The 57671-nt window shown below is 63.9% G+C and carries 49 protein-coding genes and 1 pseudogene (1 of these 50 only partly in view); 11 read left to right on the plus strand and 39 right to left on the minus strand.

Annotated elements, in window-relative coordinates:
* Together JQ46_RS01525 and JQ46_RS01530 are read right to left on the minus strand one after the other, a co-directional pair.
* Window positions 1-46: the start of an alpha-hydroxy acid oxidase gene (locus tag JQ46_RS01525; protein WP_011274073.1), read on the minus strand. 1232 nt of this gene lie to the left of the window's left edge; only the first 46 of its 1278 coding nucleotides appear in the window; its start codon is at window positions 44-46; its stop codon lies off the left edge, out of view.
* A 174-nt stretch (window positions 47-220) separates the two neighbouring features.
* The gene (locus JQ46_RS01530) at window positions 221-2014 is read right to left on the minus strand and encodes a S9 family peptidase (RefSeq protein WP_034984915.1); all 1794 of its coding nucleotides are present in this window, start codon (window positions 2012-2014) and stop codon (window positions 221-223) included.
* A 101-nt stretch (window positions 2015-2115) separates the two neighbouring features.
* Here JQ46_RS01530 and JQ46_RS01535 point away from each other — a divergent pair, with 101 nt between their 5' ends.
* Window positions 2116-3324, plus strand: coding sequence for a DUF4272 domain-containing protein (locus tag JQ46_RS01535; protein ID WP_034984919.1), 1209 nt, complete (start codon window positions 2116-2118; stop codon window positions 3322-3324).
* Window positions 3325-3375: 51 nt separating this feature from the next.
* On the opposite strand, the gene JQ46_RS01540 is transcribed toward JQ46_RS01535, so the two are convergent.
* A complete protein-coding gene (locus tag JQ46_RS01540) occupies window positions 3376-4800 on the minus strand; it encodes an alpha/beta hydrolase family esterase (RefSeq protein WP_237744666.1) in 1425 nt (474 codons plus the stop codon).
* 80 nt (window positions 4801-4880) lie between these two features.
* Complete coding sequence (locus tag JQ46_RS01545; RefSeq protein WP_080719474.1) at window positions 4881-8225, minus strand: error-prone DNA polymerase; 3345 nt, start codon at window positions 8223-8225, stop codon at window positions 4881-4883.
* A gap of 278 nt (window positions 8226-8503) precedes the next feature.
* On the opposite strand from JQ46_RS01545, the gene JQ46_RS01550 reads away from it, so the two are divergent.
* From JQ46_RS01550 to JQ46_RS01560, 3 genes are read left to right on the plus strand one after another with little or no spacing between them, the layout of a single operon-like run.
* Window positions 8504-9364, plus strand: coding sequence for a MetQ/NlpA family ABC transporter substrate-binding protein (locus tag JQ46_RS01550; protein WP_034985012.1), 861 nt, complete (start codon window positions 8504-8506; stop codon window positions 9362-9364).
* 44 nt (window positions 9365-9408) lie between these two features.
* Entirely contained in the window at window positions 9409-10512 is a 1104-nt protein-coding gene (locus tag JQ46_RS01555; protein ID WP_034984923.1) for a methionine ABC transporter ATP-binding protein, read from the plus strand.
* Window positions 10509-11189: a methionine ABC transporter permease gene (locus tag JQ46_RS01560; RefSeq protein WP_034984925.1), complete on the plus strand. Its 681-nt coding sequence runs from the start codon at window positions 10509-10511 to the stop codon at window positions 11187-11189. Before JQ46_RS01555 ends, JQ46_RS01560 begins: the two co-directional genes overlap by 4 nt.
* A gap of 77 nt (window positions 11190-11266) precedes the next feature.
* Here the strand turns inward: JQ46_RS01560 and JQ46_RS01565 are convergent, their stop codons facing one another.
* From JQ46_RS01565 to JQ46_RS01575, 3 genes are read right to left on the minus strand one after another with little or no spacing between them, the layout of a single operon-like run.
* A complete protein-coding gene (locus JQ46_RS01565) occupies window positions 11267-12307 on the minus strand; it encodes a sucrase ferredoxin (protein ID WP_005291777.1) in 1041 nt (346 codons plus the stop codon).
* Window positions 12308-12344: 37 nt separating this feature from the next.
* Window positions 12345-14168 (minus strand): Y-family DNA polymerase, encoded by a 1824-nt coding sequence (locus tag JQ46_RS01570; RefSeq protein ID WP_051876191.1) that lies wholly within the window; start codon window positions 14166-14168, stop codon window positions 12345-12347.
* On the minus strand, window positions 14152-14994 hold the full coding sequence (locus JQ46_RS01575; RefSeq protein WP_005291781.1) for a hypothetical protein: 843 nt from the start codon (window positions 14992-14994) through the stop codon (window positions 14152-14154). The genes JQ46_RS01570 and JQ46_RS01575 overlap by 17 nt, the downstream gene beginning before the upstream one ends.
* 206 nt (window positions 14995-15200) lie before the next feature.
* Here JQ46_RS01575 and JQ46_RS01580 point away from each other — a divergent pair, with 206 nt between their 5' ends.
* Window positions 15201-15623: a hypothetical protein gene (locus tag JQ46_RS01580; RefSeq protein ID WP_034984927.1), complete on the plus strand. Its 423-nt coding sequence runs from the start codon at window positions 15201-15203 to the stop codon at window positions 15621-15623.
* Between the two features lie 85 nt (window positions 15624-15708).
* On the opposite strand, the gene JQ46_RS01585 is transcribed toward JQ46_RS01580, so the two are convergent.
* The 6 genes from JQ46_RS01585 to JQ46_RS01610 form a co-directional block, all read right to left on the minus strand.
* Entirely contained in the window at window positions 15709-16407 is a 699-nt protein-coding gene (locus JQ46_RS01585) for a hypothetical protein (protein ID WP_034984928.1), read from the minus strand.
* Window positions 16408-16542: 135 nt separating this feature from the next.
* The gene (gene guaA, locus JQ46_RS01590) at window positions 16543-18132 is read right to left on the minus strand and encodes a glutamine-hydrolyzing GMP synthase (protein ID WP_080719471.1); all 1590 of its coding nucleotides are present in this window, start codon (window positions 18130-18132) and stop codon (window positions 16543-16545) included.
* 49 nt (window positions 18133-18181) lie between these two features.
* Window positions 18182-18613, minus strand: coding sequence for a membrane protein (locus tag JQ46_RS01595; protein ID WP_034984932.1), 432 nt, complete (start codon window positions 18611-18613; stop codon window positions 18182-18184).
* A gap of 35 nt (window positions 18614-18648) precedes the next feature.
* Window positions 18649-19812 carry a GuaB3 family IMP dehydrogenase-related protein gene (locus JQ46_RS01600; protein ID WP_034984934.1) on the minus strand — a complete coding sequence of 388 codons (1164 nt, stop codon included), beginning with the start codon at window positions 19810-19812 and terminating at the stop codon, window positions 18649-18651.
* 61 nt (window positions 19813-19873) lie between these two features.
* Window positions 19874-21409, minus strand: coding sequence for an IMP dehydrogenase (guaB, locus tag JQ46_RS01605; RefSeq protein WP_034985015.1), 1536 nt, complete (start codon window positions 21407-21409; stop codon window positions 19874-19876).
* Between the two features lie 171 nt (window positions 21410-21580).
* Entirely contained in the window at window positions 21581-22741 is a 1161-nt protein-coding gene (locus JQ46_RS01610; RefSeq protein ID WP_237744667.1) for an ATP-binding protein, read from the minus strand.
* A gap of 270 nt (window positions 22742-23011) precedes the next feature.
* Between JQ46_RS01610 and JQ46_RS01615 the strand changes: the two genes are divergently transcribed.
* Window positions 23012-23410, plus strand: a complete 399-nt coding sequence (locus tag JQ46_RS01615; protein ID WP_034985018.1) for a DUF5319 domain-containing protein — start codon at window positions 23012-23014, stop codon at window positions 23408-23410.
* Here JQ46_RS01615 and JQ46_RS01620 read toward each other — a convergent pair whose 3' ends face one another.
* Together JQ46_RS01620 and JQ46_RS01625 are read right to left on the minus strand one after the other, a co-directional pair.
* A complete protein-coding gene (locus tag JQ46_RS01620; protein WP_034984937.1) occupies window positions 23411-24340 on the minus strand; it encodes a hypothetical protein in 930 nt (309 codons plus the stop codon).
* A gap of 45 nt (window positions 24341-24385) precedes the next feature.
* The gene (locus JQ46_RS01625) at window positions 24386-24955 is read right to left on the minus strand and encodes a sigma-70 family RNA polymerase sigma factor (RefSeq protein WP_034984938.1); all 570 of its coding nucleotides are present in this window, start codon (window positions 24953-24955) and stop codon (window positions 24386-24388) included.
* A gap of 489 nt (window positions 24956-25444) precedes the next feature.
* Here JQ46_RS01625 and JQ46_RS10885 point away from each other — a divergent pair, with 489 nt between their 5' ends.
* Window positions 25445-25750 (plus strand): WhiB family transcriptional regulator, encoded by a 306-nt coding sequence (locus tag JQ46_RS10885; RefSeq protein WP_005291806.1) that lies wholly within the window; start codon window positions 25445-25447, stop codon window positions 25748-25750.
* A gap of 90 nt (window positions 25751-25840) precedes the next feature.
* Here the strand turns inward: JQ46_RS10885 and groL are convergent, their stop codons facing one another.
* From groL to glmS, 6 genes are all read right to left on the minus strand, one after another.
* The gene (gene groL, locus JQ46_RS01635) at window positions 25841-27460 is read right to left on the minus strand and encodes a chaperonin GroEL (protein WP_034984939.1); all 1620 of its coding nucleotides are present in this window, start codon (window positions 27458-27460) and stop codon (window positions 25841-25843) included.
* A 12-nt stretch (window positions 27461-27472) separates the two neighbouring features.
* The gene (gene groES, locus JQ46_RS01640; protein WP_005291810.1) at window positions 27473-27772 is read right to left on the minus strand and encodes a co-chaperone GroES; all 300 of its coding nucleotides are present in this window, start codon (window positions 27770-27772) and stop codon (window positions 27473-27475) included.
* A 177-nt stretch (window positions 27773-27949) separates the two neighbouring features.
* A complete protein-coding gene (locus JQ46_RS01645; RefSeq protein WP_034984940.1) occupies window positions 27950-28378 on the minus strand; it encodes a hypothetical protein in 429 nt (142 codons plus the stop codon).
* Between the two features lie 74 nt (window positions 28379-28452).
* The gene (tsaD, locus tag JQ46_RS01650) at window positions 28453-30954 is read right to left on the minus strand and encodes a tRNA (adenosine(37)-N6)-threonylcarbamoyltransferase complex transferase subunit TsaD (protein WP_034984941.1); all 2502 of its coding nucleotides are present in this window, start codon (window positions 30952-30954) and stop codon (window positions 28453-28455) included.
* Window positions 30955-31211: 257 nt separating this feature from the next.
* Window positions 31212-32909 (minus strand): alanine racemase, encoded by a 1698-nt coding sequence (alr, locus tag JQ46_RS01655; protein WP_237744668.1) that lies wholly within the window; start codon window positions 32907-32909, stop codon window positions 31212-31214.
* A 78-nt stretch (window positions 32910-32987) separates the two neighbouring features.
* Window positions 32988-34850, minus strand: a complete 1863-nt coding sequence (gene glmS, locus JQ46_RS01660) for a glutamine--fructose-6-phosphate transaminase (isomerizing) (RefSeq protein WP_034984943.1) — start codon at window positions 34848-34850, stop codon at window positions 32988-32990.
* Between the two features lie 61 nt (window positions 34851-34911).
* Here glmS and JQ46_RS01665 point away from each other — a divergent pair, with 61 nt between their 5' ends.
* Window positions 34912-35787 carry a dienelactone hydrolase family protein gene (locus JQ46_RS01665; RefSeq protein ID WP_034985020.1) on the plus strand — a complete coding sequence of 292 codons (876 nt, stop codon included), beginning with the start codon at window positions 34912-34914 and terminating at the stop codon, window positions 35785-35787.
* A gap of 32 nt (window positions 35788-35819) precedes the next feature.
* Here JQ46_RS01665 and JQ46_RS01670 read toward each other — a convergent pair whose 3' ends face one another.
* The 11 genes from JQ46_RS01670 to JQ46_RS01720 form a co-directional block, all read right to left on the minus strand.
* Window positions 35820-36053 carry a hypothetical protein gene (locus JQ46_RS01670; protein ID WP_237744669.1) on the minus strand — a complete coding sequence of 78 codons (234 nt, stop codon included), beginning with the start codon at window positions 36051-36053 and terminating at the stop codon, window positions 35820-35822.
* Complete coding sequence (locus JQ46_RS01675) at window positions 36050-37654, minus strand: hypothetical protein (protein WP_034984945.1); 1605 nt, start codon at window positions 37652-37654, stop codon at window positions 36050-36052. Before JQ46_RS01675 ends, JQ46_RS01670 begins: the two co-directional genes overlap by 4 nt.
* Complete coding sequence (locus JQ46_RS01680) at window positions 37651-37959, minus strand: hypothetical protein (RefSeq protein WP_034984946.1); 309 nt, start codon at window positions 37957-37959, stop codon at window positions 37651-37653. The genes JQ46_RS01675 and JQ46_RS01680 overlap by 4 nt, the downstream gene beginning before the upstream one ends.
* Before the next feature lie 176 nt (window positions 37960-38135).
* The gene (gene glmM / locus JQ46_RS01685) at window positions 38136-39479 is read right to left on the minus strand and encodes a phosphoglucosamine mutase (protein WP_034984947.1); all 1344 of its coding nucleotides are present in this window, start codon (window positions 39477-39479) and stop codon (window positions 38136-38138) included.
* 160 nt (window positions 39480-39639) lie between these two features.
* Window positions 39640-40200 (minus strand): 30S ribosomal protein S9, encoded by a 561-nt coding sequence (gene rpsI / locus JQ46_RS01690; RefSeq protein WP_005291842.1) that lies wholly within the window; start codon window positions 40198-40200, stop codon window positions 39640-39642.
* A complete protein-coding gene (gene rplM / locus JQ46_RS01695) occupies window positions 40200-40643 on the minus strand; it encodes a 50S ribosomal protein L13 (RefSeq protein WP_034984948.1) in 444 nt (147 codons plus the stop codon). Before rplM ends, rpsI begins: the two co-directional genes overlap by 1 nt.
* Window positions 40644-40917: 274 nt before the next feature.
* Window positions 40918-41823, minus strand: coding sequence for a PRC and DUF2382 domain-containing protein (locus JQ46_RS01700; protein ID WP_034984949.1), 906 nt, complete (start codon window positions 41821-41823; stop codon window positions 40918-40920).
* A gap of 383 nt (window positions 41824-42206) precedes the next feature.
* Complete coding sequence (locus JQ46_RS01705; RefSeq protein WP_034984950.1) at window positions 42207-42488, minus strand: WXG100 family type VII secretion target; 282 nt, start codon at window positions 42486-42488, stop codon at window positions 42207-42209.
* Window positions 42489-42550: 62 nt separating this feature from the next.
* Window positions 42551-42838: a WXG100 family type VII secretion target gene (locus JQ46_RS01710; RefSeq protein WP_034984951.1), complete on the minus strand. Its 288-nt coding sequence runs from the start codon at window positions 42836-42838 to the stop codon at window positions 42551-42553.
* 131 nt (window positions 42839-42969) lie between these two features.
* Window positions 42970-44316 (minus strand): type VII secretion-associated protein, encoded by a 1347-nt coding sequence (locus JQ46_RS01715; protein ID WP_034985022.1) that lies wholly within the window; start codon window positions 44314-44316, stop codon window positions 42970-42972.
* A gap of 24 nt (window positions 44317-44340) precedes the next feature.
* A complete protein-coding gene (locus tag JQ46_RS01720; RefSeq protein ID WP_034984953.1) occupies window positions 44341-47517 on the minus strand; it encodes an FtsK/SpoIIIE domain-containing protein in 3177 nt (1058 codons plus the stop codon).
* Between the two features lie 233 nt (window positions 47518-47750).
* On the opposite strand from JQ46_RS01720, the gene JQ46_RS01725 reads away from it, so the two are divergent.
* Both JQ46_RS01725 and JQ46_RS11420 read left to right on the plus strand, forming a co-directional pair.
* Entirely contained in the window at window positions 47751-48902 is a 1152-nt protein-coding gene (locus tag JQ46_RS01725) for an EsaB/YukD family protein (RefSeq protein ID WP_034984954.1), read from the plus strand.
* Window positions 48902-49786, plus strand: a pseudogene (locus JQ46_RS11420) (S8 family peptidase); the annotation flags it as partial. The gene JQ46_RS01725 and the pseudogene JQ46_RS11420, both read left to right, overlap by 1 nt.
* A gap of 179 nt (window positions 49787-49965) precedes the next feature.
* On the opposite strand, the gene eccB reads toward JQ46_RS11420, so the two are convergent.
* Window positions 49966-51264: a type VII secretion protein EccB gene (gene eccB, locus JQ46_RS01730; RefSeq protein ID WP_034984955.1), complete on the minus strand. Its 1299-nt coding sequence runs from the start codon at window positions 51262-51264 to the stop codon at window positions 49966-49968.
* 1249 nt (window positions 51265-52513) lie between these two features.
* Complete coding sequence (gene truA / locus JQ46_RS01735; protein WP_034984956.1) at window positions 52514-53512, minus strand: tRNA pseudouridine(38-40) synthase TruA; 999 nt, start codon at window positions 53510-53512, stop codon at window positions 52514-52516.
* Between the two features lie 361 nt (window positions 53513-53873).
* Between truA and JQ46_RS11425 the strand changes: the two genes are divergently transcribed.
* Window positions 53874-54077, plus strand: a complete 204-nt coding sequence (locus JQ46_RS11425) for a hypothetical protein (RefSeq protein ID WP_237744670.1) — start codon at window positions 53874-53876, stop codon at window positions 54075-54077.
* Between the two features lie 336 nt (window positions 54078-54413).
* On the opposite strand, the gene rplQ is transcribed toward JQ46_RS11425, so the two are convergent.
* The 5 genes from rplQ to rpsM all read right to left on the minus strand — a co-directional run bounded on the left by rplQ (window position 54414) and on the right by rpsM (window position 57599).
* Window positions 54414-54977, minus strand: coding sequence for a 50S ribosomal protein L17 (gene rplQ, locus JQ46_RS01745; protein ID WP_034984958.1), 564 nt, complete (start codon window positions 54975-54977; stop codon window positions 54414-54416).
* A gap of 55 nt (window positions 54978-55032) precedes the next feature.
* Window positions 55033-56046 carry a DNA-directed RNA polymerase subunit alpha gene (locus JQ46_RS01750; protein WP_034984960.1) on the minus strand — a complete coding sequence of 338 codons (1014 nt, stop codon included), beginning with the start codon at window positions 56044-56046 and terminating at the stop codon, window positions 55033-55035.
* Window positions 56047-56190: 144 nt separating this feature from the next.
* On the minus strand, window positions 56191-56796 hold the full coding sequence (gene rpsD, locus JQ46_RS01755) for a 30S ribosomal protein S4 (RefSeq protein ID WP_034984961.1): 606 nt from the start codon (window positions 56794-56796) through the stop codon (window positions 56191-56193).
* A gap of 26 nt (window positions 56797-56822) precedes the next feature.
* Complete coding sequence (rpsK, locus tag JQ46_RS01760) at window positions 56823-57227, minus strand: 30S ribosomal protein S11 (protein WP_005291870.1); 405 nt, start codon at window positions 57225-57227, stop codon at window positions 56823-56825.
* A gap of 3 nt (window positions 57228-57230) precedes the next feature.
* Window positions 57231-57599, minus strand: a complete 369-nt coding sequence (rpsM, locus tag JQ46_RS01765; protein ID WP_005291872.1) for a 30S ribosomal protein S13 — start codon at window positions 57597-57599, stop codon at window positions 57231-57233.
* Window positions 57600-57671: the final 72 nt, after the last annotated feature.

A 57671-nucleotide genomic window follows, 5' to 3' on the forward strand; every position in this document is an offset into this window, starting at 1 on the left:
CGAAAATCTCAACGGGGTTCGGGATCTGACGTTTCTGGTGTGCCATGGGAAAATCGCTCTCCTCACAGAGTTTCTTCGCGGCTTCCTTTTCCGCGAAATAGCGTGGTTTGTGTAGGTCGCCGTTTGGAGGCCAACAATTCCACGATAGGACGCTTCCCCGAGCTTCGCTGCCTGGGTGTGCTGCAGCACTTCCCAATAGTGCAGCGACTTCCGCTTCCAGCTAGCTCAGCGCCGCGAAGAACTCCAGGATCCGCTCCCCGATCAGCTGCCGGGACTTTGGCTTCACGAACTGGTGGCCCTCCCCCGGAACCTCCAGGAACTGCGGGGTGCGGCCCAGCTCCACTAGCGCGTCGTAGAGCTGTTGGGATTCCTGCAGCGGCACGTTCGAGTCGTTGGCCCCGTGGATAAACAGCACCGGGGTGGTGATCAGCTCCGCCTTGTGCAGCGGGGAAATCTCCCACAACAGCTCGGCATCGTGCATCGGGTACCCGTACTTCGGGGAGGCCGCGCTCGCCAGCCACGGCTCGGTCGACTCATAGTAGGTCTCGAAGCTCGTCATGCCACAGGCATCCACCACGCCTAGGAACATGTCCGGATAGCGGGCGGCCGCCAGCACGGCTAGGAACCCGCCGTAACTGCGGCCTCCCAGGAATACCCGCCCTGCGGTGCACAAGTCGGCGTCACAAAGAAAAGAAACAGTATCCGCAACGTCGTCGATGGCGGCGAAGCGACCGTAACGATCGTCGGCGTGGATGAACGCGCGGCCGTTGCCCTTACTACCGCGAACATTGGGGGTAAACACGGTGTAACCAGCGGCGACAATGTCCGCCAGCACATCGTGGTGGACAGGCCGGGACTGCCCCTCGGGGCCGCCGTGCAGGTGTACGTACACCGGATGCCCCGGCGCGGGGTTCTCCGGCAGATACAGCCAACCGGAAAGCTCCAGGCCGTCGCGGGCCGTGTAAAAAACGAGCTCCGGGACGTCACCCTGCCGGGCGCGCTCGTCCAGGCGGTCGGTGCGGTCCGGATCCAGCGGCTCCACACGCCCGGCTTCCAGCCGCAGCACCTCCACCGTCGGCGGCAGGTTCGGCCCTTCGACAGTCAGCGCCAGCAGCTGCCCATCGTCCGTGATGGACAGGCCCGCTGCGACCATGCCCGGCAGCTCGACGGTGCGGCGGACCTGCACACGCTGCTCATCGCCGAGGCTCAGCAGCTCCAGGTTGGAAATGCCCGCCTGGTTCCACAGCACCGCGGCGGTCGACAGGTCCTCGCTGATGGCGAACTCGTCGACGTCAGCTTCGGGGTTGCTGATCAGCTCCTCGCGCTCGATACACACCGGGCGCTCGCCTTCGATGTCCACCACCAGCCGCATGAGTCGGCGACGATCCGCACCGTGGTCGGTGACTACGAGGATCACTAGTCGGCTGTCCGTGATCGGCAGGATCCGCCCGTCCTCCGTGGTGGCTCCCGGCTCCGGCGGCAGCAGCGGCATCCAGCGGCCTTGAGGATTGACCAGCAACAGTTCGCGGTTGCCGCGCGGGCCAACGCGCATGAGGCTATACCCGGCCTCCGAGGCGACGAGCAGCGCGTCGAGGCGCCGGTCCATCACCTGGTAGCGCGACGTATTCGGGTCGACCAGGCGCGCTTCCGTCATGCCGTCGGCCGCCACGGCATCCATCGCCAGCTTGTCGCGGTCCCATTCGACCAGGTGCGTGCGAGCGTCGAAGGTGTTTCTTAGCGGTGACGCCCCTTCGACCTCAGGATCCGTAGATACCGTGAAGGTCTCTAGCTTTTCGGAGCCCTTAGGGGACACTTCGCAGGCGATCCACTGTGCGTCCGGGGAGTGCAGCACGCGCGTGACGGGACCTTCGATGGGCAGCTGCACGGGGCGTTCCTTACCCACGCCATCCTCGGTGAGTGCTGCCTGGACGGCGTAGGGATACCCGCCATCGCGGACGATGTAGGCGATGGCAGTGCCGTTGGGGGCTAGCGAGGGGGCGGTCGTATGGCGCATGAATCCAGTATTCTAGCGAAGCCCGAACGGCTGACCTAACAGTTTCTCCTTTAGGTACAGACTGGTGCGGGTGGCGCGGAGAAACTCTATGCTGTGAAGACATGAGCATTTACGTGAACGCCTACTCCACCGTCCGTGCGGACGTGCCCTTCCGCGGACCGGGCGAGCCCGCCATCGCTTCCCGCGAGTTGTGCTTCGACTCGCCGGACCGGCCGTTCCTCAAGACCACGGCCAATGGCGCTAGCGAGGATGAGGAGCAGCAGACCCGTGAACTGCTGGAGCACCTGGCAGGCTTCGAGGGTTACGTCGCCACGCAGGGTGAGGAGCGCTTCGGCAGCTTTAATTCCTACATCCACTCGGTGATGCAGCACATCCACAGCGTGCGGCGCCACTATGTGTTCGAGCGCGACGACGACTTTGACTTCTCCCACCTGGGCGAATTCGCCGACTGGGCGCGTGAGGCCAACGCGGTTTTCTTCCTGACCGACGGCACTGTGCGCAATGCAGGCGGCGCGGATCTACTGGACCCCGCACAGATCGGCAGTTCCCAGTCCAGTGGAGCACAGGCAAACTCGGTGCCTCAGCACCCTGGTGCCGTGGAGCGGATGCGCCGCGTGCGCGGGGACCTGTGGCGGAAGGGTTTCCAGGTGGCGACGACACTGCCGCCAGTGCGCAGCGAAGCTGAGGTGCTGCTGCGCCCCGCCGAGGAGGTTTTCAACCGGGCCGTGACCTTGTCCGTGGTGGCGACCGTTGCCGTGGCAGTGCTAAACGGCGAACCCGTGGACTTCAACGCACTGCGCGCGGGCTCGCGGCGGGCCTTCGACCACCTCACCCCGATTGAGCGGTCCTTCCTCGACGCGGCGGAGGCTGCGCAGGGGGCACAGCAGGCACAGGATGCGCAGGAGGCACCGTCCTATAGCCAGGAGCTGCAGGACGATGCGTATCAGCTGGCCTGGGCCTACACCGCCGCCGAATTCCTCGCCTGGGCTGTCGGCCTGATCGACATTGACGTCTTCGGGTTCGCCCCCGTAGATCTTCCCGCCCTGCGGACTGCACTGCGTGGCGTGGATCGCGAAGGGCGCGATGCCTCCGCACTGCCGCTGCGCAGCCTTCCGGAAATCTGCGATGCTTCGGAGCACATCTACTCTTTGCGCTGGGTTTCCGTGGAGCTGCAGTCCGATAGTCCCTCCCAGACCGGCCCTGGCACCCTCCAGCCCCAGGATCACTCCACCCTTGTCGAACGCCACCGCGCTGTCGCCTGGCTGACCGATCCGGTTATCGCGTACGACGACGTAGATCTCTCCACTTAAAGGTCGCACTAAGCTGCCCCCATTGCGTGTACGCGACCGCAGCGGTTGGCGTCACCGGTGATGTGCTTCAAAGAACGCGGCGACTTCGCCCGACGCGGTCACCGCATTGGAGCGGCGCTCGCGCGAACGATCCACCGCTCCCGCACCGGCCTCGCCCGTGTGCTCGCCCATCCACGTGTGGCCGGCGTCGCCGATGGCCAAATGCATGACCTCCATGTGTTGGCCGCAGTTAGGCCACTGGACGCGCTGCACGGCATCCGTCACGCGGGTGGCAATCGGCGCGCCCACGCAATGTGCGCGGCTCGCATATAGCTGCGAGAACTCGAAGGCCCCCAGGTACTCGTCCTCGTATCGTCCGCCGCCTCCGTAGTGGATCGTCTGATCCTTTCGGCCGTGAATGTCCAGGTACGGGGTGGTTTCACCGCGCTTGAAGCGGACGTTCTCTGGCTTCTTCGGGTCCGCGCCCTTCTCCGCACAGGCGCGCCATGTGCCCGAGTAGTAGGCCGCGGATACGGCCGCGAAGGCCGCGAATTCGTCCGGCATCTCGCAGGCCAGCTTGCCTACGAAGCCCCCGCCGTTGGACATGCCCGTCGCGTAGATCCGGTTCGCATCCACCTGGTAGGTGGAGGACACTGCGTCCAGCATGTCGCGGACGAAGCGCACGTCCTCGCCAGCCTTCACCTGCGCATACGGGGCGCCCTCCCATGCGTTGCCGATGCCCTGTGGGTACACCACGATCGCATTTTTGCCCGCCAGGCCGGTGTAGTGCGCCATCTGGGTGGCCTGCTCGCGGTAGCCGTGGAACGCGAAGATCAACGGGAGGGGTTTCTGGTCCTTCGCGCCCTCCTGTTGCTTCTTGTCGTAGCGCTGCGCGCCACGCGGGACGTTAATGATGTACCGGCGGTCGCGCTTGCCGGATTTGAGCTCGAGCGTTTTGTCCTGTCCCGCCTTCGGCACTTCGCGGATCGGGTGGAAGTGCTGCGGGATGCGCGCCACCGCGGGGGAAACCTGCACGTTGGGGCCTGCAGGCGGAATGGCCACCGCTTCCGTCGGGGCGAAATCCGCCGGTTCCTTCACTGTGTTGTGCGCCTGCGGATCGTCGTGGGGGGCGTGGGCGATTTTCTGAATGGCCACGCCCATTCCGGCTGCGCAGAGCAGCAGAAACACCGCGAGTACGGTTGCTGCGATGCGCCTGCGGCGGAATTGCTGTTCCGTGGGGCGGCTGCCAGTGGGGCGCTCCGGGGCACGGCGGTTGTTGCGGCGATCCGCGCGGTGCCGGCCACCCTTCGCGCGGTTTTCGGGATTTTGTTGATGACGCCGCCGGCTCCCCCGCCAGGATTCCTCCCCGAAGCGCGCAGCTTCCTGATCGCTGACCTGTGGAGGCGCCGCTAGGTGGAGGCGCTCCTTCCGAGCCAGGTTTCCCCGCGCGCGACGTTGCGCGCGGGGGTCATCCGGGTCGAAAGGCTCACGAGTCACGGGGACGATTGTTCTTGGCTGCTACGCCTGTGTCAATTACCGGCCCAGTGTTCAGCATCATCCCAGCGAGAAGCGCCGACTTAGCGGAAATCTCGCGAGCCCGCGTGTGCTCCCGCGATCTCGCCGGCCGGCCGCAGCTGAGTCTCCACCTGTTCCAGCAGATCCGCCGTCACGGTGGCCGCCCCCTCCGCGTTGTGGACAATCCCTCGCACGACCAGGATCTTTGCATTTAGCGCAACCGCTCGTTGCCGCGCCCACAGCCCCTGCGAGACCACAATATTCGCCAGCCCGGTCTCGTCCTCTAAGCCGAAAAACACCACCCCACCTGCGGTAGCGGGGCGCTGCCTGTGAGTCACCACGCCCGCGACTCGCACCCGCGTGCCATCGGGGACGCGCAGCAGGCTATCGGCCGTCACCACCGCCGCACCACCGCGCGGGGCGGCATCACCGGGGTGCACACCGCGCGGTGCAGGGCGCAGGTGCCATTCGTCCAGGTACTCGCGCAGGAGCTGCACCGGATGCTCGGCCGTCGTCACGCTCGTTGTCGCTAGTTCGGACGCCACCATCTCAAACGCACTCATCCCAGGCAACGCCGGCGCATGCACGCCGGACGTCCCCGGCAGCATTCCCGGCCGCTCGGTCGCCGCCACCCCGGCGGCCCACACGGCTTGGCGGCGGGTTAGCCCGAGACTCCCCAAAGCCCCCGCCCGCGCCAGCTTCTCCACATGAGCCACGGTCAGCCCAGCTTCGCGGGATAGGTCTTCCACGCTGGTGAAGCGGCCGATCCGTTCGCGCGCCTCCACGATACGCTCCGCCACCTCGGCGGAGATCCCTTTCACCCCGCCCGCCCCGCTGAGCCCCAGCCGGATCTGCCCCACCGGCTCGCCGGTCCCCCGGCCTAGCCCGTGAACTCCCGCGGGACGGTTGGTACGTGGGGGCGTCGTTAAGGAAACAACCGCATCCACCTGCACGTCCGAAGCGTTCACGTCCACGGGAAGAACCTCCACGCCGTGTCGGCGCGCGTCGGCCAGCAGGGACTGCGGCGAGTAGAACCCCATCGGCTGGGCGCGCAGCAGGGCCACGCAGAACTCCGCCGGATAGTGGTACTTGAACCACGCGGAGTAGTAGACCAGGGAGGCGAAAGATTGCGAGTGTGATTCCGGGAAGCCGTAGCTGGCGAAGGCCACGATCTTGTCCCACAACCGATCGGCCACCGCACCGCGGATCCCGTTTTTCGCCTCTAATCCCTGGTAGAAGCGCTTTTTCAGCCGCTCCATCTTCTGCGGCGAGCGCTTGGATCCCATCGCCCGGCGCAGGGTATCGGCCTCGGCGCCGCTAAAGCCCGCGGCATCCACGGCCATCTGCATCAGCTGCTCCTGGAACAGCGGGATGCCCAGAGTCTTCGTCAATGCCGGCTCCAGGCACGGGTGGTCGAAGGTCACGGGCTCCAGGCCATTACGGCGGCGAATATAGGGGTGCACGGAGCCGCCCTGGATGGGTCCGGGGCGAATCAGCGCAACCTCCACCACCAGGTCGTAGAAGGTGCGCGGTTTCAAGCGCGGCAGGGTGGACATCTGCGCGCGGGATTCCACCTGGAACACTCCTACCGCGTCCGCGCGGGAGAGCATCGCGTAGACCTCCGGCTCCGTGGGGTCCAGCCGCCACAGCTCCACCTCCCGCCCCCGGTGGACGCGCACCTGGTCCACCGCGTGGTGTAGCGCCTCCAGCATGCCCAGCCCCAGCAGGTCGAACTTCACCAGCCCCACGGCCGCGCAATCGTCCTTGTCCCACTGCACCACCGAACGGCCTTCCATCCGCGCCCATTCCGTCGGCACGACCTGTGCGATCGGGCGGTCGCAAATCACCATGCCGCCGGAGTGAATGCCCAGGTGGCGGGGGTGGTCCAGCATCTGCTCGGCTAAACGCTGCACTGCGTTGGGGGTCTGTTCCGGGTGGCGGGTCCAAGCATCGATCTGGCCCGGCGCGTAGCCGAGGGCACGCCCGGCATCGCGGGTGGCGCCGCGGCGGCGGTAGGTGATCACGTTCGCCACCTGCGCGGCGTTCTCGCGGCCATAGCGGGAGTACACGTACTGGATAGCCTCCTCGCGCCGCCCGGATTCAATGTCGAGGTCGATGTCGGGCGGCCCGTCACGCTCCGGGGAGAGAAAGCGCTCGAAGAGCAGGCCGGAGGCCACAGCGTCCACCGTCGTGATCCCCAACGCAAAGCACACCGCGGAGTTCGCGGCGGATCCTCGCCCCTGGCAGAAGATGTTGTTCTCGTGGCAGAAGGAGACGATGTCATGGACGATCAGGAAGTAGCCTGGAAACCCCAGCTGCTCGATGGTTTCCAGCTCGCGGTCGATGGTGGCCCAGGCCTGGTTGGCGGCGGCGGAGGAACCCCGCTGGCCGTAGCGCTGCGCCCCGCCGCGTTCGGTGATGGCGCGCAGCCAGGTCATTTCCGTGTACCCCTCCGGTACGGGGAAGTGGGGCAGGTTCGGCGCTACAAGGTCCAGCGTGAAGGCACATTCTTCGGCAACCTGCACGGTGGTCTCCACGGCGCGCGCCAGCCACTCGCAATCGCCCGCAAGCTGCAGCATCTCCTCGCCCGAGCGCAGCCACGAGCCGCCGACCGGGTGGGTGGTCGGCTCCGCGGCGGCCATATCTTTCCGCTCGTGCAGTGCGGCCTTCGCCCCAGCCAGCCGGGAGTGTTTCGGGGTGGCGCACGTCGGGGCACTGCTGACGATCTCGCGTAGGCCGTGGCGCACCGCCAGGGCGTGGAGGCGTTCGTTGCGGTCGGCGTCGGCGGGGTTCATCGTGTGTTGCAGCTCCACTACGACGTTCTCCGCACCGAAGATGTCCACTAGCTGCGCGTCCGCCCAGCGCCAATCCAGCAGCACTAGCCAGTGGCCGCCCGCCGCCTCCGACAGCCGGGGCAGGCTGGGGTACCGGACGGAATCTTTGTCCGGGTCGGCCATGCGGGCGTCAGCAATAACCCGGCTGAGCCGCGTGTAGCCTTCGCGCCCCTTGCACAGCACCGTGAGTGGCACGTCGAGGCTCAGCTCCGCGCCGAATACCGTGGCGAGGTCCGCGTTACTCTCCGCCACCGCCGTAGCGAAGCGCGCCGCCCCGTAGAAGCCGTCGCGGTCCACGCACGCAAGCGCGCTTAGCCCCAGTTCACGGGCCGCCGTAACCATCTGCTCGGGCTGGCTCGCGCCACGTAGGAAGTTGTAGGCGCTGCAGGCGTGGAGCTCCGCGAAGGGGGTGGTTATTCCTTTTTGTGACTCCCCTTCGGCCCCAGTGCCGCCCGCCTCCGCAAGGTCGAGAGACGTGGTGCGCTGCTGACCTTCCCCTACTCCGACCGCGCGGAGGTTCCGCAGCCCCGGCCCTCTGCCGGAGAGCACGCTTTCGAGCTGCGCCCAGCTCAGCGGCCGACCCTGGGAAAAGCTCCTGGATTGTGGCTTGCGTAGCGTGCGGCGAGATGCCGGGTTTGGCTCGCCGGCGGGGTCGCGGGGTTCAACAGACACAGAGCGATTATAGAACACCTATTCTATTATTCGCCAGAGTGGGCAAACTCCCCTCAAGGGCGGCCAAAACTGAGACTAGACTAAGTTGTTCATTCTGGTTTAGAGTGCTACTTTAATCGCACAGTTCAGCCCGGACATTCGACAGAGCACCGGGCCCCATGACTATCCAGGAGGATCCCATGTCCCTTCGCCGTAAAGTAGCAGCCGGTGTAGCTGCAGCAGTTATGGCCTTCAGCTTGACCGCCTGCGGCGGTGACGACGACACGATCAAGGTCGGCACCACCGACCAGGGCCAGAAGCAGTGGCAGGTGTTTGAGGAAAAGGCCAAGGAAGAAGGCCTGAACGTTGAACTGGTTCCGTTCGGCGACTACAGCCTGCCGAACCGCGCGCTGGCCGACGGCGAGATCGACGTCAACAACTTCCAGCACCTGATGTTCCTGGCTGACTACAACGTCAACAACGACTCCAACCTGGTGCCGATCGGCGCCACCGAGATCATCCCGCTGGGCGTGTACTACCAGGACCACAGCGAGGTCAAGGACATCGAGGAAGCCGGCGAGGTTGCCATCCCGAACGACCCGACCAACCAGGGCCGCGCCCTGCACGTGCTGGCATCCGCTGGCCTGGTGAAGCTGAAGGATGACAAGATCCTCTCCCCGACCCCGGCCGACATCGACGAGGGTAAGTCCAAGGTCAAGGTCACCCCGGTGGACGCCGCCCAGACTGTGACCGCCTACAAGGACGGCACCCCGGCCGTCATCAACAACTCCTTCCTGGAGCGCGGCAACATCGACCCGAAGTCCGCCATCGTCGAGGATGACCCGAAGGCAGAGTCCGCCAAGCCGTTCATCAACGCCTTCGTCACCACCGAGGAGAACAAGGACGACGAGGATCTGAAGAAGCTCGTTGAGGTCTGGCACTCCAAGGACGTTCAGGATGCACTGAACGAGCAGTCCAAGGGCACCTCCGTCCAGGTCCAGATGGGCCCGGAGGAGCTGGCTAAGGTTCTGAAGGACACTGAGGACCAGATCAAGAAGTAGGCCCAATCGGCACTACTAACCCCAACTCTTAAAAGAGGTTCCCTATGGCTACAGACGCACAACCTGGCGTCGACCAGCCCAGCGCCGGCAACACCGGCGCTGCCGGCAGTACCGGCAGTACCGGCACGGAGATCGTCTTCCGTGACGTGACGAAGGTCTTCAAGCAGGGCAAGAAGGAAATTCACGCTCTGCAGGACATCAACACGCAGATCCCGGCGGGCTCCATCGTCGGCATCATCGGCTACTCCGGCGCCGGCAAGTCCACCCTTGTCCGGCAGATCAACGGCCTGGACCGCCCCACCAGCGGGCAGATCCTGCTGGAAGGCCAGGACATCGTTCCCTTGCCGGAATCGCAGATGCGCAAGCTGCGCAGCGACATCGGCATGATCTTCCAGCAGTTCAACCTGTTCTCCTCCCGCAACGTGGCAGGCAACGTCGCCTACCCACTGCGCCTGCAGGGTATGCCCAAGCAGCAGCGGGAAGAGCGCGTCAAGGAACTGCTGGAGTTCGTCGGCCTGTCCGATAAGGGCAAGGCCTATCCGGAGCAGCTGTCCGGTGGCCAGAAGCAGCGCGTCGGCATCGCCCGCGCGCTGGCCACCAACCCCAGCCTGCTGCTGGCCGACGAGGCCACCAGCGCGCTGGACCCCTCCACCACCCGCGACGTGCTGGAGCTGCTGCGTAAAGTGAACCGCGAGCTCGGCATCACCATCGTGGTGATCACCCACGAGATGGAGGTTGTGCGTTCCATCGCCGACTCCGTGATCGTGATGGAAAACGGCCGCATCGTGGAGCAGGGCAGCGTCTACGAGGTATTTTCCAACCCGCAGACGAAGACTGCCGCCAACTTCGTGGCCACCTCGCTGCGCAACACCCCCGACATGGTCGAGGCGGAGGCGCTGCAGTCCGAAAACGGTCGTCTCTTCACTGTGACCATGGCCGAGGGGATCGGGTTTTTCGATGCCATCTCGAAGCTGTCCGCTGCAGGGGTGACGGTAAACATCGTCCACGGTGGCGTCACCACCCTCCAGAACCACAGTTTCGGCCGCCTTACCCTGCGCCTGACGGCCCACAATGCCGACGGCGAGAAGGCAATCGAGGAATTCCACAGCCACATGCAGGATTCCACCGAGATTGAGGAGATCCGATGAACACGATGACCCTCGCGCAAATGGATTGGGACCGCTACGGCAACACGTTCCAGAAGGCGATTTTCGAGACGCTGTACATGGTCTCGATCACGCTGCTGATCTCCTCGGTACTGGGCCTGATCATCGGCCTGCTGCTGTACACCACCCGCAAGGGCGGCATTCTGCAGAACCGGGTGGTCTACTGGATCACGAACTTCCTGGTGAACTTCATCCGCCCGATCCCGTTCATCATTTTGCTGACTGCTATCGGCCCGCTGACGGACCTGGTGGTGCAGAGCCGTATCGGTACGGAAGCGGCCATCGTCGGCATGGTCGTCGCCGCCACCTTCGGCGCTGCGCGTATTTTCGAGCAGAACCTGGTGGCGATCGACCCGGGCGTGATCGAGGCCGCCAAGGCGATGGGTGCCTCGCCGCTGAAGATCATCTTCACGGTGATCATCCCCGAGGCGCTGGGCCCGCTGATCCTGGGCTTCACCTTCATGTTCATCGCCATCGTGGATATGTCCGCCATGGCTGGTTACATCGGTGCAGGTGGTCTGGGTGACTTCGCGATTGTCTACGGTTACCGCTCGTTTAATGACGCCGTTACGTGGACGACCGTCGCAGTGATCATCGTGATCGTGCAGATCGCGCAGCTGGGCGGAAACTGGCTGTCGAAGAAGATCATGCGCCGCTAGTCAGCACGCGCTGCTAGAGAGCACGAAACCCCGGGCTAGTTCAGTTCAATGAATTAGCCCGGGGTTTCGTCGTGCGTTTAGAATTCCGCGACCCACGTCACGGTCTGCTTGGGCTTCTTGCCGCAGGAGGGAACGGAGGTTCCGCCTGGGTGCGCGCTCAGGCGAACCGTGATTTCTTGTTCTGCGCCGGCTGCTGAGTTCGCATCTGTGCCCACTTCTGGATTCGCTTCCGTGCCCGCTTCTGGGCGAATGGTTACGACGCGCACCTCGGTGGCGGAGTCTGCGTCTCCGGCCGCTTCCGGCTTGGTCACGCGCATGCTGGCGAGCTTGACGTGGCGACCTTCGCTGGCCAGCTTCTCCGCCACGGCCAGTTCCGCGACCTGGCCAACTGGATCCCAGACCCCGCGGCCGCGGCAGCCCTCCAGCCACAGCTCGCCTTGCTTGGCGCGCTCCAGCATGCTGCTGGCACCCGTGGTGCCGAGCTGGCCGTAGGAGTAGTTGTGGGGCAGCAGGATCATGGAGGGGGCGAAGCGGTGCCCCTTGGTGTGGGAGGATTCCCAGACCATCTGGCCGTACTTGGCGGTGAGCTCGTCGGCTACCGGACGGCCGAAAACCGCGCAGCACTTGTCGCGCTTGCCGTGGGTGCACACCAGCAGCAGTGGACCGTCGATGCGCTGGCCACCGGCGGCGCCGGGGGCGCTGAGGTCGAGATCCAGCAGCGCTTCGGGGCCAGAGACTTGCAGGCTTTCGAGGATGGGCGTGGGGTCGTCGCCGTAGCCTTCGGCCCAGCTGATGTAGAGCTGCCGGGTGGAACTGGCTGCGCGCTGCTGGCCTTCGCGGCCGGGGCGGCGGATGAACTGCAGCTGGGCGCCGTTGTCCTTGAGGAACTTCTCAACTTTTTCGGTGAGCTCCTCCCCTAGCGCGGTGCCGTCGAGGATGTCGTGGCCCCAGTTGGTGACGAACTCGAGAGCGAGAATGATCTTGCCCGGCTTGGCGGTGCCGGGAAGGGCCTCGTCGGTCTGCTGGGAGCACATGTCCGCGTAGATTCCGCCGGAGGTCTGAGTGGCGGGCTGCCCGGTTTCGGGCTGTCCGGCCTGCGCGTTTCTAGTTGTAGGCATGCCTACAACAGTACCAAGTTGGAAGCTGCAGGCGGGGCTAATAACTCGCTTCGATCCGCCACTGCTTCCCTTTGCACACCAGCAGGAATGCGTGGTCTTTGGGGGCGCCTTTGTGGTGTCCGCTGTGGGGCTCACTATGGGTTTCCTCGCGGGCTGCGATCTGCAGCCGGGCGTAGCGCTTCCCCTCGGCCCACCAGTGCTCGTCGACCGGCCAGGGGCCGGCCCATCCGGTGATGCGGAGCCGCCGGGCACCCCAGCGCAGGGTTTCCGGCGGGGAGCTCATCAGCCCGCGGCCGGTGACGTACACGGCATCACCGTGGCGGTCCAGCAGCGCCAGGCGTGCTGCTGGGTGGGCAGTGCTGGGGTTGCGCTCGCTGGGGCCACGGCCACCGGAGTTGCGACCGCTGGCACCGGGGGTGCCATCATCACTGGTCGGCGAGCCGATCAGCCCTGGCAGAGGGGGCAACAGCTGCCCTTCCCATTGGCGGGTCGGCAGGGCGGTTACCTCCTCCGGGTCGTCCTCGCCATAGGGCACGGTGGCGATACGGCGAGCTACGGCACGGCCTCCGCGGTGGATGGGACGAAGCACGCGGTTCATGCCGATCAGTGCTTGCGCCCGCCCGGCGGCGGCACGTGCGGCGCGGATGCCTTCATCTGGCCCGCCCCACAGTGGCGCGGCCAGGCTGCCCGCCGGGACAGTCTCCACGGGTACGAGTTCGATACACGTCACCCCGACGGTGTTGTCCGCCCAGTCGGCCTCGTCGCCCCCTCCGTCTACTCCGCCTAGCCCGCCGCCGTGCACTCTCGCTTCGCCAGCATTCCCCGCCCTGGCGCGCAGTCGGGTTAGCCAGCCGTCGAGCTGCCAGCGCACCCGCTGGGCTGTGTCCTGTTCCGAGAGCGGTTCGCGACAGCGCCACAGTCTCTCGATGACAGTCGGCCCGGTGTATCCCACCGGGGGTTCCAGGTAGGCTCGCACAGCCAAACGCAGGCAGGCCTCGCCAGCTGCGAAGAGCTTGTTGTGCAGCGCAGTGGCCACGTGCCGGGCAATGAATGCGGCGGTTTCTGTACGTGCGATGGGCTCATCGGCCTCATAGCGCAGCTCTAGGTCTTCCCGTTGCCGCCGGGGTGCCACATCCCGGTCGACGTGCCCGCTGGCGATGCGGTGCCACTCCACGGCCTCCTGCCCGAAGCGCGCGGCCACGTCCGCGCGCGGCAACCCAGCAAAATCGCGCATCGTACGCAGCCCCAGCTGCTGCAAGGTGGCGCTGAGGTGTGCCGGGGCGCGCAGCTCCGGTTCGATGCTCAGCACGCTGATCGGCAACCCCGCGATGAACTCCGCACCCCCTCCCACAGGAATGCTCTTGCCCAGCCGGGCCGCCCAGACCGCCGAGACCAAGTCATCGGCCACGCCGGCCAGGCAGTCGGCGTGTAACCGCGCGGCGGCATCCAGCAGTTTCTCCACCGCGTTGGCCTCGTCGCCGTAGTACCTGGCTAGCGCGTCCACCGGGAAGGCCAGCAGTCCGGGGCGTAGGGTCTCCACGACTGCGCTGACGTCCTGAAGCGCGGCCAGCACGTCCTCGTGCACGGAGGCCTGCCGGGTGGGATCGTCCGCCGCGACGTTCAGCTGCGGGTACGCCGCCAGCGCGTGCCGCTGCTTCATGCCGATCCTGATCCCCTGGGCGCGCGCGGCCGCATTGCAGGCCAGCACCCGGTAATCGGCGATCACCGCGGCGGGCGCCAGCACGTCCCACCCGCGCGACTGAGCCTGGACGTACACCGGCCAATCCGGGAACCATAGCACTGCCACCCGCCTATTGTGGGTCGCAGGCGCCGCCCGCACCACGCTATCCGGAGTGCGCATGTGCCGTATCCTCTGTATCCGCTGTGCCCACTGTGCCCGCTGTGCCCGCTACGCTCTCTGCACCAATCGTCGCCCGCACCGCACTCGGCGGCTGAGCCTTACCCCACACGCGCCCCGCGACCTCCACGGCACGGATGCGCCCACTCCCGCGACACAGCCCCAGCACACCGCATACCTGCAGCTCTACGTGCATCCTGGCCTGCGGCCACGCCTTTCCACACACCAGCAAAGCGCACTCGCTCTTCCGCAGCCGCGCCTCCACAGGTCGCGCGAAAGTCGGAGTTACGGAACCACCACTACTCCGTCCCCCCTGTCCGCTCTGCCCGCCCTGCTTGCCTAACTGTCCGCCCGCCGCAAACAGCACCACATCCATCCCTTCCACCAGCGTGCCCAGCACCGCCGCCGTGTGCGGGGTGGAATCCGGCACCAGCACCAGCCGTTCCACGTTGCCGCCGGCAGCCGCCACCGCCGCGATCGCCAGCCGCGGATAATCGACCACCGCCACACACATCCCCTGCGCCGTCAGGTGCGCCAGCACATCCACCAGCACCGCCGGGCAATCCGAAATCTGCGTCGCCTGCCCACGCGCCACCCCGCCACCCGGCAGGTGCTCGGCCAGCCACGCCGGAACCGGTGCGACACGCACGCTGTCTCTTCTTTGTGCTTCTTTTCTTTGTGACGCCCCCTTCCCGGCCGGTGCCGATCCCAGCACCGCCGCACTCGAGGCGCTGGCCATCGGAGCTCCCCCGGATTCGATCTGCTGCATCTTGCGCCGCAGGCTGGCAATCGTCGCCTGCGCCGCAGATTCTCCTGCAGACTGCGCCATGGTTGCCACCTCCCTTCCCTTTTTCGACACCGCATGTTCTATCAGCGTCCATGTACAGGCCTACTCCGCACACAACACATATTAGAACACGTGTTCTAACGCGATGGGGTCGAATATATCCCTCCCCGCGCAGCAGCGTCAAGCGCAGAAACAAAGACGCAGGTTGAAAGGGGCGGAGAAGGTGGCGTCACCTAAAATGGGCAACCATGAGCCCAACAAACCGCAACGAGCCCGTCATCGCCCCGCCCACGCCCGTGCGCGCCGCCGCCTCGGTACTCTTCGGCCTGGCAGTGGGCATTATGGTCGCGCCGCTCGCGCCCGGCTTTCAAGTGATCGTGCTGATTCTCAACGTCGGCGCGGCGCTACTCCTGACGTTTAGCCACCCTTACCGCCGACAGGTACGTGCGGAGGTGGAAAAGCGTGGCGAGCGCTACCGCACCAGCGCAGCGCAGGTCGCACCCCTGTTCCCACTATGGATCGCACTGATGGCGCTCCCGCTACTGAATACGCGCTCGTGGGTACTCATGGCCATCGCGTGGGTCATCGCCAGCGCGTACACCTGGTTCATCTACCCACACATCGACGGCACCGCGCACATCAAGCCGATCGACAAAACCAAGAAGAAGTAGCGCTCAAAGAGCACTGCGCGCAAGCAAACGGCCCGCACTCCCCGGCGCTTGGGGAGTGCGGGCCGAAAAACTATTTCAGCTTCTATTAGGAGCCAGAGAGGCTTCCGGACAGACTGCCGGAAGCACCGGAGCCGGCCGGAGCCGCACCCTTCTTCACCACGATCGGGGTGCCATTATCGAAGACCTTGTTGTTGTTCACAACAGCGCCGACCTTCACACCTGCACCGTTCTTGTAGGTACCCTCCTTCTCCGGAGCCTTCCAGGTGAAATCCAGCAGCAGCGGAGTGGCGGCATTAACCTTGGGCTTCTGCTTAATCAGCAGACCCTCCGTCCAAGAAACGCGAACCTCGGTACGGTCATCGGTCTGCTTCACTGCGTACTCGGACTGACCCAGCTCGTGGACAGAGTTGCCAATCAGACCGCCCTTGATGCGCTCAACCTTGGCCAGCTTGAAACCCTTCGGCATCCACTCAAGAACCTCGTCGATGCGGGTATCACCCTTCACACCCTGAACCCCAACACGGGTCTTCACGGTAGCGCCCGGAGCAACGGTGGTTGCGCCGTGAACCTGCTTGTACACGTCAACATTCCAGGCCGGGCCACCAACGTTACCCAGCTTGACCTTGTCCCCCTCCGGGGTATCCAGATCCTTCTTGCCACCCAGGGAGCCAGTCAGGCCACCCAGGGAACCAGCCGGCGCGGCGGACGCAACACTTACGCCACCGAAAGCCAGTGCAGATGCTGCGGCAATAGCGGTTGCGCTACGAACAAACTTAGAAGCCATAGAGGAATACCTTTCGATCATTTTTGCATGAGCCTGCAAACAACTTCGCGCTAAAGCATAACCTAGTTAGGGAGGCGAAATCAGTATTTCGAAAGTTTCCTCTAAAAAATTTCTAAGCCGGGCGAAAAGCCGCCCTTACTCCCACTCGATGGTTCCCGGCGGCTTGCTGGTGACGTCCAGCACCACGCGGTTTACTTCCTCCACCTCGTTGGTGATGCGCGTGGAGATCTTCTCCAACACGTCGAAAGGAATGCGGGTCCAGTCGGCCGTCATCGCATCCTCACTGGATACCGGGCGCAGCACAATCGGGTGACCATAGGTGCGGCCATCGCCCTGCACGCCCACGGAACGCACGTCCGCCAGCAGCACCACCGGGCACTGCCAGATCACGTCATCCAAGCCCGCGGCGGTCAGCTCAGCACGGGCGATAGCGTCGGCAGCACGCAGCGTCTCCAGGCGCTCCTCCGTCACCTCGCCGATGATGCGGATGCCCAGACCCGGCCCCGGGAACGGCTGGCGCGCCACGATTTCCTCCGGCAGACCCAGCTCGCGACCCACGGCGCGCACCTCGTCCTTGAACAGCAGGCGCAGCGGCTCCACCAGCTCAAACTCCACGTCGTCCGGCAGGCCGCCGACGTTGTGGTGGCTCTTGATATTCGCGGTGCCGGTGCCGCCGCCGGATTCAACGACATCCGGGTACAGGGTGCCCTGCACCAGGAAGTCCACGCTGGACCCCTCCGGAGCATCGGCCAGCACGCCCGCCACGGCACGCTCGAAGGAGCGAATAAATTCCGCGCCGATGGCCTTGCGCTTAGCCTCCGGCTCGGTCACGCCGGCCAGCTTCTGCAGGAACGCCTCGCGCTCGTCCACCGTCACCAGCTTCGCGCCAGTGGCGGCCACAAAGTCCTTCTCCACCTGCTCGCGCTCACCGGCGCGCAGCAGACCGTGGTCGACGAACACACAGGTCAGACGGTCACCAATCGCACGCTGCACCAGCGCGGCCGCCACGGCGGAATCCACGCCACCGGACAGGCCGCAGATAGCGCGTCCTTCGTCGCCGATCTGCTCGCGCACCTGCTCGATCAGCTGCTCGGCAATGTTGCCTGCGGTCCACGTCGGCTCCAGCCCAGCGGTTTCCAGCAGGAAGCGGCGCAGCACCTCCTGGCCCTTCGGAGAGTGCAGCACCTCAGGGTGGTACTGCACTCCCGCCATACGCTTCTCCGGGCACTCGAAAGCAGCCACCGGCGCGCCCTCGGTGCGGGCGGTCACGGTGAAGCCCTCCGGTGCCTCAGAGACGGAATCGCCGTGGCTCATCCACACCTGCTGGCTGTCCCCCATGTCCCCGTGCAGCACACCAGCCTCGGGCTGGATCTGCAGCTCGGTACGGCCGTACTCGCGCAGGCCGGTCTTCGCCACGGTTCCCCCCATGGCCTGGGTCATCGCTTGGAAGCCGTAGCAGATGCCGAATACCGGCACCCCCAGCTCCAGCAGTCCTGGCTGGAGCGAGGGGGCGTCATCTGCATAAACAGAAGAAGGGCCACCGGACAGGATCAGGGCCGCAGGGTTCTTCGCGGCAACCTCGTCGGCGGGCATGGTGTGCGGGATGACCTCGGAGTACAGGTTCACCTCGCGCACCCGGCGGGCAATGAGCTGTGCGTATTGCGCACCGAAATCCACGACAAGTACGGGCCGTGGAGCGGCGGCAGCTGGGTCTTGTTGAGTCACGCCCCTAACTCTAACGCACCTGCGCGCCACGGGGCACACCGGTCGCTAGCTAGCCGCGACCGTCCGTGAAGCGCTGCTTGTACCAGTCCATCGACTGCGGGGAGAAAATCAGAGCCAGCGATACCACCGCCACCACGCCGAGGATCATAGCCAGCCAGAACACGCCCGCCTGGATCACCGTAATCGTGATCAGCACCAGAGTGATGTGCGTCAGCACCAAGCCCGACACACCCCACGTGCGCCCCTGGATAATCATCGTCCCGAACAGCGCAAACGCGAAGAAGTACAGCCCCACCATCACGCCGGTCGCGCCGACGTTCATCTTCACAGTTTCGTCGCCGTGCTGCGGCTGGTAGCCGAGGTAGAGCACGATCGTGGCGATGATTCCCACCACGCCGATTACTATTGACGCCCACGAAAGCACCGCTAGCTGCATCGGCAACCGGTCAGTTGTGCGCTGCCACCACTGGGAAATCTTCATTCAGATCAGTTGTGTCTTTCTGTATTAACGGACGACTAACGAACGACTAGGTCGACCTTCTGGAAGCTCTTGATGTCCGTGTATCCACACTTAGCCATCGAGCGGCGCAGGGCGCCAATGATGTTCTCTCCACCAACCGGGTTGGCAGTTGGGCCGAACAGCAGCTCCTTCAACGGCAGCGGCTCGTCGCCCAGGCCTACCTCTTCCACCAGGCCGCGCGGCAGCTTCGGGTGGCCCGCCGTGGACGGCCAGTACCAGTTCGGAGCACCTGCGGAAGCAGCGGTGGCCAAGGGAAGCCCCAGAGAAACGGCATCCGCGCCACAGGCGATGGCCTTAGCTACGTCACCGGAATTACGCAGCGAGGAGTCGGCGATGATGTGGACGTAGCGGCCGCCCGTTTCGTCCAGGTAGTCGCGGCGCGCAGCGGCCGCATCGGCGATGGCGGTGGCCATTGGCACGTCGATGCCCAGCGAATCGTTGTTGGTGGTGTGGCCAGAGCCGATGATCACACCCGCCGCGCCGGTGCGCATCAGGTGCATGGCGGTGGTGTAGTCCACCACGCCACCGGCGATCACCGGGATGTCCAAGCTGCCGATGAACTCCTTCAGGTTCAGCGGCTCGCCGTCGCGGTGCACGTGTTCCGCGGAGACCAGGGTGCCCTGAACCACCAGCAGGTCCATGCCGGACTTGATCAGCGCCGGCGCGAGCTCGCGGGCGTTCTGCGGGGACACACGAACGGCGAAGCGCACACCGGATTCCCGCACCTGGTTCAGCCGCTCCTGCAGCAGGTCCACGTTCAGGTCCAGGGAGTGGAGGCGCTGCAGCTCCGCGTTGGCGCCGAAGATCTCTGAGTCCGAGGCGGCGTCATCCTCCTCGAATAGCGCGGATTCAGCCTTGCGAGCAGCTTCAACAACCCCGCGCAGGGCTGCGTCCAAGTCATCGACGCGACCCCAGAGGCCTTCGGCGTTGATCACCGGAAGGCCGCCCAGCTGACCAAACTCGATGGCGAACTCGGGCGTGACGATCGAGTCGGTCGGGTGCGTCATCACCGGGATGTCGAAGGAATAAGCGTCGATCTTCCACGACGTATCCACATCGTGCGAGCTGCGGGTGCGCCGGGACGGCACAATGTCAATCTGGTTCAGACCGTACACCCGGCGGGCAGCGCGCGAACGTCCGATGTCAACGTATTCCTGCATGGCTGGATTGCTCCTTAAAGGCGTGCTTTAGCTGGCTAGATCTAGCTTGCTCTTGCTGGCTCTAGCGGTTCGGGTTGTAGTTCGGCGCTTCCATGATGCCCTGCACATCGTGCGGGTGCGATTCGCGCAGCCCCGCGCCGGTGATACGCACGAAGCGGGCGTTGTGCAGCTCGGGGATCGTCGCCGCGCCGGTGTAGCCCATGGCAGCGCGCAGGCCGCCAACCTGCTGGTGCAGGATCGAGCCGATGGAGCCGCGGAACGGCACACGGCCCTCGATGCCTTCCGGCACCAGCTTCTCCTCGGATTGCACGTCGGCCTGGAAGTAACGGTCCTTGGAGTAGGAGCGCTTCTCGCCGGTCAGGCCACGCCCCTGCATGGCGCCCATGGAGCCCATGCCGCGGTAGCGCTTGTACTGCTTGCCGTTGATAGTCACGATCTCGCCGGGAGTCTCGGCCGATCCGGCGAGCATGGAGCCCAGCATTACTGTGGACGCCCCAGCCGCCAGTGCCTTGGCGATGTCGCCGGAGAACTGCATGCCTCCATCGGCGATGATCGGCACGCCCGCCTTCTTGGCTGGGACGGCCGCTTCCATGATGGCTGTGATCTGCGGGGCACCAACGCCCGCGACGACGCGGGTGGTGCAGATGGAGCCCGGGCCGATACCGACCTTGATGCCGTCTGCTCCGGCTTCGATCATGGCCTGCGCTGCCTCGCGGGTGGCGAGGTTGCCGCCGACGACATCTACGCGGTCGCCAAACTCCTTCTTCACGCGCGAAACCATGTCCAGCACGCCGCGGTTGTGGGCGTGGGCGGTATCGACGATCAGCACGTCCACACCAGCATCCACCAGGTTGCCCGCGCGGGTCCAGGCGTCCTCGCCGGTGCCGATACCAGCGGCGGCCAGCAGGCGGCCGGAGGAATCCTTAGCAGCCAGCGGGTACTGCTCGCGCTTGGCGAAGTCCTTGACGGTGATCAGGCCGGTCAGCTTGCCAGCGCCGTCGACGATCGGCAGCTTCTCCACCTTGTTCTCGGAAAGCAGGCTCAGGGCAGCTTCGGCGGACACGCCTTCCTGGGCGACAACCAGCGGCATGGGCGTCATGGCCTCGGAGACCTTGCGGCTGAAGTCGCTTTCGAAGCGCATGTCGCGGTTGGTGAGAATGCCAACCAGCACGCCTTCGTCATCCACAACCGGCAGTCCGGAGATGCGGTAGCGGGCACACAGGTCGTCTACCTCCTGGATGGTCATGTCCGGGGTGGCGGTGACCGGGTTGGTGACCATGCCAGCTTCGGAGCGCTTAACAATCTCTACCTGCTGCGCCTGATCCTCGATTGACAGGTTGCGGTGCAGCACGCCGATGCCGCCGTGGCGGGCCATGGCGACGGCCATGCGAGCCTCGGTGACGGTATCCATGGCGGCGGAAGCCACCGGGATGTTCAGGTTGATGTTGCGAGTGAACTGGGTGGAGGTGTCCACGCCGGAGGGGATTACCTCGGAGGCGGCGGGCAGCAGCAAGACGTCATCGAAAGTCAGTCCAACCAGTGCAACCTTGTTGGGGTCGTCGCCACCGGTGGAAACTGGGTACATCTTCGCGTTCATCTCTGGGTTCGTCACGGGTTGCCCGACCTTCCTCTAGAAAATTCTGCGGCGCTAGCCTGCCAGGGCTTGGGTGCCTGGGGTTTCTCGCCGTCTTTTCGCCGATGTACTACAGAATAACCCTTTGCAGCACGATTTTGTGTGCCGGGGTTAGGCAGCGCGGCGGGGCACGCACTAGGGTGCCAGGTGGGTCAACGAAGTGACGAATACGCCGCTGGGAAGCCGAACACTCAAGTTACCTCCCGTAACGATCAACAACAGCGGAGGCGTATCCCAGGTAAACCTATCGGCGAAAGCCTGTAGGTTTTGAGCAGCCCTATTCAGCACCTGGGAACTCTGTCCCAACTTAACCTCCACAAGCACCGTTCTGCCTGCCGATTCAAAGACCGCATCTACCTCTAGCCCGGATGCATCACGGGCGTGGAAGATCTGTCGCCCCGTGAGCACACGCAGGTCGTGCACCACCTGGGATTCAAACATCTGCCCTGAGTATTCAAGGTTCTGCAGTAGCTTTTCCGGGGATGCCTCCAACACAGCTGCAGCCAACGCAGGATCCGCGAGGTGCCGTTTCGGCACCTTGCGGAGACTGGCACGCGAACGCAGATGTGAAGACCAGGCGCGTTGCTCCTCGGCAATAAAGATCCGCTGTAGTGCGGTGAGATACTCCCTAGTAGTTGCTCGATCAATATCAATATCGGTAGCGATCGCGCTAATGGACTGCTCTGTCGCCACCCCTCGCGCCAAGGAGCGCAAGAGCGCCTGAACCTTCACGGGATCCCGACGTCTGCCGTCGGTGACATTAATGTCTACGTGCGCCACGGTCTCTGCGTAGCTACGCAGGTTTTCCTGAGCCACAGCTGTAGAAAAATGTCGGTTTCCAGGCCAACCTCCGTGGACCATACGGTCGATGACCCCTCGGATATCCAACACAGTTTCACTGTTGTGCGTCAGTTCGCTTTCTTCCACCAGCTTCGAAAGGGACACAGCACCGTTGGAATGGCCAGACTCGTAGAAGCCGAAAGTGTGCATTCGCAACCGGGCTATTCTTCCCGCCCCGGAGTGGCGGGACTGCTCCTCCCCCGGCGCAGTTGAGCCTGTAAGGATGAATTGCCCCGGCGCTTGGCGCCGGTCAATCTCATGCCGCACTAGGTTCCATAGTCGGGGCTCCTCCTGCCATTCATCGAAAACACGGGGAGTGGCACCATCCAGCGCCAGATCCGGCATGGTGTTGAGCTGTGTCTCTAGGTTAAGGTCCGTATCCACCTGCACGAGGCTGCCCGCTACTTGGCGCGCTGTCGCGGACTTTCCGCAGCCTTTCGGCCCTTCGATAAGCACTCCGCCGGCACGTTCTAAGACGCTCTGCAGTCGCTTATCTTCAACCCTAGGAAGGTATTCCACAGTCATCCTCACCAGCTATTTTCACTTGATCCATCAAATTGTCACTATTTCATTCCCCACTTTATCAGCGTTTCATTCACCAGTTTGTAGCCGATCTATTCCCCAGTTTGCAAGCATTCTATCCCCCAGTTTGTAGTGAAACGATGCTTTTGCCTTGCATTACGGGCCACAGGGTACGGTGTTGGTGTGAGCTTTAACCACGATCAGATGCCGCCGGACCCTTTCGCCGATGATCCGAACGACCCTGCGTCGTTCCTGGATCCCGACGAGTTTGATGAGGCCGTTCCGCCGTTGTCCCCCGATGAGGTTCAGGCTCTGCGGGAGGACCTGCAGAACGTCCGGGATTTCCGCAAACTGTTGGAACCGCGCGGGGTTCGGGGTATCACCATGCTGTGTGAGGATTGCGAGGACAGTCATTTCTATGACTGGGACATCATCGAGTCGAATATTCGCACAATGTTGAACAACGAGCTTGTGCCAGTACACGAGCCTTCTGCGCAGCCAAACCCGAATGATTACGTGACCTGGGATTATTGCCTGGGCTATGCGGACGCGATCGATTTCGCGTTCCACGGACTGCGCCCGCCGTTCCTCTGGGGGAAGTAGTTAGCTGCCTTCCGCGCGGGGGGAGTTGTAGTCGGTGAGCACCGGCAGCGGCTCTGGGTTACGTGGCCCGCCCGTGGTTGGGGTCGGTCGATCCTGGCGGGGTGCCGCAGGCTCGCTTGGCTTCTGTGTTTTCGAGGTCGTCGTTTTCGAGGTCGTATCGGTGGGGTTAGCCGGCGCCGGAGCGCCCATCGCCATCGCCGGTCCCGGCTGCTCAGGAGCATCCGCTCCACCAGGGGCATCCGTCCCACCAAGCAGAATGGTGGTTGTCGGGATTGCCTCCCCAGCCGGCGCCTCAGGAGCCTTGGAGCTCTTCGTGGCAGCCTTGTTCGGCTTGCTCTTTTCCTCGTGGCGCTGCTCGCCCTTGGGCTTACGGTCGCCCTGTTCGCCGCGGCTCTGCTTGTCTGCGACGCTCTCTTCACTGAGGACGCCACCTTGTCCGCCAGTGGAGCCCTCAGCAAGGCTGTTAGAGCTCTCCGCATCGACAGCTTCCTCTTCTGCCACGGTCTCGCGCTTCACGTGTGCGCCCTGCGAGCTGGAGTAGGCAGCGTATCCCAGACCTCCCACGGCGATAGCGGCGGCCACTCCGCCAGCGATCAGCATACTGGTCAGAGAAACTCCCCCGGCAGCGGCCGCCTTGGCACTAGTGCGCAGCAGACGCGAACCGTTGTTGGCGCCCTCAGCCGCTTCAGCCACTTCAGATTCTTCGCCGCCGTCTTCCGTAAACAGGAAGCTTACGTCCGGCGCGGGCGGAATATCGCGGTAGAGCTCCTCACGGTGCGCAACTAAGTCCGCGATAACAGGGTCATTGGAGTCAAAGTTTTCCGTTTCCGGAATCGCCTCGCCGCGGCCGATCGCATCAAGGATGCGATCTACATCCAGGATGGAGGCAAAGTTCTCCTCGCCCTCCCGGAAGCCGTCATTCTGCGCCATGGCTCTTGAGCTCTTTTCTTTCCTGAACTACCCGAGGGTAGCTGCCTACTGTTGAATAATTCCGTGCTTTTTTAGTTTCATAACCGCCCGGTGCTGGGCAACTCGAACGGCCGTTGGTTTCGAGCCCACGATCTCCGCGGTCTCTTCGGCGGAGTAGCCGTGAATAACTCGAAGAAGAAGAATTTCTCGTGATTTCTCACTAAGAATATCGAGCTTCTTAGCTAAATCGTTACATGAATCTTGGCTTAAGTACACATCTTCAGGCGAATCCTGGAAACTTTCTTCTTCCGGTAGCTCCTCCGTCGGATCGGACATATCCCGGGTTTGGAAACGGTAGGCGTCAGTAATCTTGTTTCGCGCCACCTGGTAGACGAAGGCCATAAACGGCGCCCCGCGATCCTCGTACCCGGATAGAGCCTTGGCAACCGCAATGCAGACGTCCTGTGCAACGTCATCGGGCGTGGGGTAGCCGTGCATGCTCAGCTTGCCGCGACAGAAAAGAACCACCTTTGGGTGGATGAGCTGAATAAGACGATTAACGGCGCGACGGTCTTGAGCAATGGCCGCCGGGAGGAGATCTCGAATCTCCTCGTCGGTCTGCTGGTCTGCAGCCATCGTCCCTACTCCGTCAAATGCTCGAGCGTCTTTATCAACGTCTTTATCAATGTGGATTGAAACTATCACACCGTGCCGACAGTCCCAGATCGGCTAAAAGGGGACTGTTCGATTTCTCCTCACGCGAATGCAATTGAACAAACCTGAAACATGTTCCCACTTTTGCTCCGATTTTTCAGCTAACCTCAACCTTCCTGGCAGCCTTATCTGGCAATCCCCCAGCAAGATCGCGGGAAGATCGCAGCAAGGAGCGAATTTTTTAACCCCCTTTGGGGGAACCTAGGCGTGGCGTAGAAACAAGTTAATCCATTGTTCAACTAAGGGCGTTCCCGCAGGTAGGTGGCTACCGCTATGCGAAATAGGTATGTCACAACAGGTTTTGGCTACCCAAAAGGCACTCGTTCGTTACTTAGAGTTCATTTAAGGATTGGAACCTCTCAGACGTCACTACAAGTGAGCATCTGACTTTTCACGAGGAGTAACCACCTAATGCCACAGCCCAGCCAGCTTCCGGGACCTGCTTCTTCGACTTGGGAATGGCAACTCCATGGCGCATGCCGCGGGGCTGATTCTTCTGTCTTCTTCCACCCGGATGGCGAGCGTGGCCGTGCCCGTGCCATGCGCGAACACCGCGCCAAGGCCATCTGCCGTGAGTGCCCGGTGATTGAGCAGTGCCGCAACCACGCACTCAGCGTGGGCGAACCCTACGGCATCTGGGGCGGCCTCAGCGAGTCCGAGCGCGACGCTATCCTGCGCCCCACTTCTCGCAACCGCAACCGCCGCGTAGCCTCCTAGCAGCTGGCTGGGGCACACAAAGAAAAAGGGAGAGGGGTTCATCCCTCTCCCTTTATTGCTGCCTAGCAGCGGGTTACAGCGGCTATCCCCCTAGTGGGCGTGGCCAGCGTGTGCCCCTGCCTGATCAGCCGGAGCGGCGGGCTTGTCCACCACGGCGGTCTCGGTCGTCAGCACCATGCGGGCGACAGAGGTGGCGTTAACCACAGCGGAGTGGGTTACCTTCACCGGGTCGATGATGCCCTGCTCCAGCAGGTTGCCGTACTCCAGGGTGGCGGCGTTGAAGCCCGAGCCGTTGGACTGCTCGGCGATCTTGGAGACCACTACAGCGCCGTCCAGGCCGGCGTTATCGGCGATCCAGTATGCCGGGCGACGCAGTGCGCGTGCCAGGGAACGCAGGCCGATGCTCTCGTCGCCTTCTGCCTGGCGGGACAGTTCCTCGATCTCAGCAGCGATCTGCACCAGTACGGAGCCACCGCCGGCGATTACACCCTCCTGGCTGGCGGCACGTGCCGCGTTGATCGCGTCCTCGATGCGCAGCTTGCGCTCGTTGACCTCGGTCTCAGTAGCGCCACCGGCGCGGATGACGGCCACGCCGCCGGACAGCTTCGCCAGACGCTCCTCGAACTTCTCCTTGTCCCAGGAAGAGTCGGTGCGCTCGATGTCGTTGCGGATCTGGTTACGGCGCTCCTCGACAGCCTCGGCGGAACCAGCACCGTCGACCAGCACGGTCTCTTCCTTGGTGATGTTCACGCGACGGGCGGAACCCAGCTGCTCCAGAGTGGTCTCGGAGAGCTTGTGGCCCAGCTCGCTGTCGATGACGGTACCGCCGGTGACGATAGCCAGGTCGTCCATGAACGCAGAGCGACGGTCGCCGAAGTACGGGGACTTCACAGCTGCAACCTTCAGGGACTTGCGGATGGCGTTCAGCACCAGCATCTGCAGTGGCTCGCCCTCGATGTCCTCGGCGACGATCAGTAGCGGCTTGCCGGAGTTGGCAACCTTCTCCAGCACCGGCAGGAAGTCCGGCAGGGAGGAGATCTTCTCGCGTACCAGCAGAATCAGCGGGTTTTCTAGCTCTGCGTGGCCGGTCTCCTGGTCCGTAACGAAGTACGGGGACAGGTAGCCCTTGTCGAAGGAAACGCCCTCGGTGACGATCGACTCGTCCTCGATGGACTGGGATTCCTCGACGGTCACCACGCCGTCCTTGCCCACCTTGTCGAAAGCGTCGGCAACCATGGCGCCGATCTTCTCGTCGCGGGAAGAAACGGTGGCGACGTTGGCGATGGCGGCGTTATCCGCAACTGGCTGCGCCAGCTCGCGCAGCAGTTCCACAACGCGCTCAGTGCCCTGGGCGATGCCGCGGTTCACGGCGATCGGGTTGGCGCCGGCTGCCACGGTGCGCAGACCCTCGTTGATCAGGGCCTGTGCCAGCAGCGTAGCGGTAGTGGTGCCGTCGCCGGCGATGTCGTTGGTCTTGATGGCCACGGACTTGACCAGCTGGGCACCCAGGTTCTCGAAGGGATCCTCCAGGTCGATGTCGCGAGCAATGGTCACGCCATCGTTGGTTACGGTTGGGCCACCGAAGGCCTTGTCCAGCACGACGTTGCGGCCGCGCGGGCCTAGGGTCACCTTCACCGCGTCCGCCAGGGCATCCACGCCCTTCTGCAGGCCCTCGCGGGCCTCTTGATCAAATGCGATGAGTTTTGACATGCAGCTACCCGCTTACTTTTCGATGACAGCGAGGATGTCGCGCTGGGTCAGCAGCAGGTACTCTTCGCCGTTGTACTTCAGCTCGGTGCCGCCGTACTTGGAGAAGATGACGGTGTCACCCTCCTTCACATCCATCGGGATGCGGTCGTCGTCATCTGCCCAGCGACCGGGGCCGACAGCGATGACGGTAGCCTCCTGCGGCTTCTCCTTTGCGGAGTCCGGGATGACTAGGCCGGATGCGGTAGTGGTCTCCGCCTCGACGATCTGGACGAGGACGCGGTCCTCAAGGGGCTTGATGTTGACGTTAGCCACGATTGAATACCTCCGTGTATTCGAGCTGTAGGTTTCACTCTTGTGAACTGTTGTGCCGGTTGGTTTTCCAGATACAGCCGTCGTCGCGGGTGAACAACTGTGAGTCAAACAACCTATCTGGCACTCTACCCTCGCAAGTGCTAACGCTCAACCAGCCCCGGTGCTAGATCCCCGGCGCTAGACCCCCTTGGTCAGGTTAACCACCGCGTTGTACCACAGCTCGTAATCCTTGGTGTTGTCTTCCTTGTAGTTCTCAACTGCGCGGATGCCGTTGTAGATGGACTCAACGTCCTCGTCGGTCAGCCCAGCTCCCTCGTCGCCGACGAAAAGCACGGGCCCAAGGATCGCGCGAGCAGGGTCAGAGATGAAGCTAGAATCGCCGGTCTCCTGCTCCTTGCGCCCCATGGAAGCCAGCGGGTTCGGCTCCGGATTCTCCGCTTTGCGCGCGTCGGAGGAGTAAATCGCGGCAACGGTCAGGCCACTTTCCACGAAAACCACGTGCAGGCGATCCTGCTCGCTTCCGCCCAGAACGTCGGCAGCCTCCGACAGATCAATGTCCATTTCCTTCGTCTGCAGATCCGGCGTTACCAGCATGCTGCGTGGCATATTGAGCTCCTAGCTTGTTGTGTGATGAAAGAGTTGTGAGTTTTTAGACAGTCACAGAATATCTTGCCAGCAAACTAGCAATTGCGCAGGACAGGCTCTTCCACGTCCAGCGAGGGATCGGTAGGCGTCGCCAAACCGCTCGGCTCCTCCCCCGCCGCAACGAGGCGCGCCGCGAGTGCCGCCATCATTACGCCGTTGTCGGTACAGAGTTTTGCCTGCGGGATTTTTAGTTCGACGCCCACTTCTCCGCACCTTTCGGCCGCCACTTCCCGCAGGCGCCTGTTCGCGGAAACACCTCCGCCAAGCAGCATCACGCGGGCGTCCTTATCTTCGCAGGCGCGCAGAGCCTTGGTAATGAGGACGTCCACCACCGCCTCTTGAAAAGAAGCGCATACGTCTTCAATGGGTAGGCTCGCGCCCTCCTTCTCTGCCTTTTCCACGTAGCGAGCGACGGCGGTCTTCAGCCCGGAAAAGGAGAAGTCGTAGCGCGAGTCCTGCTGGCGCATCATGCCGCGTGGGAAAGCGATGGCCTGCGGGTTCCCCTGCGCAGCCAGCCGGTCGATCACCGGGCCGCCGGGATAGCCCAGGCCCAGCAAGCGCGCGACCTTGTCGTAGGCCTCGCCCGCAGCATCGTCCAGGGTGCTACCGAGCTCTTCCATCGGGGCGCCCACGCCGGTGACGTGCAAAATCTGCGTGTGTCCGCCGCTGACCAGCAGCGCGATGGCGTTGCTGAGGTCGCTGTCGGCGCCAGCCTCCTTGGTGGTGCTTCCCGCCACCCCCTCGTCGAGGGTCCCAACGGCCACGTGCCCACCCAGGTGGTTCACGCCATAGAAGGGCACCTCCCACGCCAGGGCGTAAGCCTTCGCGGCAGCAGCGCCGACCAGTAGGGCTCCGGCCAGGCCGGGTCCAACGGTGGCGGCCACAACGTCTGGAGTGCGGAAACCGGGGACATTCTCGCGCGCTTCTGCCAGGGCGGCGCGCATCGTCGGCTGCATGGCCTCCAGGTGGGCCCGGGAGGCGATCTCCGGAACCACTCCTCCGAAGCGGGCGTGCTGCTCCATGGAGGAGGCCACCTTGTTCGCCACGATCTCCAGCTGAGCTGCGTCATCGCCGCCTGTCGCACCTTCGACAGTGGTTGCCGTGCTGGCGACGATTCCTACGCCGGTCTCGTCACAGGAGCTCTCGATGCCCATGATGTAGGTAGGCCGGTTTGAAGTGCCGGAATCTGGGGCCGGGGTGGCATCAGAAACAAAACCGGGGCGCACCATGGTGAAAGCATCGGCACCCGAGGGCTGGTAGTAGGCGCGGCGCGTGCCCTCGATGGCGAAGTCGTAGCGCTCGTACAGCCCCACGGCGGGGCGGTTATCGGTGCGAACCTCGAGGAAAATGGGCGCACGCAGGCGGTCGGCGACGGCGACTAGCGGATCCATGAGCAGCTTGGACAGACCCTTCCCCTGCCACTCGGGAATAATGCCGATGGTGTGGATCTCCGCCTCCGGATCGTGGGACGGGCCTCCGACAGCCAAGATTGCGTAGCCGATCAACTGGGGTTCGCGCGCGGGGTCCGTTGTCTCCAAGGCGAGGCAGTGGGTGTGCGATGCGCAGATTTCGCTGGCGAAGGCTTCCGCGGACCAGGGGGAATCCTCAGGGAAGAGGATCTGTTCGATCTCCGCGCAGGCGGGCGCATCGGTGGTAGTGAGCAAGCGCACGCGGGCGGACTGAGAGCCTGTATACGGATCTCCCCCGGCAGCATCGCCCTTGGTGCCTGCAACTTCGGCCTGCAGACCCACCTCCTGCACGCGGGAAAAGTCCAGCGCCTTCGAAATTGCCTTCGCCTTCGGCTCCTTCGCATCGGGGCGACGCAAGTAGAGTGCACGGAGTGCGGGTGCATCGGCCAACAACCCTGGAACCGAACCGAGGGACTCCAGCGCTGCAAGAACTAACCCCCGGGGTGTGGGATGTGCATCCACGCTTTCGATTTGGCAGCCTTCCTGGGAGCCAAAAAGCTCTTCCGCCTGTTCTGCGACCGCGGAAGCGCTAAGCACCCGCAGAGGCCAGCGGTCGATTTCCTGCTGGATATCCCGCACCACGTCTGGCGCGTGAACGGAAGCCGGAACTTGCACCTCAGAGCACAGCCGCCCTGCCAACCCGGGAAAGAAACTCATACGCGAGTGGTAGAACTCCCGACGGCGGGCATCTGAGACGATCAAGTAGTCGCCGAAGGCTTTAGACCCGACCTGGGAGGTTGCATGCTCCCACGCCGTGGCGGCCGCGCTGGGAATGCCGTGAACTGGGATCGAGAGGGCGTCACCAAAAGCAGCAGCGGTAGCCATACCAACCCGCAGCCCAGTAAACGGCCCCGGGCCGATGCCGGCGACGACCGCGTGCAGGTCTCGAGGGGAAAGCTCCGCCTCAGCAAGGCACGCCTGGATGTTCGGGGCGAGCAGCTCCATGTGGCCGCGGACGTTATCCACCAACCGTTCGGAAAGCACGTTTACCTGACCATTCGCGGAAATCTGGACGATTCCGCAGGTGACATAATTGGTAGAGGTATCGACGGCCAAGGCGTAAATCATAGGATTTATTCTATGGCGGATGGAAGCGGTGGTGAAAACAAGAAGTCCCCGAGAGGCTCTCGCAGTAAACCTCTCAGGGACGGTATACGACTGGCGGGTTGATCAGGCCCGTAAATGCCAGCGTCTTGTGAAACACCCCTCACGGTGATTCGTCAACTATCATTGCACGGCCAAGCTCCTCAAAGCAACCCCGTCCGAGAGGTTCCCCAGTTTTTCCTAAGAATTTGCCAGGAAGTGTCCAGTCGCTCCCAGTCGAGCTAGACCCAGCGCCATGTGACGGTGCGCGAGTCCGCGTCCGCAGCAGGGGCTTCCGAATCGGCCAGGTCGGCGGGGCTGCCCACGCTACTCCGGTCGATCTGCACGTCGAGGACCTTGTCACTTAGAGGCTCCACCACTCCGCGACCCCATTCGGCCACCACGACCACGTCGTCGATGTCCGCATCTATGTCCAGGCTTTCCAGCGCGTCGAGCACCTCGTTGCGGTCGATGTGGCGACCCGGCTCGATGCCTTCCTCCACGTCCGCACCCAGCAGCCGGTAAGCATCCATGTGCAGCAGCCCCACCCCACGCTGCCCGGCGCGGTGAGTCCGCACGATGGTGAACGTCGGCGACTGCACGCGCCCCTTCACTCCCAGGCCAGCGGCCAGCCCCTGGGTCAAGGTCGTCTTGCCCGCACCCAGCGGCCCGGAGAGCACCACCACGGTCCCGGCTTCCAACTGCTTGCCCAGCTGCTCGCCGAGAGCCCGCATGTCATCGGCAGTCGCGGCAGCGCAGGAACCGTCGGTGGAGAAATCCGGGCGGCCGCCCTTGAATACCCGCTTGACCCGCGGGCCCCGCGGCATCGTCAGCACCTCGTAGCTGATCGTGCCCGCCAGCTCCGCGAACTCGTCCACCCGGGTGCCACCTTGGCCGAAAACCACCGCCCAGTCCCCTGGTTTCACGTCCACAGTACTGTCGGCCGGCCCTAACTCCACGACGATCTGATCCATGCACACCCGCCCGATCTGCGAATATGCCTTCCCGTTGATCGTCACCTGCATCTTTCCAGATACGCTTCGCGGCAGCCCGTCGGCGTAGCCGAGAGCCACCACGGCGGTGCGGGTGTCGCGCTGCGCCCGCCAGGTGTGGCTGTAGCTCACGCCCTCACCCTTCGGCACCACGCGGGTCGTGGTCACGCGGGCCCGCAGCGTCATCGCTGCCTTTAGTTCAACGCCCACGCCGATGGGGTCGATTCCGTATAGTCCGACGCCCGGTCGTACCAGCTCATAGGCGAGATCAGGACGGTGCAACGTAGCCGGTGTGTTTGCAATGTGATTGCGGGGCACCGGTAGCCCACAGGAACGGCAGAACTCGATAGCTTCTGCGAAGCGGGCGGCCTGCAGGTTGTTCGCCTCCGACTTGGGATCGTCGGCGCTGGCCATGTGGGTCATCACACCGGTGACTTCCACCAGTTCCGTCTTGGATGCCAGCAGCTCGACTGTTTCCTGCCACTCGGCGGGGCTCACACCGGAGCGGGAGAGGCCGGTATCCACCATGAGCGTCGCCCGCACGGAGCCACTGACCTGCGCCTCCTGCTGCGCCTTTTCGGCCTGCTCCACCAGGGAACGCGCGTGCGCCAGCGAGGGCACGCCAACGTTAATGTCCGTGGCGAATACCTCCGCCAGGTCATCGTCAGGAGTCCACATCCAGGCAGTGATCGGCGTGGATGCGTAGCGCTCCCCTAGTTCCGTGAGAATCTCGCGCAGGTGCAGGGCTTCCCCCAGCGTGGCCACACCCAGCTCTTCCACGCCCGCGTCCAGCATTGCGGGCGCCACCACGTCCACCCCGTGGTTGTACGCATCGGCCTTCACCACAGCCAGCACCCCGGCGGGAGCCGCCGCCTCCCGGAACACACGCACATTGTGCGCGATGGCATCCAGGTCAACGACTAGTTCCGCAAGGTGACGATCCGACATGTTCATAACCTTAGCCACCCCTCCTGGGATTCCAGGAAAAGGGCACGGCAAGGGGCGTCACTAAGAAAGAACCCCGAACTATTCGACGGTGACGGACTTGGCCAGGTTGCGCGGCTTGTCGATGTCCTGGTTGCCACACTGGCGCGCGATGTCGGCGGCCAGGAACTGCAGCGGCACCGTGGACAGCAGCGGCTGCATCAGCGACGTGGTGCCCGGGATCTCCAGCAGCCAGTTGGCATACGGGCGCACGGCCTCATCGCCCTCTTCCGCAATGACGATGGTCTTCGCACCGCGGGCGCGGATCTCCTGGATATTGGAGACGATCTTGGAGTGCAGCACCGGGCGGCCGTTCGGGCTGGGCACGACGACAACGACGGGCAGGTCGTCCTCGATCAGGGCGATCGGGCCGTGCTTGAGCTCGCCAGCGGCGAAGCCCTCCGCGTGAATGTAGGCCAGCTCCTTCAGCTTCAGCGCGCCCTCGAGGGCGACTGGGAAGCCCACGTGACGGCCCAGGAACAGCATGGTCTTCACCGGGCCGAGCTCCTCGGCCAGCTGCAGGATCTGCTCGCGCAGGTCGAGGGTCTTCTCGATCTTCTCCGGCAACGCCTCCAGCGCATAGTAGATCTCCGCGATCTCGTCGGCGTACTTGGTGCCACGGGCCTGGGCCAGCGCTAAGCCCACAAGGTAGTTCGCGGCGACCTGCGCCAGGAAGGCCTTCGTGGAGGCCACGCCGATCTCGGGGCCGGCGTGGGTGTACAGCACGGCATCGGACTCGCGCGGGATCTGCGAACCGTTGGTGTTGCAGACGGCCAGTACGCGGGCGCCCTGCATCTTCGCGTGGCGCACGGCCTCCAGTGTGTCGGCGGTCTCGCCGGACTGGGACACGGCCACCACAAGGGTGCGCTGGTCCAGCACCGGGTCGCGGTAGCGGAACTCGCTGGCGACCTCGATCTCTACGGGCAGGCGGACCCAGTGCTCGATGGCGTACTTGGCCAGCAGGCCGGAGTGGTAGGCCGAACCACAGGCGACGACGAAGACCTTCTCCACGCCGCGCAGGTCCTCGTCGGACAGGCGCTGTTCGTCCAGCACGATGCGGCGGCCATCAAAGTGTCCGGCCAGGGTGTCGCGGACTGCGGCCGGCTGCTCGTGGATTTCCTTCATCATGAAGGAGTCGAAGCCGTCTTTCTGCGCGGCGTCCAGATCCCAGTCGATGGTGAAGGGTTTGCCTTCCACCGGGTTGCCGTCGAAGTCGTAGATGTCGTAGGAATCGGCGGTGATGACTACCGCGTTGTCCTGGCCCAGCTCCACGGCGTTCTTAGTGCGGTCGATGAAGGCCGCCACGTCAGAGCCGAGGAACATTTCGCCCTCGCCCACACCGACGATCAGCGGGGTAGAGCGGCGGCCTGCGACGATGGTGCCCGGGTGGTCATCGTGGACGAACAGTACGGTGAAGGCGCCGTCCAGGCGGGAGAGAACCTTCAGCGCGGAGGCCTGGAAGTCTCCGGCGGTCTCGCCTTCGTTGTAGGCGAGCGCCAGCAGGTGTGCTGCAACCTCGGAGTCGGTCTCGGATTCCAGCTCGATGCCGGCGGCCTCGATCTCCGCGCGCAGGGTGGAGAAGTTCTCGATGATGCCGTTGTGGACGATGGCTACCTTGCCGTCGAAGGAACGGTGCGGGTGTGCGTTTACGTCGTTCGGGCGCCCGTGGGTCGCCCAGCGGGTGTGGCCGATACAGGTAGAGCCACGGAAGGAATCGCGACCGATCTCATCGATGCGGTCGATGAGGTTTTGCAGTTTGCCTTCCTTTTTTTCGAGGTGCAGGGAGCCCTGCTCGACAACTGCGATGCCTGCGGAATCGTATCCGCGGTATTCCATTCGCTCCAGCGCATCCAACCCGATTTGGAGGGCTTCGGAGTCACCTACGTAGCCAACAATTGCACACATGCCTCTGACGATACACAATGGCTTGTCCGTTTCGGTAAGCTGTGGGGCTGTGGCAGATAAGATTAAGAACCTGATTACTCGCTTGGGCAAGCGCGGCCCGCACCGCGTGATGGTCGGTGACCTGAACTTCGCTGGAATTCCGGGGCGCGTTTACACCCCGGCGGAAGGCAACGGCATCCCCGGCATCGCTTTCGGGCACGACTGGCGTGTCGGCGTAGATGCTTATCACGCGACGCTGCGCCACCTGGCCAGCTGGGGCTTTGCGGTAGCGGCGCCGGATACGGAGAAGGGCCTCTCCCCGAACCACCGTGGCTTTGCCGCTGACCTGGAGACCGCGCTGCAGATCCTGGCTGGCGTGCGCCTGGGTAATGGCAACGTCACGGTGCAGCCGAACGAGCTTTACCTGGCTGGCCACGGCATGGGCGCTTCGGCTGCCGTGCTGGCAGCGACGGGCCGCCGCCACCGTAGCGAGCTGAAAGGCTACGAAACCGAGCCCACCATCAATGGCGTGATGGCCGTGTACCCGGCGGATACTACCCCGGACGCGACGGAGGCCGCGAAGTATGTGAAGGCTCCGGGCCTGGTGCTGGAGGCTGGCCGTTTGGGTGAGACCCCGATGGGCAACGCCAAGCGCATGGCCGCCCATTGGGGTGGGGACGTTGTCTACCGTGAGCTGCTCGGAGCTTCCTCCAGCGGCTTCCACGAGAAGTATGGCCGCAACTTTGCTCTGGGTGCTGGTCTGCCGCAGTTCAGCCAGCAGGAGCTGGCGCGCGGCCTGATGACTGGCTTCGTTCTGGCCGAGGATGAGAAGAAGTACTCCTCCTTCCGCGATAGCCACGCCGAGCTGAAGAAGACCCGCACTGCCACCCAGCACGAGCTCTACAAGAACCTGCCGGAGAACGTGGACCTGGACGAGCGCCTGGCGGAGATCTTCTAGGTCTCAGCCCCTTTGACTTCGACCTTTTAGGTTTAGTCGAAGATCCGCCCGCGCATCCCGCGGGCGCCGTTGGTTGCAGGGGCATTCACGTTCGCGCCGCCGACCGTCTTGTGTGCCTTCTCCCCCTGCGCCTTCTTGGCCTCCTCGAGTTGGCGCGTGCATTCCTTGAGCGTCTCCTCGAACTCCCGCACCGATTCTTCGACCTCTGCCATGTAGTCGTCGACGATGCGCTGGTAGCGCGCCGTAAGCTCTTCCCTGCCGGTCACCACTCACCGCTCCTTTCGATATTGACGCCCACTGCCGCAGCCCCCGCACCAGCCAATTCCACAGAGGTGCCTGTCATTTCAATGGATGCAGCTCCCGCTGCCGATACCCACACGTCCGGAGTCCACTGCTTGGAGGGCACCGGTTGCGGCTTTGGATGGTTCTCCGCATTTGGCTCCGGTGCAGATTCCGGGCTGGGTGCTGCGGGCGTGATCGGTTCACCCTTCGTGTCGCTTGATGGCGGTGTTGGCGCCTTGTGCTCCGGCTTGGGGGCCTCGCATTGCTGCGGTGGTTCCGGCTTGGGCTCAGGTTTCGGTTCGAGCTCGGGTTTAGGCTCGGGCTTAGGGTCCTCGCACTGCTGCGGCGGCTCGGGTTTAGGTTCGGGCTTCGGCTCCGGCTCGCACTCTTCCTTGTGCTCAACTTGTTCGGTTGGCGGGGCTGGTTCCGGCTCAGGTTCCGGCTCCGGACACGGCTCCGGACACGGCTCAGGTTCTGGCGCTGGTTCTGGTGCTAGTGCCGACTCCGGCGCAGGTTCCGGCTCCGGACACGGCTCCGGCTTCGGCTCTGAGCACGGCTCCGGCTCTGATGCTGGCTCCGGTGGCGGCACCGGACACTGATCCGCCGGTGGAGTCAGCGCCTCCGTCGCACAATGCACGATCTGCTCCCACAGCCTCACCGCACCCTCGACGTTGATCTGCAGGGAGCCAGCCAGCGGAGGCGCTAGAGGCGCCGGCGGAGCTGGTGGCGGAGGTGGCGGCACCAAGGACTGTGCAGGCATAGGCGCCGGTGCTGGCGCGGGCTCTGGGTCTGCCACAGGTGCAGGCACGGGAGCCGGCTGCGGCGCCTGAGCCATAGCCGTCTGCGTGACCACTTGAGCCGCCGCCTGTGGTGCGGGGTGCTGTGCAGCCCCCGTCTCACACTGTTGCTCGGCCGCCGGAGGGGGCGTCACTACCTTCTTCGGCGCTGGGCAATCACCTTCAGGGGCCTTAACAGGCTCCGGGCACTTGGTCTCCGCGGGCTTGGGATCCTGGCAGACCGGCTTGTCCGAGTTCCCGGGCTCGGCAGCGGGCTTCGCATCGCGAATCAGCTGATCCATGGTTGTATCCAGACAATTATTGCGGCTGCGCAGAATATCCTCTGAAAGCTTCCCTGCCAGCTTCGCCAACAGATCGAGCAGAGGCTTACCGCCATTGATCAGACCAATCGCAGCCATGCCGAAAAGCTCCAACTTCTCGGCAATATCCTCGATCAAACTCACCGAGGTCTCCGAGGTCGTGCCCATGATCTCGGCGGTATCCCGCACCGCCACACAACGATCCTGAACGCAGTGTTCGTGGTTCAGCTGCTCCTTCCCCGCCTTCTCCGTCGCCGTCCCCGGCTGTGCATCGCCCGTGCCCTTCAGGCTCTCTTTCACGCACGCCTCGGCGGCCAGCTCCGGCGCCTGTTGTTTCTGGTTGCTCGCCGGCCCAAGCGACGTAAGGATCGTCTCTGGGTTCATGCCGTTGGTAAATGACGCCGCAGCCTTCGCCCCCTCCACGGGAGCACCAAAGCCGGCCATCACGGCAAGCGCAGCGTTCAGCCGAAGATCCAAAGAGCCCGTCATGCCCAGCCACCCCTTGCGTTCAAGCTGGCGGAGTTTTCCTGCTCGGCCTGGCCTACGCGATCCACCAGGCCCGAAATGTCCTCGCCTGCCTGAGCCAGCCTGTGCGCGTGGTTTACACGCACGTTATGCCCCTGATCAACCAGGTCCAGAAACTGCTGTGCCTTGGCCTGCAGTCCCGTACCGAATGCGGCCACAGGCACGTTCGGCCGGTTACTATTCAAATGATTTGCCCAGTTCAGCTGCGCATCGCGCAACCCCGCCACCCGCTCGGCGGCCGGTACCGGATCTATGTGCAACTCCCCCACGGTCTATTCCCCCTTTGAACTCCCCGGCAGTGCTTAGCGCCCACGGCTCGCACAAGTTCCCCGCACAAGCACCTCGCACTGCACAACAAAACATCCGCACAGTTAGACTGCGCGGATGTTAAAAAGGTTCGCCGGAGTTTCCCGGCACCGTGAAGGAGCGTCGTGGGAACTAGAGCCTAGACCTCCGCCACCACGGCTGCGAGCTTCCCCGCGATGCGCCGGGCGGTGCCCGGATCAGCAGCCTCCACCATCACGCGGAACAGCTCCTCGGTTCCGGAGGGACGCAGCAGCACGCGGCCAGCGTCGCCCAGATCCTCCTCCGCCTTGGCGATGGCCTCGACCACACGCTCGTCGTCGGCGATCACGGACTTATCCGCCACCGGCACGTTGATCAGCGTCTGCGGCAGAACCGTCATGACCCGCGCCAGTTCGGATAGCGGCTTGCCGGTCTGCGCCATGCGCGCCATCAGCGTCAGTCCCGTCAGAGTGCCATCGCCGGTAGTAGCATGCTCGGAAATGATGACGTGGCCGGACTGCTCGCCGCCCAGCGAAAGATCAGAAGCCAGCAGCTCGGCCAGCACGTAGCGGTCCCCCACCTGCGTCTCCAGCACCTCGATGCCGTTGGCCCGCATGGCCAGCTTCATGCCGAGGTTGGACATGACGGTGGCCACCAGGGTGTTCTGCTTCAGCTCCCCGTTTTCCTTCATCGCCACAGCCAAGATCGCCATGATCTGATCGCCGTCTACGACATTGCCCTCGGAATCCACAGCCAGGCAACGATCCGCATCGCCATCGTGTGCCAGCCCCAGGTCCGCCTGGTGTTCCAGCACAGCCTTCTGCAGAACATCGATATGGGTGGATCCCACCCCGTCGTTGATGTTGAAGCTATTCGGGCGGCTGTGGATCGCCACGACGTCCGCGCCAGCCTGGCGGTAGGCTTCCGGGGCGGCAGTAGAGGCCGCACCGTTGGCACAGTCCACCACCACGCGAATACCATCCAGCGGGTGGTTAATCGCCGTGCCGACATGGGCCAGGTAGCGCTCCAGAGCATCGGAGGATTCATCCAGGATGCGGCCAATCGCCGCGCCGGTTGGGCCCGTCTCGGGCAGCTCCAGCATGGTGGCTTCGATCTCGTCCTCCACGTCATCCTGCAGCTTGCGGCCACCCGCGGCAAAGAACTTAATGCCATTGTCTGGCATGGGATTGTGGGAGGCGGAAATCATCACGCCCATGTCGGCGCCGAAGTCGTCGGTGAGGAAGGCCACAGCGGGCGTCGGGATCACACCGACGTCCAACACATCCACGCCCTGCGAAGCCATGCCCGCCGACAGAGCAGCCGTCAGCATCTCCCCCGATACGCGCGGATCGCGGCCCACCACAGCGGTCGGGCGGCGGCCACCCACTTCCTCCTTGGATACCAACACGCGCGCGGCGGCGGCACCCAGCTTCATCGCCAGCGGCGCGGTCAGCTTCCTGTTCGCCAGGCCGCGCACACCATCAGTTCCGAACAATTTACCCATAGGGCGAGATCTTACCCGGCCACCCCGCAGGTCGGGTGGGTGCCACTCCCGTGTAAAGGCAATTCATCCGAAAGCTAGACAAAAGGGAAACCCCCACGTCCCAACCGAAAAGTTGATCGGTTGGGGCGTGGGGGCGTCGCCACCAAAAAGATGGAGCGATTTAACGCTTGGAGTACTGCGGTGCGCGACGTGCCTTGTGCAGGCCGGCCTTCTTGCGCTCCACGGCGCGAGCGTCGCGGGTCAGGAAGCCAGCGCGCTTCAGGTCGGTGCGCTCTGCCGGGTTGTACTTGTTCAGTGCGCGGGCGATAGCCAGGCGGAAAGCACCAGCCTGGCCGGAGGGGCCGCCACCGTTCAGGTTGGCCTGGATGTCGAACTGGTTCTCGCGGTCCAGCAGAACCAGCGGAGCCTTGATCAGCTGCTGGTGCAGCTTGTTCGGGAAGTAGTCCTCCAGGGAACGGCCGTTGCACAGGAACTCGCCGGAGCCCGGAACCATGCGGACGCGGACGACGGCCTCCTTGCGGCGGCCAACGGTCTGGATGGTGCCCTCGAAGACGACCGGCTCAGCCTCAACCTGCTCAGCCTCGTCCTCGGAAGCGATGGAGTCACCGATAGTGGCAACGAACTCTTCGTTCACTGCGTCGGTAGCGGTGTACTCGCCCTCGAAGTTCTCCTCGACAGCAGCGTTCTGCTCGTCGGTTACGTTCTCGTTGTACTCAGTCATTACTGTGCCACCTGCTTGATCTCGTAGGTCTCAGGCTTCTGGGCCTCGAAAGTGTGCTCCGGGCCAGCGAAGACGCGAAGCTTCTTGATGGACGCGCGGGACAGCTTGTTGTGCGGCATCATGCCCTTGACTGCCTCCTCGATGACGCGCTCCGGGTGCAGCTCCAAGGAACGACCCAGGGACATGGTCTTCAGACCACCCGGGTAGCCGGAGTGACGGTAGCGCATCTCACGCTCGCGCTTGTTGGAGGAAATGTGGACCTTGTCCGCATTGATGATGATGACGTTGTCGCCGCAGTCAACGTTCGGTGCGAAGTAGGGCTTCTTCTTGCCGCGCAGCAGGTCAGCTGCGGTAACAGCAAGACGACCCAGCACCACGTCGGTGGCGTCGATGACGTACCACTTACGGGTGATGTCACCGCTCTTCGGGTGGAAAGTAGTCACAGGGGACTCCTTAAAGTCTTGATCTTGGAACTGCCAGCCAGATGAACACTTAAACGTGAAGTACGTGAGTGCTTCTGCGGCGGCCGGTTGGGACCCGCAGAAATGCATGCGCCCGGACAGGCCGGGCACTGTGCACACAACCCTTGGGAGTTTAGTGCAGGTTAGCGCACAGACCAAAAAAGGTTGATCTGACATGAATAAAACCCCGGCCCCACTTCCCTCCAGTCGAAGGAAACGGGCCAGGGTTCTAGCGAACGTGCGCCGTGATGGCTACTTACTTACGAACGTCGCCGTCAACGTCGGAGTCGATCTGCTCCTTACGGAGCTCTTCGGTGTGACGCTCGGTCTCGGTGATCTGCTCCTTGTTCAGGGATACCTTCTCCACCGGGACGGTCTCCTTGTTCACAGAGACACGCTCTTCGTTCAGGGTGACAGAGGCTTCCTGGCCGGCCTCGTCGATGTTGCCCTTGAGGTTAGCTGCCTCTTCCTCGGAGATCGGGGTGCGCTCGACGCGAACCTCTTCGCGGGTAACCGGAACCTCTACGGTCTCAGTGTCGGTGACTACGTACTTGCGCAGGCGAGCCTCGCCGGTCTGCACCTTGTCCTTCTGAACATTCAGGCGCTCCTCGGAGCGAATGATCTCGCCCTCGTTGTTCACGGCAGCCTCGCGGTTAGCAGCGTCGGTGTTAGCGGCATCGCGCTCGGTGGCGCCAGCCTGGTCGGCGTTCGCACCTGCAACGCCCGCGCCTGCGGCACCCACGCCAGCGCCAGCAGCGGCGTTACCGTCGGCAGCCTCGTGACGGTCCAGGGTGGAGCGCTCCTCGCCAGCATCCTGGTTGCCAGCGCCCTCGCCGTAACGGGTGGTGTCCTCAACATTGTCAAGGCCGTAGTGGCGGTAGATCTCGTTCTGCTGCTCCGGGGTCAGAGCCTGGTCAGCGTCGAAGTCCGGTGCGTCCTTCACGCGATCCTTGGCGAAAGCCAGGTTCAGGTTCTCGCCGTCGAACTTGTGGCCGCGCATCGGAACCAGGCTGGAGTTCATGCCGAACAGGCCGTGGTTAACCTCAACGAAGGTGGGCTGGCCGGACTTGTCGTCAACGAAGATTTCCTTGACGCTGCCCAGCTTGTCGCCAGCGTTGTCGTATGCGGTTGCCTTGAAAAGATCCTTGATGTCGTTGCTCATTTGTTAATAAATCCTTTCACCATGCTGGTACGCAATACGGGGTTGATGTCTTGCTTGGTGAGTACCAACAGTGGGGAATTACTTAGTGGTGTACATCAGCAGTGGTATCGCTGATTGTTTTCGTCTTTCCCGTACACAAAAGACGGTACGCATGATTTTATTGATGCTTCAAGCAAAATGCTCTGCAATAGGCCCGAGGCAAGCATTTCCGCAACATACCCCCAGTTCATTGCACACATCACGATTAGGTCAAGTTTTCTAACAGTGTGCTCCGCGTAGCTATTTCACAGCGCGGGGTGTCGATTAAAGAAAAATCTCGGACTTCCCCTTTCCAGTCCAAGGGGAGCCCGAGAGCATGATGGGAGAAGATGGTGTAGCCGGTTTTATGCCCAGCTGTTAGCTGCGTTGGTGTTGATTTCGCTCATGCGATCATTTGCCTGGCGGACGGTACGGGCAATCTGCCCCAGCACCTCGTTTATCTCCTGTGCGGAGTCGTCCCACTTCTTCTGCGCCGCCTGGTAGCTGTCGGAGGCCGCGCCCTCCCACTCGCTAACCATCGGCTGCAGATCGCGCTTAAGGTCTCCCAGCAGACCGTTGATGGTGCCGTTGCCACGGTTGATGTCATCCGCAGCATTGGCGATCTGCGCAAAGTTGTACTGAATCATTCCTGTCCCCTTCTGTAATGAATTCTGTAATGAATCTCTTGGTACGCCCAAGCCGACCCGGGTTAAGCGTTGAAAGCTGCTGCGTTGTCCACGTCGGTGGTGTCGAAGTCACCGGCGTTGGCACGAATGTTGTCCGCGATGCTCTGCAGTGCCTCGTTGAGCTTCCGAGCGTTCTCGTCCCAGCGCTCCATCAGCGAGTGGAAGGAGGTCTGCGCCTGCCCCTTCCAGCTGCCGGAAACGTCATCCACCACGCCACGCAGGCGGCTGAGCTCGCCCTGAACCTCGTCCTTTACTCGGTCGACATTGGTCGCCGCCTGGTTCATCGTGCTGACATCTGTTTTAAAGCTCATGCCTTAAAATCCCCCTGTTGAAAATTCTGCAATCTGTCGATCATGCCGCCGGGTATCCCCTTGAAAACCCTGTTGAAGGCGCCATCGTAAGGGTTATACTCGCCGCCCTGCGAAAAGGTTCACGACAATCCCTACTTTTCCGGTCGCGCAGTCGCCACAAACTCCTGGCACACTTTTTCCCGCTGTTCATTCCACTGCCTGTACTGGCAGCCCACCGAAATCTGGTGCCCGTCCACCAGCCGCACGTGCCACAGGGTCGTCGAACTTGGATAGCTCTCCTCGTAACTCACCGGCTGGGTCGACACCACTGTCACCCCATCGTCGCCGCTGCTCACGTCGTTCAGCGCGCCGAGCATCGCCGCATCCATCTCCTCTTGTGTTTTCAGCGGAGTCTCCTTGGCCGCCACCAGTACGCGCATCCCCTTGTCGTCGCCGATGTATTCCTCCCGCGCTCGGGTTGCACTGCCTAAGTGCCACCCGTCCACATTCACGCTGATTGGTATGTCCGCACGTCTTGAACTCTGGTCGGCTGTGGTCACGCCCCTTCTGTGCGGCTCGGGGAAGGGTTCGGTCGCCTCCTCGCCTGAATCTTCTGAGCCCGGTTCGTCTGCGAAAGGCTCCTCCGACTCCACGCTCGGGCGCCCCGGTGCACTCGCAGCGCCATCTGTGCTTTTCGTGCTTCCCGTGATTTCAGCGCTAGCCGTGTTCTCTGCTGCCTGCGAGTCGAACACCGTAAACGTCGCCACCAACCCTCCGACGATAAACAGCGCCAAGGCAGCCAACGCCGCGGGCAGCCTGCGGTTGTCTTTTCTTTCTTCCTTTTTTATTGACGCCCCCTCGTCCACCTCCTGCCACTCCTCCGCTTCCGCTACGGGTTCTGCTACCGCAGTGTCCGTATCTCGGTGGCGAACCGGTTCGGCAAAGTTCAGGTGTTCCAGCTCTTGCTGTGCCAGCGCGAGCTCGCTGGCCACCCGCAGCACCACGTCGTTATCCACCAGCCGTGCGCGCACGCCCATGATCCGCAGATAGTGCACAACTTGCACCGCAAAGGAGCCGGTAACCAGTACGTCTACCTCTCGCAGTCCGATGCCCCAAGGAAACAGCTCGCGAGGTTCCGGCGGGTTCACCGCCGCTGCCTCCGGGTACTCCTGTCGTTGTTCCAGCACCTCGCTGACCATCTCAAAGAGCTCGGAGAGCCTGCCGAGACTCAGCCCCGAACGCTGGAACTCCACGTCGTCCATTGCGTCCGCTCTACTCGCGGCACCCGCTTCGCTCGCAGTGCTCGCGGCACCCGCTGCACTATCGGCCCCCTCGTACTGCAAATATCCCGGACGTTGCATCTCGGCATCGCCGGTCACCACGAATCCTGTCGCCAGATCCGTCACCGTCATGCCGCTGACCAGCACACCCGATTCCTGCAGCGCCAGTGCCTCGGCCAGCAGTCCCCGGGCGTCCCCAATTCTCTGATCTACCCTCATCTTCTCCACCCCACTCACTTATTCTCAGTTCTGTTCCGCCACCTCGGCCACGTGCACCGTCCAGGTTTCTTTGTGCACATAGGCGGCGCGCCCCTGTGGGCGTCGTACTAAACGAACCCCCGCGATCGGCCCGTCCTCGCGCGGTGCAGAGAACAGCAACCACGCGCTCTGGTCGCGCATAGCCTGTGTCAGCGGCTGGTAGGCCGCGCGGGCGAACTGCCCCGAACGGCGGCCAAGCACCAGGTGCAAGCCGATGTCTGCGGCGTACGGCAACAGGGGAAGCAGCTGGTCGAGGCCGGGATCGGCGTCCGCATCGTCGACCACCACGAATAGCTCCGGCCCGGACCACCAGGAGCGTTCCCGCAGCTGCTGCGGGGTCACGTCACTACCCGGAATTCGCTCCCGCAGCGTGGCAACCCACTCGGCAAGGTCCGCGCGGAAATCCTCCGGCACACGATAACCCGCAACCCCCAACAACCCGCGGCGTGTGTCCGTGACCAGGAACTCCGGCGGCTCGCCGGTGTGGCTGCGAGTATCGGCGACGGACTGCATCACCGCGCGCAGGGCAGTCGTCACGCCACTGCCCGCTTGACCAATGGCCACCAGGTGCGGGAATGTACCCCGATCCCAGCGGACCGGATCCAAGCGCGGGCCGCCAATGGCGAAGGCCTGCGGGTCGCCCAACTCCTGCCAACCGATGCGCTCCGGCAGCACCCGCATGGCCACCTCCGGCTCGCCGCGGCGGGCGCTTTCCATCCGCACATGTTCGACATCCTGCGCGGTGGAGTTGGCGAACTGCACGTGCTTTCCGCGGGGCGACACACCCCGGCCAGGCACGTCGGGCAGGGATTTCTGCGCATCGCGGAAGTGCGCATCCAGCGGGGTCATCCGCAGTTCGATCTGGCCGGTCAGCACGTCCCGCAGCGAGGGGCGGAAGTTCCACCGCAGTGCTGTGACCACCACGTGCAGGCCGCGCTCCAGGCCGGTGGTGGCCAGGCGGATGAGGCGCTGTTCTTCCTCGCCCGCCCCACCGCTGGCCGTCCCCACCTGGTCCAGCCCGTCGATGATCAGCAGGCGCTGGCCTTCCGTCTGCTCCATCTCGTCGAACAGGCGAGCCAGCCCATCGGGCCCCACCACCGCCGCCACCTGCGGCAAACGCGCGAGATCCCGCAAGCCACCACCCGGGTCGAAGATGTACACAGGCCAGCCCGGTGAACTTAGAACCCACCCCAGCACCAGGCTGCGCACCGCCGTGGTCTTGCCTGTGCGCGGCTGGCCGACGATCGCCCAATGCTTACGGCGCAGGTCCACATCCATCGGCACCTGCAGCCCCTCGAAGGGCAGGTCCTCCAGTCCGATGCGGGCCACGCCCGGCGCGCGGGGCTCCATGACCTCACTGGCGGGCAGGTCTTCCGGCAGCGGCGGCAGCCACACCGGGTTCTGGTTCGGCCCTTCTAGCCGGTCGATCACCATCTGCATGGTGGTGGTCTCCGCCTCCACGGTGGAGCCCAGCACCCGCACCAGCCGCTGGTCGCGGGGCAACTCCGGGCCGGAAACATAGGCCGAGTGGAAGCGCACCTTATCGCCGGCGGAAAGGATTGCCGCGCCCGGGGTGGCGGGCAGCTCGTAAGCCTCGGTGGTGCCGATCAGCGCCCGGGATTCGGAGGCAGAGAACGTGCGCAAGGCGATGCGGTAGCTCAGGTGGGATTCCAAACCGCGTAGGCGCCCTTCCTCCAGTCGCTGGGTGGCCAGCAGCAGGTGCATTCGCAGGCTGCGCCCCAGCCGCCCGATCGCGGCGAACACCTCGGCGAACTCGGGCCGGGCGTGCAACAGCTCGGAGAACTCGTCCACCACGATAAACAACGCAGGCATCTGCCCTGGGTACACGCGGTTGTATTCGGCCGCCGTGGTCAGGCCTGCGGCGCGGAGCTTTTCTTGACGCCGATGCATCTCCCCCAGCAAACTATCCTGCATTCGGTCGACCAGCCCCGCCTCCTCAGCCAGGTTGGTGATCAGCGCCGACGTGTGGGGCAGCCGATCCATCCCCAGAAAGCTGGCGCCGCCCTTGAAGTCCACGAGCACAAAGTTCAGCTCCTCCGGACTGTGCTGGTGGGCGAAGCTGATCACCACGCTTTTCAGCAGTTCCGACTTCCCGCTACCGGTCGCACCCACGCACAGACCATGCGGGCCGATGCCTCCCAGGGCGGATTCCTTGATGTCCAGGTACACCGGCGCGCCAGAAAAGCCGATGGGCGCACGCAGTTCACCGCCCGGCAGTTCCAGCAGCGAGGTACTGGATTTCACGGTGGACCTGGCGCGGCAAATCTGCGCCAGCTCCACCTCGCTGAGCTGGTCGGCCACGCCGAAGGGCACCCAGCCATCGACGGTCCAGGCGCTTAGCAGGCACCCGCCGGCGGCATCGTCCACCTGCAGCAACAGACCGTGCCCCTTGGCGTTTTCTACCCATTCTTCGCTCGGGTCAGTAACCACTGCGCCGGCGACCACGGGGCTCTCACCCGTGCAGAAGTGCACCTTGCGCGGCCCATCGTGCGGCAGCCATTCCTCGAAAGGCCCGGTGATCCCGATTATGTCCGGATCCTGCATCGCCAGTTGCGCCTGCATGGCGCGCGCCAATCCAGCCGCCCCGTCGCCGAGCAGCACGATGCAGTGGAAGCTAGCCAGTTCCACGGACACCGGGGCTTCGATGGTGGCATAGCGCAGCGCGACCTCCCGCAGGCTCATAGCGCTGACCGGCTCCAGGTCCTCCGGCGGGGCGTTCACCGGCACTTCCAGCGGATCGTCCGGGGTCTGCACCGCGGTGCCGATGCGCACCACACCCGGCTCAGAAGTCACGTCGGTACCGGTGTGCACATGCGTCCACAGCGCCTGCGGATGCGGGTGGGCTGCCAGCATGCCCTGCAGCTGCTCGTCGTGGCTGCGCTGCACGCTGTCCTTCAGCGCGTCGATGTGCCGGTGGAACGAGCGCCGCGTTTCGTCCACATTCGCCCCTGGCTGGAACATCATCGCCATGCTGCCCAGCATCATCAGCGGAAAGATGAAGCTGATCGGGTTGCGTCCAGAACCGGACAGCACCATGGCGGCGACCATGCCCACCACCGCAACCAGCATGACGGCAGGCAACAGCAGCCTGATGAAGGGTTGTTTGTCTTTCGGCAGCGTCGGTGGCGCCTGTGTTTGCATGGTGAAAAATCCCCCGGTTTACCTGCTTGTCCCCAACTAATCCCCATCCAACCCCCTGGATGTTGTTTTTGATTCTAAACCTTCCCCGGACAACCCGCAGGGCAAGCGAGTTCGCCTCGCCTGGGTTACTATCTGTGCCGTGTAATAAACACCGGCGGGGTCCAAAGGGGGGATCCTCGCTGCAGATTCAATCGGGCACGGTCTAAACGTGCACCACCAGGGGGATTTCTACTGTGCTAGCTCTCAGCATTTCCGTGCCTGCGAAGGGCACCACTATCAACGCTGCAATCGCCGACCATGTGCCTGTCGCGGAGCTCATACCGCACCTTGTGGATGCGGAGCCGGGGGAACACTGGATCCTCCACCGGGCGGTTGGGCAGGTTCAGCCCCAGCACACTCTGGCGGAGGCTGGGGTGCGCCCCGGAGAGTCGCTGACCTTGCAGATCGCCACCGTTCCCGCCCCGCCGGCCGAGGCTGTCGAGGAGCTCTCCGGCCCTATCCCCGCTAGCCCTGCTTCCTGGATCGCCGCGGCCATCGTTGCGCTGTTCAGCCTTCAAGCCACTCCCGCGTGGCACCCTTTGGATAATCAGTTGGTTGGAGCTGGGGGCGTCCTTAACCTCAACCATTCGGCAGACACCGCAACGATCGTGGCAACCGCAGTGGTGGCACTGGCTACGGCGGCGGCTTCGCTGCACCACCGCAACTTCACCTACCTCGCCGCAATCCTTGGTTTCGGGCTGGGGCTGCACGTGAATGTGCTGTGTGCATGCTTTGTGGCGGCTCTCATGGTGTGGCGCAGCGGCCCGGCGCGGATTGTGACGGCCACGTGGGTGGTGTTCGCAGCGATGAATTTCTGGCCGGGGATTACTCTGCTGCTGGCGATGTTCGCGCTGGCTTACTCGGGGCAGATTGCGATCGGACTGGCGGGCATCAAGCTGCCAAAGGTGCCCGCGACTGGTGTGTTTACTCAGCCGACGACCACCCGAGCGGGCCAGGTGGTGGAGGTGCATTCCGCCCTGGTGGTAGCAATCGTGGCGGTGTTGAGTGCGTGCGTGTACCAGTTGGCGCCGTGGGGTGAGCCGCTGAGCCTGTGGCGTGCAGCGCTGCTAGTGCTGGTGGCCGTACTGGGTGTGAGCGCGCGCAGCACCCGACCGGTGCATTCGGTGGCGCTGGCGGTGCTGTCCGCGACGACGATTCTGTGGTTGGCGCTGCACGAACCCTGGGGTGCGGCGTGCCTGGTGCTGGTTGGCCTGCCGGCGGTGCGCGTGCAGTCGCCGATGTTGGGGCGGGTGATCGATATGGTGGAGGCCGTCGCGTTCTGTCTGGCCATCCCCCTGGCGCTGCAGACCACAGGAATCTTCGAGGCGATTCGGGGCATCGGCTGATGATCATCCAGGATTCCTCGCCACACGGGAACTGCCAGGAAGGCACCGTTGCGGCGCCCGGTACCGTGCCTTTGCCGGATATTGACGCCCCCTCGTACCCAGCGCTGCACGCCCTGTCCCGGGGCCGGGACGTGGACGTGGCTGTGATTGATACGGGCTCCGCTGGGCCGGGCGTGGTGGGAGACCGCGATTTTTGTGTGTTGCACGGGTCCGTGGTGACCAGCGTGTTGCGGGCGATAGCGCCGGAAGCCAAGGTGCATTCGTTTAGGCATAACGCGGTTTCCTCCCGGGCTGAGGGCACGGTGGAGGATCTGGTTCGCGCGATCGACCGGGCGTTGAAGGCACGGGTGAAGGTCATCAATATTTCGATGGTTGCCTGCGAGGATACGGCGGAACTACGGGAGGCCGTCGGCCGGGCAGAGAAGGCCGGAGTGCTGGTGGTGGCTTCCACGGGCAACACGGGGCAGTGCCCGGAGGGGGCGCCGACGTTTCCTTCCAGTCTGGATTCTGTGCTGGCCGTGGGGGCCGTGGCGCCGCGGGCGCAGGAGTTGGTAGCGGCTGGCGCAGGATCCAGTGCCGGGGCTGCTCCGGATGCAGCCGCGGGGACCAGCACCGGAGCTAGTGCAGTGAAAACGAACTCCGCCGACCAGGGGCGCGTGCCTGCGCAGTACAGCGCGCCGACGCACTGGGTAGATCTGTTCGCCCCTGGCGGGCCGGTCGAAGGGCAGGTGGACGTGCGCGGAAAGGTGCACACCATCGTCGGCAACCCCGATCCTTTCGAAGGCACCAGCTTCGCCGCGCCAGTAGTTTCCGGGACCGCGGCGCTGGTCTGGCAGATCGTCCCGCACCTCAGCGTGCAGGAGGTCCGCGAACTGCTGTCCTCCACAGCCTCTCCCGGTGCGAGCGGCCCGGGGTTAGGAAAGCAGATGTTGGTTGTGAATCCCGCCGCAGCCGTGGATAAGGCGCTCGATCTGCGGGATGCGCGAGCCAGCGATGGCTCAGCCGACGCACGCTACGAGCTGCAGACTGTCAGCTCCCATCCTCACCAGCCGGAGGCCGCCGACTACTCCGTGCCGGTCGTGCTCTCCCTAGTGCTGGCGCTGGGCATCATCGCTACGGTCGTCTGTCGAGCTTTCTCCGCAGACAGCAGGCCACCGTCGGGCAACGAGGCCACGCGGGCAAACTGAACATTGTGCTCCGCAGTGAACCCCAGGGCGCGCAACTCGGCCTGGCTGCCCACGGAGTAGCGCACGCCGTTATCGCTAACCAGCACGTATCCGCGCTCCGTCTTCAGCGCCGACGTGCCCCGCGGGCCGTAAAAGGCGGTTGGATCTTCGGCGGCCAGTACGGCGCTGATTCCGGCTGAGTCCACGCCCTGCCCGCCACCGGCACTCGCACCAGCACCAGCACCGTCACCATCCTCCGGCTCCGCCAACCCCTCCGGCCCCGCGCACACCATCTGCGGCTGCGCCCACGTCACGGGCTGCTCGCCGTCGAACTCCGGGATTCCCGCCAACACGTCCACGCTCGGCTGGCGCATCACATCCGCAAGTGGTGCCTCCACCGGCGGCACGGGGCTACTGGCCAGGGCAAAGTCGCGCCGCGATCCCTTGACCTCCCCCACGCCCGCTCGGTCCACCAGAAACGCCCGGTCGCCAGACGTGATTACCCTGCCCGCCACGTCGAAAGGCGCGGGCATCTTCGTCTTTCCCGCCGGCATGGCGATGTCGGGGCTGCGACGAAACTGCTGGACCAACCCATCGCTGGCGGGCACCGCCTCCGTGCCGAAAGCTCGGGCTGCGTCTGGAGTGATGCGGGCGCGAGTGGTGGCGTCAATAAGCCAATAACCCGAAGGCGCAGCCAGCAGAGCGTGGCGATGCGCCTTGATGTGCTCGACGGCCACGACCGTGCCCACGCCACCGGCTGAACGGTCGCAGTACAGCCACTCGCGGTCCGGCGCGGCGGAAAGCGCCGGCACCTGCGGAATGCCGATCGGCTGCCCCAACGGCACCTGAGATAGCTGTTCAGCGGTGGTCTTCTGTACCTCTACGGGCTGCTGCAGAATCAGCCGCGCGGAGGCGACGTTCGTGATCGGATGGTAGGAATCCTCCAGGCGCAGGTGCAGCGTGCCGGTCTCGTCGGCCACCAGGTCGGCTCCGTCCAGGCTCGGCTGTGGGCGCAGTAGCCCCAGCATCACCGCACCACCGGCGATCAACAGGCTCAGCAGCACGCCGACAACCAGCGCCCGCCGCTGGCTGCGGAGTGGATCGTGGGCCATCCGCGGATCCCCAATAACCAGCGCGAGCTCGAGCCTGCGCAGCAGAAAATTAAACCCAGATACTTGTATCCCCGTTGTGCGCATGGTTACTGCGCTCCCCCTTTTATTGTGTTTTGTTGTTTCTAGCCCCCGCTAGCGCGCTTAAGTATTTCATGGTTGAATTGCTTGCGCGAGGCGAACCTCGCATTCGGGGGAATTTCATACTTTGGGGGTTGGGAATAATGGGTTCAGTGGCGCTTTTTGCTGCCGATTCTGCCGATGCTAGGCATACTGCCTGGTGGACGTGGGTTTTGTGTGCGTTGGTGGCGATCGGATGCATCGCAGCGGGCTGGTTAGCCTTCGCCCGCAGCCGCGCCACCACGGACCAGGGCACGCGCTGGTTCCGCCTGCTCTGCGTGCACGACAGGTTGTGGGGCGAGCCGTCGTCGCGGCGGATTTCTGCCGACCGGTTGGCCGGTGGTTTGGGTCTTTCTCTTGTGGACGCCACCCTCTCCACCGCAACCGTCCCCACCAAACCTTTCGGGCGCGGCTGGTTGGGGGATGCCTCTGCCACCCTGGTCGGCGTGCCAGAGCACGCGGCGGCGCGGATGCCTTTTGCCGCCAGCGGGTGCGGGGTGTGGGCTCTGCCCGCGGAGGCTCCGCCGGTGGGCGCGCAGGTATCCGGCTTGGCGGATCAGTTGAGCATTCCGCCTGCACCGGGATGGTTTATCGGGCTGACCGACGCGGGCGAATCCATGCTGGTGCATCCCATCCCCGGCGCGACTTTTGCGGTGTTTGGAACGAGCGGGCAGCTGCGTGCGCTGGAGGGGTCGATGAATTGGCCGGAAGAGCTATTCGAGCTGCACAGGTTCAGTGGTAACGCTGCTAGCGCCAACGGAATGGCTAATCCCACAGGCGATGAGGGGACGAAGACCCAGGTACTGCTCGTGGAGGTCCCCGCAGCTTCTCGCGGACCGCGCAACCCACATAGTTCGCACAGTTCGCGCAACGGGAGTGTCGGCTTCGCTGCTGCGGAGGACGTGCTCGCCCAGGGGCGCGAGCGCCTGCAACTGCTGGGGCGCCCCACGGTGGATGTGTACATCGCGGTGCCGCCGGTTGGCACGGGCACGATCCTGGCTCACGGTGAGCACCGGGAGTACTTCAACTTCTTCGCCGTCACGGCTCCCGCGCCGAAGCCAGCGCCGAAGCCAGCGCCGCAGCCGGTGCCACAGAATGCGCCGGTTGCCGCTCCGGCTACAGCTCCGACGGCGGGTGCAGCCACTCCCGCGCCCGCTCGTTCAAGGCGTGCAAAGCATCGCCGCGCGAGGCCGAATGCGCACAAGCACCGTTTCCCTCACGGCGCGGTGTCTGGCTCTGCATCCGGCGCCGTGTCTGGCTCCGTGGCTCCTGCGGCGGCGGGAGCCGACCCGCTCCCACTACCGACCGGCGAACGCTTGGCGCGGGTCGTCAGCGCGCGTTCCGCCAGCTCCTCGTCGGCCGGGTAATCCACCCGCACCAGGTTCAAACCGGCCGCCGGCGCGACCGGCACGGCCGAGCTGCGCTTCGTCTCCTTCAACAACCCCGGAGTGAAATCCTCCGGTCGCTTGCCCGACCCGACCGTCAGAGCCGCCCCCACCAGGGATCGCACCATCGACCAGCAAAAAGCATCCGCCGTCACGTGAGCCTCATAGGTCTGCGGTTCCGCCTCCGTGGAGACGTCCACCCAGCGGAACTCCTGAAGTTCGCGGACGGTCGTAGCACCCTCGCGGGCCTTGCAAAATGCCGCGAAGTCGTTCAAACCGATCAGCGCATCGGAGGCCGCCTGAGTTTTCTCCAGATCAATCGGGTGGCGCCACGCTGCCGTATCCCGCGCTCGCACCGGCACAGGCCCGGCCGGATGAGTCGTCACGCGATAAATGTAGTGCCGGCGCAGCGCGGAGAAGCGGGCGTCAAAACCCTGCGGAGCAGCACTCGCCCCGTGCAGCCGCACGTCCGCGGGCAACATGCGCGACAGGCGCCGCACCAGATCCTCCGGGCGGGTCAACGAGCGCTGCTCGAAGGCGTCCGCCGGGATGTCCGCATGGCAGACCTGACCGCTGGCATGCACGCCCGCGTCGGTACGCCCGGCAACGACCAGCTCAATAGGATGGCGCGTGACCAGCGACAGTTTTTCCTGCAGCACTCCCGCGACCGTGCGTAGCCCGCCGGACTGAGTGGCCCAGCCGTGGAAGTCCGTGCCGTCGTAGGCCACGTCCAGGCGCACCCGCACCAGCTCGCCGGCCCGGTTGGGCTGACTGGCCGGCACAGCTGAGGTGGCCTGCGAGAGCTGCTGGGCCTGCGACGTTTCGGTCATGGGCGGGGCGCCTCCTTCAGATGGACGTTCGGCTAACTCGGCTAGCTGTTGCTGCTCAGCTGCTGCATTCGCCATGGGTACTGTGCGCGCCTTAGTCTAGTCTGCATGCAAGACAACGAATTCTCCGCCTCCACCCTCGACTCGCGCGCCCGCCGGCTAGTCGCGTAGGTCGCTGCCCTTAATGGCCTCGGCTTCGTCGTTGAGGTGACGATCGCGCTGGTCATCGGCTCCGTCGCCCTTTTGCTGACGCCGCCGACTTCCTCGAAGACACCCTCATCAACGTTCTGGTGCTCACCGCCCTGGGGTGGTCGGTGGCCAGCCGCCGGAAGGCCAGCTACACACTGGCGGGGCGGATAGTGCGTTGGTTCAGGGTGCTTGGCTGGCGGCGCGCAATGATGCTGCGGCTAATGTGTTGATCCTCGGCGCCGGTGTGGTGATGATCTTCTGGGCCAGCGCATGGCCGGACATTGTGGTCGGCGTGGTGATCGGTCTGATTAACCTCTCGGCGGCGAAGGAGGTCTTTGAGCAGGCTCGCGCGGAGGAACCGGAGCTGGAGATGGACTAGGCGAACCGGCAAATGTCGCTAGAACGGGAATACGCGCGCCGCAAGGTAAACACCACCAAGATGAAAACTCTCTGACCTGCACTTTTACAGAACTGCAAATCGTTCGCATTAACGCATTCCCGTTCTAGCGACATTCAGCGCACAAACCCACCACAAACCTGCCCAAACCCACCTAAACCCCACCCCGCAAACGCCAACAGGCGCACCCTTGCCAGTTCGGTGGCATCGGGGCCGGCGGGGGTGGGGGCGTCAATAAGTAAGCAACAAAAAGGCGGGCCACGAGCTACCCGATTGGGTAACCGTGACCCGCCTCAAAGCTAGGCGAGAGCGCCGGACTTACTTGTCCTCAGCAGCCTCTTCAGCCTTGGCCTCGTCGGCAGCTTCAGCAGCCTCAGCCTCAGCGGCCTTGTCGGTTGCGGTGTCAGCCTCAACCTCCGGAGCCTCCTCGGCCTCTTCAGCCTTAGCCTCTGCAGCCTCGGCCTCAGCCTTCTTGGCCTTGGAAGCGGCAACGCGGTTAGCGCGCTCCGCCTCGGTGGAGGCCAGCTGCTCCGTCACCAGGGAAATCTGGGAGATCGGAGCATTGTCGCCCTTGCGGTTCTCCAGCTTGATGATGCGGGTGTAGCCACCCGGACGGCCTTCGAACTTCGGAGCCAGCTCGTTGAACAGGTAAGCAACAACTTCCTTGTTCGGGATGAGCTTCAGCACGTTGCGGCGGTCCGCCAGGGTGCCGCGCTTGGCCTTGGTGATGATCTTCTCGACGTAGGGGCGCAGCAGCTTAGCCTTTGCGTCCGTGGTCTTGATGGCGCCGTGCTCAAACAGCTGAGCAGCGAGGTTGGACAGGATCTTCTTCTGGTGGGAAGCAGAACCGCCCAGGCGGGCGCCCTTCTTTGGGGTAGGCATTAGTTCTCCTCGTGTGGATCTTTAAATCAGTGAGCGCGTGCGGTTAACCACCGGGTTATTCCGCGATGTCCTCGCCCTCGGTGTCGATGAACTCGCCGGTCTCTGCGTCGTAGCCCTCGATATCGGTGATATCGAAGTCCTCCGGAGCGTCCTTCAGGCCCAGGCCCAAGCCAGCCAGCTTGACCTTGACCTCGTTGATGGACTTCTGGCCGAAGTTGCGGATGTCCAGCAGGTCGGACTCCGTGCGTGCAGCCAGCTCGCCGACGGTGTGAATCTCTTCACGCTTCAGGCAGTTGTAGGAGCGGACGGAGAAGTTCAGGTCCTCGATCGGCATGCTGTAGGCAGCGATGTGCTCGCTCTCCTGCGGCGACGGGCCGATTTCGATGCCCTCTGCTTCGTGGTTCAGCTCCTGAGCCAGACCGAACAGCTCCACCAGGGTCTTACCTGCGGATGCCATAGCATCACGGGCGGTGATGGAGTTCTTCGTCTCCACGTCCAGAACCAGCTTGTCGAAGTCCGTGCGCTGTTCCACACGGGTTGCCTCGACCTTGTAGCTAACCTTCAGGACCGGGGAGTAAATCTGGTCGACCGGGATGCGTCCGATCTCAGAAGAAGCTGTAGCAGCCGGAACGTAGCCGCGACCACGCTCGACAGTCATCTCGATCTCCAGCTTGCCCTGCTCGTTCAGGGTGGCGATGTGCAGGTCCTGGTTGTGAACCTCCACGCCAGCCGGAACCTCAACGTCGGCGCCGGTAACCTCGCCCGGGCCTTCCTTGCGGATGAACATCGAGACGGGCTCGTCGGAGTCGCTGGACAGAACCAGGGACTTGATGTTCAGGATGATGTCGGAAACATCTTCCTTCACGCCCGGAATGGTGGTGAACTCGTGGAGCACACCCTCGATGCGCAGGGAGGTCACTGCCGCGCCCGGGATGGACGACAGCAGGGTCCGGCGCAGGGAGTTACCCAGCGTGTAGCCGAAGCCCGGCTCCAGCGGCTCGATGACGAACCGGGAGCGGGAATCGTCGATGAACTCTTCCGTGAGCGCGGGGCGCTGTGAAATGAGCATTGTTAAAGCTTCTCCTTTTTCGGCGACCGCTATATGACGCCGTTAGGGGGACTACCGCCACCAGGTTTGGTAGACGGTGCGGACGGTAGAAAACCGCGTTTGGTGTTCTATCCGAAGTAATTCTAACGAATAGGTTCGTCAGTTTTACTTCGAGTAGAGCTCGACGATCAGCTGTTCCTGCAGCGGAATGTCGATCTGAGCGCGCTCGGGCAGCTGGTGCACGAGGATGCGCAGAGTGGACGGTACGACCTGCAGCCAAGCAGGAACGATCGTATCGACCAGGGCTTCCTGAGCCTCTTCGAACCACAGCATCGAGCGAGACTTCTCACGCACGTCGATGATGTCGTACTGGGAGACCTTGTAGGAAGGAACGTTGACCTTCTTGCCGTTCACGGTGAAGTGACCGTGGGAAACCAGCTGGCGAGCCTGGCGGCGGGTGCGTGCCAGACCTGCGCGGTAGACAACGTTGTCCAGGCGAGACTCCAGCAGGATGACCAGGTTGTCACCGGTCTTACCCGGGCGACGGTTGGCCTCTGCGTAGTAACGGCGGAACTGCTTCTCCAGAACGCCGTAGGTGTACTTCGCCTTCTGCTTCTCCTGCAGCTGCAGGAGGTACTCGGACTCCTTGATGCGAGCACGGCCAGCCTGCCCCGGAGGGTAGGGGCGACGCTCGAAGGAGTTGTCGCCGCCGACGAGGTCGACGCGGAGGCGACGGGACTTACGGGTTACGGGGCCGGTATAACGAGCCATTTTTAATCCCTAATCCTTTCTTCTCTTTAGACGCGACGACGCTTCGGCGGGCGGCAGCCGTTGTGCGGCTGCGGGGTGACGTCGGCAATGGTGCCAACCTCAAGGCCCGCGGTGGACAGGGAACGGATAGCGGTCTCGCGGCCGGAGCCCGGACCCTTCACGAAAACGTCAACCTTCTTCATGCCGTGGTCCATTGCCTTGCGGGCAGCGGACTCGGCAGCCATCTGAGCGGCGAAGGGGGTGGACTTACGGGAGCCCTTGAAGCCGACGTGGCCCGAGGAAGCCCAGGAAATCACAGCGCCCTTCGGGTCCGTGATGGACACGATGGTGTTGTTGAAGGTGGACTTGATGTATGCGTGGCCGTTGGCCACATTCTTCTTGACGACGCGACGGCCAGTGCGGCGCGCGCCGGAACGAGTCTTCGGAGGCATAGGTTACTTCTTCTTTCCTGCGATCGTCTTCTTGGGGCCCTTACGGGTACGAGCATTGGTCTTGGTGCGCTGACCGCGGACCGGCAGGCCACGGCGGTGGCGCAGGCCCTGGTAGGAACCAATCTCGATCTTGCGGCGAATATCGGCCTGGATCTCGCGGCGGAGGTCACCCTCCACCTTCCAGGTGTTCTCGATAACGTCACGCAGAGCGGACAGCTGCTCGTCGGTCAGATCCTTGGAGCGAAGATCAGGGGAGATGCCGGTCTTTTCCAGCAGCTCCTTGGAACGGGCGGGGCCGATTCCGAAGATGTAGGTCAGTGCGACCTCCATGCGCTTCTCGCGTGGCAGGTCAACACCAGCAAGGCGTGCCATAGGGCATTTTCCTTCCGGTTTAGCGACGGTTTTCTCCACACTCGTCCCTTTTGATCCTTCGAGTATTTCGCC

It is taken from the genome of Corynebacterium jeikeium (genome assembly GCF_000738175.1).
GTDB lineage: Bacteria > Actinomycetota > Actinomycetes > Mycobacteriales > Mycobacteriaceae > Corynebacterium > Corynebacterium jeikeium_C.

Excerpts from the sequence above, each read along its gene's own strand:
- JQ46_RS01530 (WP_034984915.1), bottom strand. The coding sequence starts at position 2,014 with ATGCGCCATACGACCGCCCCCTCGCTAGCCCCCAACGGCACTGCCATC.
- JQ46_RS01535 (WP_034984919.1), top strand. The coding sequence starts at position 2,116 with ATGAGCATTTACGTGAACGCCTACTCCACCGTCCGTGCGGACGTGCCC.
- JQ46_RS01550 (WP_034985012.1), top strand. The coding sequence starts at position 8,504 with ATGTCCCTTCGCCGTAAAGTAGCAGCCGGTGTAGCTGCAGCAGTTATG.
- JQ46_RS01555 (WP_034984923.1), top strand. The coding sequence starts at position 9,409 with ATGGCTACAGACGCACAACCTGGCGTCGACCAGCCCAGCGCCGGCAAC.
- JQ46_RS01560 (WP_034984925.1), top strand. The coding sequence starts at position 10,509 with ATGAACACGATGACCCTCGCGCAAATGGATTGGGACCGCTACGGCAAC.
- JQ46_RS01565 (WP_005291777.1), bottom strand. The coding sequence starts at position 12,307 with ATGCCTACAACTAGAAACGCGCAGGCCGGACAGCCCGAAACCGGGCAG.
- JQ46_RS01570 (WP_051876191.1), bottom strand. The coding sequence starts at position 14,168 with ATGCGCACTCCGGATAGCGTGGTGCGGGCGGCGCCTGCGACCCACAAT.
- JQ46_RS01575 (WP_005291781.1), bottom strand. The coding sequence starts at position 14,994 with ATGGCGCAGTCTGCAGGAGAATCTGCGGCGCAGGCGACGATTGCCAGC.
- JQ46_RS01580 (WP_034984927.1), top strand. The coding sequence starts at position 15,201 with ATGAGCCCAACAAACCGCAACGAGCCCGTCATCGCCCCGCCCACGCCC.
- JQ46_RS01585 (WP_034984928.1), bottom strand. The coding sequence starts at position 16,407 with ATGGCTTCTAAGTTTGTTCGTAGCGCAACCGCTATTGCCGCAGCATCT.
- JQ46_RS01595 (WP_034984932.1), bottom strand. The coding sequence starts at position 18,613 with ATGAAGATTTCCCAGTGGTGGCAGCGCACAACTGACCGGTTGCCGATG.
- JQ46_RS01600 (WP_034984934.1), bottom strand. The coding sequence starts at position 19,812 with ATGCAGGAATACGTTGACATCGGACGTTCGCGCGCTGCCCGCCGGGTG.
- guaB (WP_034985015.1), bottom strand. The coding sequence starts at position 21,409 with ATGAACGCGAAGATGTACCCAGTTTCCACCGGTGGCGACGACCCCAAC.
- JQ46_RS01615 (WP_034985018.1), top strand. The coding sequence starts at position 23,012 with ATGCCGCCGGACCCTTTCGCCGATGATCCGAACGACCCTGCGTCGTTC.
- JQ46_RS01620 (WP_034984937.1), bottom strand. The coding sequence starts at position 24,340 with ATGGCGCAGAATGACGGCTTCCGGGAGGGCGAGGAGAACTTTGCCTCC.
- JQ46_RS01625 (WP_034984938.1), bottom strand. The coding sequence starts at position 24,955 with ATGGCTGCAGACCAGCAGACCGACGAGGAGATTCGAGATCTCCTCCCG.
- JQ46_RS10885 (WP_005291806.1), top strand. The coding sequence starts at position 25,445 with ATGCCACAGCCCAGCCAGCTTCCGGGACCTGCTTCTTCGACTTGGGAA.
- groL (WP_034984939.1), bottom strand. The coding sequence starts at position 27,460 with ATGTCAAAACTCATCGCATTTGATCAAGAGGCCCGCGAGGGCCTGCAG.
- JQ46_RS01645 (WP_034984940.1), bottom strand. The coding sequence starts at position 28,378 with ATGCCACGCAGCATGCTGGTAACGCCGGATCTGCAGACGAAGGAAATG.
- tsaD (WP_034984941.1), bottom strand. The coding sequence starts at position 30,954 with ATGATTTACGCCTTGGCCGTCGATACCTCTACCAATTATGTCACCTGC.
- alr (WP_237744668.1), bottom strand. The coding sequence starts at position 32,909 with ATGTCGGATCGTCACCTTGCGGAACTAGTCGTTGACCTGGATGCCATC.
- glmS (WP_034984943.1), bottom strand. The coding sequence starts at position 34,850 with ATGTGTGCAATTGTTGGCTACGTAGGTGACTCCGAAGCCCTCCAAATC.
- JQ46_RS01675 (WP_034984945.1), bottom strand. The coding sequence starts at position 37,654 with ATGACGGGCTCTTTGGATCTTCGGCTGAACGCTGCGCTTGCCGTGATG.
- glmM (WP_034984947.1), bottom strand. The coding sequence starts at position 39,479 with ATGGGTAAATTGTTCGGAACTGATGGTGTGCGCGGCCTGGCGAACAGG.
- rpsI (WP_005291842.1), bottom strand. The coding sequence starts at position 40,200 with ATGACTGAGTACAACGAGAACGTAACCGACGAGCAGAACGCTGCTGTC.
- JQ46_RS01700 (WP_034984949.1), bottom strand. The coding sequence starts at position 41,823 with ATGAGCAACGACATCAAGGATCTTTTCAAGGCAACCGCATACGACAAC.
- JQ46_RS01705 (WP_034984950.1), bottom strand. The coding sequence starts at position 42,488 with ATGATTCAGTACAACTTTGCGCAGATCGCCAATGCTGCGGATGACATC.
- JQ46_RS01710 (WP_034984951.1), bottom strand. The coding sequence starts at position 42,838 with ATGAGCTTTAAAACAGATGTCAGCACGATGAACCAGGCGGCGACCAAT.
- JQ46_RS01715 (WP_034985022.1), bottom strand. The coding sequence starts at position 44,316 with ATGAGGGTAGATCAGAGAATTGGGGACGCCCGGGGACTGCTGGCCGAG.
- JQ46_RS01720 (WP_034984953.1), bottom strand. The coding sequence starts at position 47,517 with ATGCAAACACAGGCGCCACCGACGCTGCCGAAAGACAAACAACCCTTC.
- eccB (WP_034984955.1), bottom strand. The coding sequence starts at position 51,264 with ATGCGCACAACGGGGATACAAGTATCTGGGTTTAATTTTCTGCTGCGC.
- truA (WP_034984956.1), bottom strand. The coding sequence starts at position 53,512 with ATGACCGAAACGTCGCAGGCCCAGCAGCTCTCGCAGGCCACCTCAGCT.
- rplQ (WP_034984958.1), bottom strand. The coding sequence starts at position 54,977 with ATGCCTACCCCAAAGAAGGGCGCCCGCCTGGGCGGTTCTGCTTCCCAC.
- JQ46_RS01750 (WP_034984960.1), bottom strand. The coding sequence starts at position 56,046 with ATGCTCATTTCACAGCGCCCCGCGCTCACGGAAGAGTTCATCGACGAT.
- rpsD (WP_034984961.1), bottom strand. The coding sequence starts at position 56,796 with ATGGCTCGTTATACCGGCCCCGTAACCCGTAAGTCCCGTCGCCTCCGC.
- rpsK (WP_005291870.1), bottom strand. The coding sequence starts at position 57,227 with ATGCCTCCGAAGACTCGTTCCGGCGCGCGCCGCACTGGCCGTCGCGTC.
- rpsM (WP_005291872.1), bottom strand. The coding sequence starts at position 57,599 with ATGGCACGCCTTGCTGGTGTTGACCTGCCACGCGAGAAGCGCATGGAG.